44 protein-coding genes and 1 tRNA gene (1 of these 45 only partly in view) are annotated in these 47,230 nt (G+C 40.0%); 16 read left to right on the forward strand and 29 right to left on the reverse strand.

Features of this window, described 5'->3' with window-relative positions; translation table 11 throughout:
* On the forward strand, positions 1–550 hold the final stretch of the coding sequence (locus WA1_RS36625; protein WP_017746717.1) for an Rqc2 family fibronectin-binding protein. It extends 1,181 nt beyond the left edge of the window; the window shows 550 of its 1,731 coding nt (coding positions 1,182–1,731); the start codon falls outside the window, past its left edge; the stop codon is at positions 548–550.
* A gap of 317 nt (positions 551–867) precedes the next feature.
* Here the strand turns inward: WA1_RS36625 and WA1_RS36630 are convergent, their stop codons facing one another.
* Complete coding sequence (locus WA1_RS36630; protein WP_017746718.1) at positions 868–2,496, reverse strand: iron uptake porin; 1,629 nt, start codon at positions 2,494–2,496, stop codon at positions 868–870.
* Positions 2,497–2,874: 378 nt separating this feature from the next.
* On the opposite strand from WA1_RS36630, the gene WA1_RS36635 reads away from it, so the two are divergent.
* The 4 genes from WA1_RS36635 (at position 2,875) to WA1_RS36650 (ending at position 5,804) form a co-directional block, all read left to right on the forward strand.
* Positions 2,875–3,867 carry a metal ABC transporter substrate-binding protein gene (locus WA1_RS36635; protein ID WP_017746719.1) on the forward strand — a complete coding sequence of 331 codons (993 nt, stop codon included), beginning with the start codon at positions 2,875–2,877 and terminating at the stop codon, positions 3,865–3,867.
* 151 nt (positions 3,868–4,018) lie between these two features.
* A complete protein-coding gene (locus WA1_RS36640; RefSeq protein ID WP_017746720.1) occupies positions 4,019–4,810 on the forward strand; it encodes a metal ABC transporter ATP-binding protein in 792 nt (263 codons plus the stop codon).
* A 3-nt stretch (positions 4,811–4,813) separates the two neighbouring features.
* Positions 4,814–5,647, forward strand: coding sequence for a metal ABC transporter permease (locus WA1_RS36645; protein WP_017746721.1), 834 nt, complete (start codon positions 4,814–4,816; stop codon positions 5,645–5,647).
* 84 nt (positions 5,648–5,731) lie between these two features.
* Positions 5,732–5,804, forward strand: a tRNA-Phe gene (locus WA1_RS36650).
* Positions 5,805–6,153: 349 nt separating this feature from the next.
* Here the strand turns inward: WA1_RS36650 and WA1_RS36655 are convergent.
* The 7 genes from WA1_RS36655 to WA1_RS36685 all read right to left on the reverse strand — a co-directional run bounded on the left by WA1_RS36655 (position 6,154) and on the right by WA1_RS36685 (position 16,319).
* Positions 6,154–6,984 (reverse strand): hypothetical protein, encoded by an 831-nt coding sequence (locus WA1_RS36655; RefSeq protein ID WP_017746722.1) that lies wholly within the window; start codon positions 6,982–6,984, stop codon positions 6,154–6,156.
* On the reverse strand, positions 6,977–10,351 hold the full coding sequence (locus tag WA1_RS36660; RefSeq protein WP_201789146.1) for a helicase-related protein: 3,375 nt from the start codon (positions 10,349–10,351) through the stop codon (positions 6,977–6,979). The genes WA1_RS36655 and WA1_RS36660 overlap by 8 nt, the downstream gene beginning before the upstream one ends.
* Positions 10,352–10,359: 8 nt before the next feature.
* Positions 10,360–10,698 (reverse strand): type II toxin-antitoxin system PemK/MazF family toxin, encoded by a 339-nt coding sequence (locus WA1_RS36665; RefSeq protein ID WP_017746724.1) that lies wholly within the window; start codon positions 10,696–10,698, stop codon positions 10,360–10,362.
* Positions 10,699–10,710: 12 nt separating this feature from the next.
* Complete coding sequence (locus WA1_RS36670) at positions 10,711–10,956, reverse strand: hypothetical protein (RefSeq protein ID WP_017746725.1); 246 nt, start codon at positions 10,954–10,956, stop codon at positions 10,711–10,713.
* A gap of 234 nt (positions 10,957–11,190) precedes the next feature.
* The gene (locus WA1_RS36675; protein ID WP_017746726.1) at positions 11,191–13,986 is read right to left on the reverse strand and encodes a pentapeptide repeat-containing protein; all 2,796 of its coding nucleotides are present in this window, start codon (positions 13,984–13,986) and stop codon (positions 11,191–11,193) included.
* Between the two features lie 155 nt (positions 13,987–14,141).
* Positions 14,142–15,524 carry a DUF1822 family protein gene (locus tag WA1_RS36680; protein WP_017746727.1) on the reverse strand — a complete coding sequence of 461 codons (1,383 nt, stop codon included), beginning with the start codon at positions 15,522–15,524 and terminating at the stop codon, positions 14,142–14,144.
* A gap of 147 nt (positions 15,525–15,671) precedes the next feature.
* Complete coding sequence (locus WA1_RS36685) at positions 15,672–16,319, reverse strand: sigma-70 family RNA polymerase sigma factor (RefSeq protein ID WP_017746728.1); 648 nt, start codon at positions 16,317–16,319, stop codon at positions 15,672–15,674.
* 360 nt (positions 16,320–16,679) lie between these two features.
* Here WA1_RS36685 and WA1_RS36690 point away from each other — a divergent pair, with 360 nt between their 5' ends.
* Positions 16,680–17,390: a hypothetical protein gene (locus tag WA1_RS36690; RefSeq protein WP_017746729.1), complete on the forward strand. Its 711-nt coding sequence runs from the start codon at positions 16,680–16,682 to the stop codon at positions 17,388–17,390.
* A gap of 218 nt (positions 17,391–17,608) precedes the next feature.
* Here the strand turns inward: WA1_RS36690 and WA1_RS36695 are convergent, their stop codons facing one another.
* Genes WA1_RS36695 through WA1_RS36705 form a run of 3 tightly spaced genes read right to left on the reverse strand, consistent with a single transcriptional unit; the run spans position 17,609 to position 18,824 of the window.
* Positions 17,609–17,890, reverse strand: coding sequence for a type II toxin-antitoxin system RelE family toxin (locus tag WA1_RS36695; RefSeq protein WP_026135029.1), 282 nt, complete (start codon positions 17,888–17,890; stop codon positions 17,609–17,611).
* A 1-nt stretch (position 17,891) separates the two neighbouring features.
* Entirely contained in the window at positions 17,892–18,167 is a 276-nt protein-coding gene (locus tag WA1_RS36700; RefSeq protein ID WP_017746731.1) for a type II toxin-antitoxin system prevent-host-death family antitoxin, read from the reverse strand.
* A 27-nt stretch (positions 18,168–18,194) separates the two neighbouring features.
* Positions 18,195–18,824, reverse strand: a complete 630-nt coding sequence (locus WA1_RS36705; protein WP_017746732.1) for a hypothetical protein — start codon at positions 18,822–18,824, stop codon at positions 18,195–18,197.
* Positions 18,825–18,957: 133 nt separating this feature from the next.
* On the opposite strand from WA1_RS36705, the gene WA1_RS36710 reads away from it, so the two are divergent.
* A complete protein-coding gene (locus WA1_RS36710; RefSeq protein WP_017746733.1) occupies positions 18,958–25,113 on the forward strand; it encodes an EAL domain-containing protein in 6,156 nt (2,051 codons plus the stop codon).
* 18 nt (positions 25,114–25,131) lie between these two features.
* Here the strand turns inward: WA1_RS36710 and lipA are convergent, their stop codons facing one another.
* From lipA to WA1_RS36730, 4 genes are all read right to left on the reverse strand, one after another.
* The gene (gene lipA / locus WA1_RS36715) at positions 25,132–26,082 is read right to left on the reverse strand and encodes a lipoyl synthase (protein ID WP_017746734.1); all 951 of its coding nucleotides are present in this window, start codon (positions 26,080–26,082) and stop codon (positions 25,132–25,134) included.
* 598 nt (positions 26,083–26,680) lie between these two features.
* A complete protein-coding gene (locus WA1_RS36720) occupies positions 26,681–27,526 on the reverse strand; it encodes an Rpn family recombination-promoting nuclease/putative transposase (RefSeq protein WP_017746735.1) in 846 nt (281 codons plus the stop codon).
* Between the two features lie 46 nt (positions 27,527–27,572).
* Positions 27,573–28,289: a pyridoxal-dependent decarboxylase gene (locus WA1_RS36725; protein WP_272819310.1), complete on the reverse strand. Its 717-nt coding sequence runs from the start codon at positions 28,287–28,289 to the stop codon at positions 27,573–27,575.
* 264 nt (positions 28,290–28,553) lie between these two features.
* On the reverse strand, positions 28,554–28,955 hold the full coding sequence (locus WA1_RS36730) for a fasciclin domain-containing protein (protein WP_017746737.1): 402 nt from the start codon (positions 28,953–28,955) through the stop codon (positions 28,554–28,556).
* A gap of 159 nt (positions 28,956–29,114) precedes the next feature.
* On the opposite strand from WA1_RS36730, the gene WA1_RS57540 reads away from it, so the two are divergent.
* Entirely contained in the window at positions 29,115–29,375 is a 261-nt protein-coding gene (locus WA1_RS57540) for a hypothetical protein (RefSeq protein ID WP_017746738.1), read from the forward strand.
* Positions 29,376–29,789: 414 nt separating this feature from the next.
* Here the strand turns inward: WA1_RS57540 and WA1_RS36740 are convergent, their stop codons facing one another.
* Entirely contained in the window at positions 29,790–31,070 is a 1,281-nt protein-coding gene (locus WA1_RS36740) for an MFS transporter (protein WP_017746739.1), read from the reverse strand.
* A 101-nt stretch (positions 31,071–31,171) separates the two neighbouring features.
* On the opposite strand from WA1_RS36740, the gene WA1_RS36745 reads away from it, so the two are divergent.
* The 3 genes from WA1_RS36745 (at position 31,172) to WA1_RS36750 (ending at position 33,166) form a co-directional block, all read left to right on the forward strand.
* The gene (locus tag WA1_RS36745) at positions 31,172–31,756 is read left to right on the forward strand and encodes a Uma2 family endonuclease (RefSeq protein ID WP_026135030.1); all 585 of its coding nucleotides are present in this window, start codon (positions 31,172–31,174) and stop codon (positions 31,754–31,756) included.
* An 873-nt stretch (positions 31,757–32,629) separates the two neighbouring features.
* Complete coding sequence (locus WA1_RS57545; protein WP_017746741.1) at positions 32,630–32,770, forward strand: hypothetical protein; 141 nt, start codon at positions 32,630–32,632, stop codon at positions 32,768–32,770.
* A gap of 114 nt (positions 32,771–32,884) precedes the next feature.
* Positions 32,885–33,166 (forward strand): effector-associated domain EAD1-containing protein, encoded by a 282-nt coding sequence (locus WA1_RS36750; RefSeq protein ID WP_017746742.1) that lies wholly within the window; start codon positions 32,885–32,887, stop codon positions 33,164–33,166.
* A 68-nt stretch (positions 33,167–33,234) separates the two neighbouring features.
* Here the strand turns inward: WA1_RS36750 and WA1_RS57550 are convergent, their stop codons facing one another.
* The 7 genes from WA1_RS57550 to WA1_RS36785 all read right to left on the reverse strand — a co-directional run bounded on the left by WA1_RS57550 (position 33,235) and on the right by WA1_RS36785 (position 37,166).
* A complete protein-coding gene (locus WA1_RS57550) occupies positions 33,235–33,498 on the reverse strand; it encodes a helix-turn-helix domain-containing protein (RefSeq protein WP_017746743.1) in 264 nt (87 codons plus the stop codon).
* 151 nt (positions 33,499–33,649) lie between these two features.
* Complete coding sequence (locus tag WA1_RS36760) at positions 33,650–34,228, reverse strand: Uma2 family endonuclease (protein WP_026135031.1); 579 nt, start codon at positions 34,226–34,228, stop codon at positions 33,650–33,652.
* 82 nt (positions 34,229–34,310) lie between these two features.
* Positions 34,311–35,093, reverse strand: a complete 783-nt coding sequence (locus WA1_RS36765) for a Uma2 family endonuclease (RefSeq protein ID WP_017746745.1) — start codon at positions 35,091–35,093, stop codon at positions 34,311–34,313.
* A gap of 117 nt (positions 35,094–35,210) precedes the next feature.
* Entirely contained in the window at positions 35,211–35,582 is a 372-nt protein-coding gene (locus tag WA1_RS36770; protein ID WP_026135032.1) for a hypothetical protein, read from the reverse strand.
* Entirely contained in the window at positions 35,579–35,854 is a 276-nt protein-coding gene (locus WA1_RS36775) for a hypothetical protein (protein WP_017746747.1), read from the reverse strand. The genes WA1_RS36770 and WA1_RS36775 overlap by 4 nt, the downstream gene beginning before the upstream one ends.
* A 209-nt stretch (positions 35,855–36,063) precedes the next feature.
* On the reverse strand, positions 36,064–36,783 hold the full coding sequence (locus tag WA1_RS36780) for a Uma2 family endonuclease (protein WP_017746748.1): 720 nt from the start codon (positions 36,781–36,783) through the stop codon (positions 36,064–36,066).
* Between the two features lie 116 nt (positions 36,784–36,899).
* On the reverse strand, positions 36,900–37,166 hold the full coding sequence (locus WA1_RS36785; protein WP_272819311.1) for a type II toxin-antitoxin system HicB family antitoxin: 267 nt from the start codon (positions 37,164–37,166) through the stop codon (positions 36,900–36,902).
* A 134-nt stretch (positions 37,167–37,300) separates the two neighbouring features.
* Between WA1_RS36785 and topA the strand changes: the two genes are divergently transcribed.
* Positions 37,301–39,514, forward strand: a complete 2,214-nt coding sequence (gene topA / locus WA1_RS36790) for a type I DNA topoisomerase (RefSeq protein WP_017746750.1) — start codon at positions 37,301–37,303, stop codon at positions 39,512–39,514.
* 170 nt (positions 39,515–39,684) lie between these two features.
* A complete protein-coding gene (locus WA1_RS36795) occupies positions 39,685–39,891 on the forward strand; it encodes a hypothetical protein (RefSeq protein ID WP_017746751.1) in 207 nt (68 codons plus the stop codon).
* A gap of 296 nt (positions 39,892–40,187) precedes the next feature.
* Here WA1_RS36795 and WA1_RS36800 read toward each other — a convergent pair whose 3' ends face one another.
* The 5 genes from WA1_RS36800 to WA1_RS36815 form a co-directional block, all read right to left on the reverse strand.
* Positions 40,188–40,649 carry a type II toxin-antitoxin system VapC family toxin gene (locus WA1_RS36800; RefSeq protein WP_017746752.1) on the reverse strand — a complete coding sequence of 154 codons (462 nt, stop codon included), beginning with the start codon at positions 40,647–40,649 and terminating at the stop codon, positions 40,188–40,190.
* A gap of 4 nt (positions 40,650–40,653) precedes the next feature.
* On the reverse strand, positions 40,654–40,917 hold the full coding sequence (locus WA1_RS36805) for a hypothetical protein (protein ID WP_017746753.1): 264 nt from the start codon (positions 40,915–40,917) through the stop codon (positions 40,654–40,656).
* 54 nt (positions 40,918–40,971) lie between these two features.
* Positions 40,972–41,139: a hypothetical protein gene (locus WA1_RS57555; protein ID WP_017746754.1), complete on the reverse strand. Its 168-nt coding sequence runs from the start codon at positions 41,137–41,139 to the stop codon at positions 40,972–40,974.
* Positions 41,140–41,352: 213 nt separating this feature from the next.
* Complete coding sequence (locus tag WA1_RS36810; RefSeq protein ID WP_017746755.1) at positions 41,353–42,090, reverse strand: aspartyl/asparaginyl beta-hydroxylase domain-containing protein; 738 nt, start codon at positions 42,088–42,090, stop codon at positions 41,353–41,355.
* A 54-nt stretch (positions 42,091–42,144) separates the two neighbouring features.
* On the reverse strand, positions 42,145–42,762 hold the full coding sequence (locus tag WA1_RS36815) for a GDSL-type esterase/lipase family protein (protein WP_017746756.1): 618 nt from the start codon (positions 42,760–42,762) through the stop codon (positions 42,145–42,147).
* 404 nt (positions 42,763–43,166) lie between these two features.
* Between WA1_RS36815 and WA1_RS36820 the strand changes: the two genes are divergently transcribed.
* The 3 genes from WA1_RS36820 (at position 43,167) to WA1_RS36830 (ending at position 45,118) form a co-directional block, all read left to right on the forward strand.
* Positions 43,167–43,556 carry a phosphomannose isomerase type II C-terminal cupin domain gene (locus WA1_RS36820; RefSeq protein WP_017746757.1) on the forward strand — a complete coding sequence of 130 codons (390 nt, stop codon included), beginning with the start codon at positions 43,167–43,169 and terminating at the stop codon, positions 43,554–43,556.
* Positions 43,557–43,821: 265 nt separating this feature from the next.
* The gene (locus WA1_RS53825; protein ID WP_272819461.1) at positions 43,822–44,373 is read left to right on the forward strand and encodes an IS200/IS605 family accessory protein TnpB-related protein; all 552 of its coding nucleotides are present in this window, start codon (positions 43,822–43,824) and stop codon (positions 44,371–44,373) included.
* Between the two features lie 340 nt (positions 44,374–44,713).
* Positions 44,714–45,118 carry a phosphomannose isomerase type II C-terminal cupin domain gene (locus tag WA1_RS36830; RefSeq protein WP_017746759.1) on the forward strand — a complete coding sequence of 135 codons (405 nt, stop codon included), beginning with the start codon at positions 44,714–44,716 and terminating at the stop codon, positions 45,116–45,118.
* A 77-nt stretch (positions 45,119–45,195) separates the two neighbouring features.
* Here the strand turns inward: WA1_RS36830 and WA1_RS36835 are convergent, their stop codons facing one another.
* Positions 45,196–46,677: a diguanylate cyclase domain-containing protein gene (locus WA1_RS36835; RefSeq protein WP_017746760.1), complete on the reverse strand. Its 1,482-nt coding sequence runs from the start codon at positions 46,675–46,677 to the stop codon at positions 45,196–45,198.
* Positions 46,678–47,230: the final 553 nt, after the last annotated feature.

Consider the following 47,230-nt stretch of genomic DNA (forward strand, 5'->3'; position numbering starts at 1 on the left):
GATGGAAGTTAAAGCAGAAATTGAGTATTTGGAGCAAGTAGAAGCAGCCATTTCTCAAATAGACAACTATCAAACCCCAGAAGATTTACAAGCTTTAGAGGAAATCCGCGAGGAACTGATTCAGCAGCAATATTTAGAAGACTCCGGGTACCGCCGTCGCAGTTCTACAGAATCAGCTAGCATCAACTTTCATCGTTTCCGCACTCCTAGCGGTTTTGAGGTTTTAATTGGTCGCAATAATCGTCAAAATGACCAGTTAACTTTTCGGGTTGCAAATGATTACGATTTATGGTTTCACGCACAAGAAATTCCAGGAAGTCACCTGCTTTTGCGTTTGGAAGCGGGTAGAGTTCCGGATGAAAGCGATTTACAGTACGTTGCCAACCTAGCAGCTTACTACAGTCGCAGTCGTCAAAGCGACCAAGTTCCTATAGTTTACACTCAACCAAAGTACGTGTATAAGCCCAAGGGAGCTAAACCTGGAATTGCTATTTACAAGCAGGAACGCGTTATTTGGGGGCGACCGCAGTCAGTGAACAGTGACCAGTGACCAGTGACCAGTGACCAGTGACCAGTGACCAATAACAACTAACAACTAACAACTAACAAAACTTTTTGATTTAGTTAGTTGATTTATTTTTACAAAGATGTGCTTAAATTCTTCTTAAAGATAGAGGCTATTTTTTTATAAATGTGTTGTTTTTTTGATGAATTTCCATTAAAAATCTGTGTTGGCTGCTACAATATTGTGAAGAAAAGTTTCCCGGTGCGTGTTAGGAACGCACAATTTGGGTTTGAATCGGGTACATGAGACAACGCAAGAGATGTTTATAGACCAGCTGTGGTAGGCTGGTCTTTTTATAGCCATTAAAAACTCAACGTTGTTCTAATAGCACCAATCACAACATCATCGTTGTTACTGTTATGGTCTGGTGCTGTCAGCCAAATAACTCCTGGGGTGATGGCGATATTTTCGCTGACCTGATACTGATAGAACGCTTCAATGTGATAGGAAGTGTCTCTATCTCTGGAGATGTCGTTGATGCTGGAACCTGTGACTTTTGGTTCCATACCAAAAATGATACCAGCTAAGTTGCCTTTCTTGCCAAGATCGGGAAAGCCTAGCGTTACAGCCCAAGTCCAAATATCTAAATCTCCTCGGTCAATTCTTCCTCCCTGTGTGGATAGGTTGCGAGCATTTGTGTACCCAACCCAACCGCCTAGGACGAATTTCTCGCTTAAGCCAATGGATGCTTGGAACCCGTAGGAATTACTGGAGAAGGGTACGTTTAACTCGTCTGATTCTCCATCTAAGTCAAAGTCAAAGTTGGAGTTGAAGAATGATATTGGATTTGCACGAGTACTTCCTGCACCTAATTCCTGATTGTAAGCATTAATGTAGGTGAAACCAAAATTAATGCGATCGCTTGGTTTAATAGTCAGTTGTGCTAAAGCACCGTAAGGACCATTAAACACACCATTACCAAGGGAGGGATCGTTTGGTGAACTTCCCAAATATCCTAAGGAGACGGATACAGCATCTCCAAACTGTTGAGTGATACCCAAACCCGCACCTTCAACCTGGTAATAAATTGCGTTACGCGTGCCAAAGTCAGATAAAGCACCTAGAGAACCATCTCCATCAAAGATGTTTATTGTCTCGGTCAAGTCATCTGCTGCACCTGCGTTTGCAATTGCAATCACCTCTGTGCTTTTCGTCAAAGGGAATTTGTACCACAAGGCATCTAGTAAGATATCAGTGTTACCATCTTCACCTGCAAAGGACAAGCTACCTTCTGGTGTCCCAAGTTCGGGGTTGACAATATTATTTGCCTGAAGTCTGGTAAACAAAGTATCGTCTCCGGTGAAGCTTGTGACAAACTCCACGCGTACCCTCGCCCCAAAGGTTGTGTTGTTATCTTTAACATCTACATCGTTAACTGTATTGCCTCCAAAGACATCAGTAATAGCAGCAACAACTTCCCCTTGCAGTTTAGTGGTAGTGGAAAATTGATTGGCTTCCAACTCAGCTGCTTTTGCTTCGAGTGCATCAACACGTCCCCGAAGCGTCGCCAGTTCAGCAGCAAATTCCTCTTGCAGTTTTTGTAACGTGGCTAAATCTTGTTTAGTGACTAACTCAGCAGTCGCAGTGGCGATGAGTTCGTTAACGCGATCGAGACAAGCGTTTAAACCAGCCGCAAATTCATATCTCGTCAGCGCCCGATTCCCTCTATAAGTCCCATTTGGATATCCAGCAATACAACCGTATCTTTCTACCAAAGATTGTAGCGCTTGGAATGCCCAGTCTGTAGGCTGTACGTCTGATAGCTGAGAGACTGAAGTCACCTGTGCCATTGTTTTGTCTTTAGGGTGATTTTCAGCTTCGTTGATGTTCCCATTGCCCGGTGTTTCCCCTGCAACTGGAATGGCATTCATGACTAGCATCATGCTTAAAACCACTGGGCTAGCTAGCAACGATTTCCATAATTTTGTCATCTTTTCCTCACACACATTTTCGGTTAGAATCCACACCCTAGTCTTGAAAAACTTATACCATTTTGGATTTTGAGTAGGTAGGGCAATACTCACCACTAAGGCTCTTGGTAGGCATTGCCCACTACATATATTTCAACAATCAAATAGGATTCTTTCAAAAAGGCTCTCAAATAATTTATTACAAATTATGTTGTCTTTTATTGCTACCATCCATAGTTTAGGCTCTTGATTTCGATAATGAATATTATATTTATATAATACAATTCTTATTGTCAATAGATAAGAGAAATATTGTAAGTCGCTCTGTAAAGGAGGAAAACAGTGTATTGGACTCATAATAGCCGGAAAAGAAGCTTTTTTAGCATAATTGCTTTCTTAATGGTATTGTTAAGTACTGGGTGTAATAGCTCCAACACGGAGCGAGCAGCCAATTCCGAGCAACCACCACAAGCACAGGAAGCTGCATCGACGCCATCACCACAATCAAACAAAATCAAAGTCGTATCAACTTTTTTACCGATTTATTGGTTTACTAAGGCAGTGACTGGGGATGCAGCAGGTGTCAAGATATTAGTACCACCTGGCACAGAAGTACATGATTACCAGGCAACACCAGACAATGTCAAGGAAATAGCTACAGCTAATGTATTGGTAAAAAATGGCTTGGGTTTGGAGGAATTTCTGGATGACACAATTAAGAATGCCCAAAACTCCAAACTCATTCAAGTTGATGCAGCTAAAGGAATTCAAGCTTTAGATGAAATTTCACCCGTTGTGAAAACTCATAACGCCCAAGAGGAACACGACCACAAACATGATGAAAAAGCTGGAGAGAAAACCGCAGAACACGACCACGACCACCCAGAAGGAAACCCTCATGTGTGGTTAGATCCAGTTTTGGCAAAACAGCAAGTTGAAAATATTCGGGATGGTCTCATTGCTGCTGACTCTGCTAATAAAGCAACTTATGAAGCAAATGCAGCAGCATATATCAAGCAATTAGATAGTTTGAATAGTGAATTCCAGCAAACTTTACAAAAGACTCCCAATTGTACCTTTGTCACTTTCCATGATGCTTACCCGTACTTAGCTAAACGCTACAATCTCAAGCAGGTTGCTGTTGTCGAGATTCCAGAAGACCAACTGTCACCAACAGACGTGCAAAATGCCGTGAAGGCAGTCAAGCAGTATAAAGTGAAAGCGTTGTTTGGCGAACCAGGATCTGATAACAAATTGTTAACGAGTCTTTCTAAAGATTTAAAGTTGACTTTGCGTCCTTTGGATTCATTGGAAACGGGTGAAACAGACCCGCAGTACTATTTTAAAGGAATGCGGGCTAATTTAGAAACTTTAAAATCAGCCTGTCAGTAGATGCTATAAAAGATGAGTTATAAATTATGCGTACTACAAAGTACATTTCATCATAATTTCATAATTTATAACTCATAATGAGAATCCAGTGACCAGTGACCAGTGACCAGTAACCAGTGACCAGTGACCAGTGACCAGTGACCAATGACTAATGACTAATGATTTTCCTATTTTAAAGGTAGAGGGATTGACCGTTTATCAGGGTAGCTATCTGGCTGTTCGGGATGTTTTTATGGAATTACACCAGGGAACGAATACAGCTATAGTGGGTCCTAATGGTGCGGGTAAAAGTACACTAGTGCAAGCCATTTTAGATTTAATTCCTAGAAGTGCAGGCACCATTGAAATATTTGGTCGTCCAATAACCCGTTTGGGAAATTTGCGCCACCAGTTGGCTTATATGCCGCAAAATTTTATTTTTGACCGCAGCTTTCCGATTTCTGTGGGTGAACTCGTAGGGTTGGGATGGGTTTCTAGTTCTTCCCCTACTCCCTACTCCCACTCTCCCACTCCCTTTTTCAAGGGTCGCCGAAATAAGGAAAAATTTGCAGCAGTAACGGAAGCTTTGCAGCGAACTGATGCTTACCACCTGCGCCATCAAGCAATTGGAACTCTTAGCGGAGGTCAACTCAAACGGGTGTTGTTGGCATACTGTTTGGTAGTAAAGCGCAAACTATTAGTTCTTGATGAGGCTTTTGCTGGAGTGGATGTGCAGGGTGCAGCAGATTTTTATACGTTGCTTAATGAACTTAAGCATGAAGAAGGTTGGACGGTCTTGCAAGTCTCCCATGATATTGATATGGTCAGCCATTACTGCGATCGCGTTATTTGTCTGAACCAAACCATTGTTTGCACGGGAGTTCCAGAAGTAGCCCTTTCACCACAAAACCTTTTAGCAACTTACGGTCCTGGCTTCAGCCGCTACCGACACAACCATGACTGACTCATGACAAATTTAAACGACTTAGTGACTTTACTACAATTTCCTTTCATGCAACGTGCGATCGCAGGTGCTGTTTTGATGGGAATACTTGGCGGTTTACTTGGTAGTTTTGTGACTTTGCGCCAATTGTCCTTCTTTAGCCATGCGGTAGGTCATGCTGCTTTAGTTGGCGTGGCGTTAGGTGTACTGCTGCAGTTAAATCCTACCTGGATGTTACTACCCTTTACTTTACTTTTTGGGTTGGTTGTTCTCTACTTTATAGATCAAACAGATTTGGCTAGCGATAGTGTCCTCAGTATTGTCCTGTCCGGTGCATTAGCCCTTGGTGTGCTTTTGACTAGCCTCATTAAAGGGTATCGTGGTAACTTAATGAGCGTGCTGTTCGGTGATATTTTAGCTATTGACTTTACAGACTTAGTTTTGACCCTGCTTGTTCTTGTAGGTGGGAGCGCATTTCTCTTATTAACCTTACAGCAGCAAATTTTGTTAACGCTTAATCCTGCTGTGGCAAAGGTTCAAGGTGTTCCAGTCCAATGGTATCGTTATTGCTTTGTGGTACTACTATCATTGGCTGTTGCTGTGGCAATTAAAGCGGTTGGAGTTTTACTCGTGAACGCTTTCTTGGTTATTCCCGCCTCAACTGCCAAATTAATGAGTCACCACTTTAACTGGTTTCTCATTTTGTCCGTGATTGTTGGTTCCACCAGTAGCTTTGCAGGCATTATTGTATCCGGTCTGTTCAACTTTGCTTCCGGTCCCAGTATTGTTCTGGTGCAGTTTGTGTTATTCTTAGCAGTCTTCAGCTTGGTTCAGTTCAGGAAAAAATCAACCGCATAATTTTTTCCAAAAGTACTTGCCAAATCATTTGGCGTTCGCTATAGTTAATAATCGTGGTCATCAACAAAAACACGAAGTAAATTCGCCGGGATAGCTCAGTTGGTAGAGCAGAGGACTGAAAATCCTCGTGTCACCAGTTCAAATCTGGTTCCTGGCATTTAAGAGAAATAGCTCAGAACCTTACTCATAAAAGGAATTTGAAATAACCTCCACTAGAAGAGATAGCCAAAGTAGTGGGGGTTTTCAAGTTTTTAACTTGACTTTGACTATGAATTGACTATGGTGTGTAGAGCAAGCAGAAATATTTGGACACCTTTAGACAAAAAATGGGTGTAAAAAGGGTGTAAATTAAGCAAGATTAGGGTTATTTAGCACTTTCAGGATGAAAGCGACTTACCAACAGCTAGAGTTACGCAATCTACCTCGGTACTCGATTACTGAGGCGAGTCGCTATTTGCTGATTCCGGCGGGTAAGCTGCGTTCTTGGATTCACGGGCGTTCTGATCCTATAGTGGAAGGGCCATTAGAAACCAAACAAAAATTAACCGAGTCAGTAAACGAATTACACTGACAGCATTGCGTACCGTTTCATCTTTTTCCGCTCCATCAGGAAACTTAACGTATTCCACTGCCCAAAAATACCAGTTTGCTAGCTCTCTGAAAAACTTGTTGTTAAGTTGAGAAATATCAAGAGTTTTCTGCCAAGCGCTGTGAAGTTGATCGAAGTTACTAAATTGATATTCTTTATATAACTGATTTAACGAAAGATCGAAAAGAATTTCAATATGAGCGCGATGGGGGTTGGCGATCGCAATATCTTTAATTAAAGTAATCTTTTCTAAAACATCCTTAGATGTTTCCCTTTTATTAGGACGGCGATTAATTACCGACAAAGTAAAACTCTCACTGTATCGGAATAGCACCATAATGGGGATATCAGATTGACGGTTAATTTCGCGAGTAATATCTGATAGCTGAGTGCGGATGTAATAATTCCCATGCAAACTAATAGCTAAGAAAATATAAGATTTAAGATAACTTAGATCGATTGAACTGTTAAAAATTTTTACCTGGGGATTGACATATATTTCATCTTCAGTTAATTGAAAAAGAAAATTAACCGAACTCCATTCAGAAAACATTGCCCGTTTCTGGTTAATTTCTCCCCATTCAAACGTATCGAGAAAATCTTGAGGATCATTGCTATCTAAATCAAATTTTCTTTCTGTGGAGTATCCTAGTGTTTGGAATAATGTCTCTACCTTCTCGCCTGCATTACCTCCTGCTAAACCCTGTATTGATTGAGCGATCGCATCCCGTATCTGTTGTTCATTCATCTTTAATCACCAACCACGAAATTAAATCGAAATCAGTTTTGCTCGTTACCTGTTTTTTCTGTTCCGGCATTACCGCACCTTTACCAGATTTAAACAAATTGCTACCTAACCGCTTTTTAAAAGTTCGAGTAATCGAATCAACTGCCCCCTGAAGTAAATCGTTATAAAAACTCATATCTGCCCCGTTATTTGTCTGTTTGTCAAACAAATCGCACAACGAATTATAGGCTTGCATCTTATCCACGCACAACAACCGGAACATCTCTAAAATTTGCTTTGGTTGGGCAAAGGTGAAGCGCACAACTTTATCATCACGGATATAAACCAGAAAGTACGGTTGTAGCGGATTAACAGTCTCATTCCTAGAAGAACCGCCCTTCTGCTTCAAACAGAAAATCACCCCTGAGCTAATTATCTGATTTTCTGGAACTAACGGAACCACTGTATAAATACCTAAAGGTGCATCTTCTAGCTGTTTGCGGTTCCTTTCCAGATACTTACTTAGTTCAATGCGGAAGTCATCTAAGGTAAACTCATTCAAAGCAACACTCTCATTAAAATCCTCTAAATCCAATACTTCATTCTGTAAACGTAATAACTGCTTATCTCTATATTTCAAATCGGTTTGGATTAACTCTTCAATTTCATCCGGTTCTAGCAGGTTATCCTCAAAAGTAGCGGCAATATCTACTAATGCCATCCTTGCCTCTACCCGATTTTTCAAATTGATGTATTTATTTAAGTCATCAGTTGCCCAGAAATTAACTAGCTGGACGGTATGATTAATGTTACCTATGCGGTCAATCCGTCCAAAACGCTGAATAATTCGTACTGGGTTCCAATGAATATCGTAATTAACTAAATAATCGCAATCCTGTAAATTCTGTCCTTCAGAAATACAATCTGTTGCAATCAATAAATCAATTTCACCCTCTAGCGGCATAGACTTCATCTTATCCCGCTTTTTAGAAATAGGAGAGAAATTAGTCAAAATTTGATTAAACTCATTCTTCCCAAACGTAGTTTTATTTCTTCCCGTTCCCCCCGCAACTAAAGCAATATGAATATTCAGTTTAGAAGTTATTATCCATTCCTGCAAAGCATTGTAAAGATACTCTGCTGTATCCGCAAAAGCAGTGAATACTAGAACCTTACGGTTAGGTTTATCTTGTTTATTAATTGTTGGCTGTTTTACTTTGTTTTCAATCAGCTTTTTCAAATCTGTTAATTTTGCATCTCGCTTTTTATCAACCTGCAACGCTGAACTATAAAGAATATTTAGTTGTTGCTTGTCTTGTTCTAAATCTTCTAACCATGCATCAATATCAAGATGCGCGATTTTTAAAATTAGTCTTTGACCAACCTCCATAGCTTCTTGTAATTCTTCGTCATCAATATCTTCAATATTCAACTGATTAAAATCAATATTGTGGTTCTCATCGCGAAACTGCTTAAATCGTTCAATTCGCTGCTGTAAAGCTTCAATTTTATCGATAGTTCTTTCCATCGTAATCGCAAACGAAGTTACCGAACTTTCCAACCGTTTGAGAAAGTTTACTTTCATCATGCCAATTAGAAAATGTTCGCGCACGCTTTGTTTAAATCTTTGTCCTGATTTATGTTCGTACTCTTCTTTATACTGATTTAAAACATACTTAGAGGGATTAAATAATGAAAGTTGATAATTAGAAATTTCATCATTCAGTTTGTCATAAGACATAAATCTCCCTTTCAAATCAATCTTAGAAAAGATAGATAAAGGTTTAAGACGTTCAGGAAATCCACCTAATTGAGCTACAACATCCTTGTAATATTTCTGAATATGTTTTCGAGAACGAGCAATAGTTAATTCATCAAGCAGTTTAAAAAATCCAGAATCGAGAGAATTTAATAAATCACTGGTTTTCCGATTTTTACTCTTCTTTGCCCAATTAGTAAAATTCCTTTGAGCATTAGCCAGTGTATCTTTAAGACTCACTACACCAATTGAATCTTTAAAAGCATCATCTTTACCTTCAGTAAGAAATTCAATCTGATGTCTTAAATCAGTCAAATTATTATTAACTGGAGTAGCAGAGAGCAATAAAACTTTAGTTTTAATTCCACTCTTGATAATGTCATCCATCAGTCGCTCGTAACGACTTTTACGAATGATATTACCGTCCTCATCACGCTTACCCTTAGTGTAATTACGGAAATTATGCGACTCATCAATCACTACTAAGTCATAATTCCCCCAGTTAATAGTAGCTAAATCAATATCTCCAGATTTACCTGATTCACGACATAAATCTGTGTGAGATAATACAGTATAGCTGAAGCGATCGCCAATAAATTGATTTAATTCACTATTATTCTGAGCTTGATACATTGTCCAGTTATCTCTTAACTTTTTCGGAGACAAAACTAACACTCGATAATTCAGCAGTTCAAAATATTTAATGACAGCTAAAGCTTCATAAGTTTTACCTAAACCAACACTATCAGCAATAATGCAACCATTATGATTAAGAATTTTATTAATTGCTCCGATCGCGCCATGCTTCTGAAACTCAAATAAGCTTTTCCATATTTGAGTATCAACTATCTGGCTCTTTTCAGTAAGCAATCCACTTTCTTGCTGTTCTAGTAAAAATTGCTCAAATACATGAAATAGAGTTTTATAGTAAATAAATTCTGGTGCATAATTAGTGTAAACTTGTTTAAGATAAAGCAGTACCTTATCTTTGACATCTTCTACTAACTTGTCATCTTTCCATATTTCATCAAACCAATTTTTTATATCAGATGTACTTTCTTCATTTCTGACTATTAAATTCAATTCAATATTACTATCTTTAGCACTTAAGCCTAAACCTTTGATAGTAAAATTAGAACTACCCATGATAGCTGATTCCACTTCATAAGTATATTTAGACCCATCGGATCTAGTACGCTCAACCTGAGTGGCAATGTGGTACATCTTGCCATGTAGTAAATTACTTTCACGTACTGACTTAATCTGTACCTTATCTCTAATCCAGTCAGCGCACTCTCTAGCTAACCGTTTCTGTTGAAGTTGATTTTGCAGCTTTAATCCATCTCGTTCAATCAGAAACCATTTCTTTTCATTTTTATGAGGGTCGAGAATAAATTCAGGTTCACCAAACAGAAAATTAAGACGATCGATAAGTAAAAGCTCATTCTTTAAAGCTTCAAAAGCATGAATAGTAAAATAAGCTGAAACAATAGATAGATTGGCTCCCTTTTGAATATTCTCTTTTAAAAACTCACCCACAGTACCCCTACTGTGATTATCTCTAATTGCTGAATAGCTTATACACAGTTGAGAATTTAACATAACATTTGTTATGCTCTCTTTAGCCAAAAAAATTTTTATATACTTAAAACAATAGCTAATCCTTGAGTAATAAGTAACATTTCTGATTCAGATACTTCTCCCAACTTTCTGACTAATCTACTTTCAGAAAGCGAACGTATTTGAAATGTATCAACAGCAGAAGTTTTAGCCAAGTTATTTTCTGTGCTGGGTTCCAAGCGAACCATCCAAGGTCTTGCTCCGAAACTATCTTTCCAATCTGTAACAGGTACAATTACCTTTAGTGGTAAAACCCCGATAGCATTATCGTTAACTATAATGCATGGACGAGTTTTGCTTATTTCTCTACCCACTGTTGGATTTAGATTTACCAACCAAACTTCACCTCTATACATGGGCTTCCCAGTTTAAATTTTTGGCTCCGGATAGTCGTAAAAGTCTTCTCCCTCAATTTCAGAAAAAACAATCAATTCACTACCAGCAGCATAATCTTCTATTGCTGTTTTGGCGGCGGCGGCTAAAACACGTTTTTGCTCGTCTTTTGTGAGAGAATGTTGTTCTTTCTGAATTATTGCTAGTGCTACTTCTGCAATTTTCAAGCAGTCGCGTATACTTAAATTTGGCAATGATTGCAAAATTTCTTGTGTTTCCATAGGTTGATAGAAAGGAACTTATTGTAATTATAGAGCATTGACTTTAAAAGTAACCTCTTATACAAAAAAAATAGGTGGATATCAAAAGTCAGATTGCTACCCACAAAAAGCGCAGATGCCAACTTAACAGTCAAACCGATTCATTCGTGGAGACTACCAGTCTCACCAAGTTCATTCCCCAACACAGTTCAACCACAAGTGATTCTGACTCAACCATACTTTTAATTACATAGTTTAGTTTTTTTTCACCAACCATGTAAGAGGAATTTCAGATGGGTTCTGACAAATCACTGGTAACCAACTTGCACAAGGAAACTCATCCTCTAAACCTTGTAGCTTAGAGCGAGCCTCACGTACTGATTGATACAAAGGTTTACCACTGGAAAATTCTGTCAAAAAGTTTTTTAAAAATTCCTGTGCTACTTTATCGGGTACGGGTTCGCGCATGACAATCATTTGGGGAATATGTAAATCACTTAAGTTAACTGCTAGTCCCAAACCGTCACAGGAGTTAAAAATTGCTAGATGCAAACCCTGCTCAATCGCTTTGGAAAGAGCATTTTTTAATTCAGCAATGGTTAAACTATCAGTTTGGTTGATGCGAAAGTGACCAATGTCTTGCTCAGATTGAGTAAAACTGTGACCAGCAAAAAAGAGGATATCCCACGGTTGCAGCCAAAGTTCATCATTGAGCACTTGGCGTTGTGGTTCCACTAAAAAGTGGACTTCTGCATTGGGTAATTTTTCAAGCAAAACTTTGTCTTTTTGAGTATTAATGCCAGTGCTATCTCCCAGCATTGCTAATATTTTGATATGGGATCTGGAGGATATAGACTTTTCTCGTTGCTCGTAGGTAGTTGACGAAAGAGCCATTTCCGCCTTGGAATAGCGTTCAAACAAATTCCAAAGCTGCAAGGGTATCCGCCTCAATTGGCTATTTTCTGTTTGCAGAAGAATCCGAATAGATTCTGATGGAGTTAATTTTTCTAGTAATTGCTCTTTAAGAGGACGAAATAATTCAGAATTCAACCATAAATTAACGTGTTTTTTTAAATTTTCCGCAAAGCGATCGCATTCTTTAAATAATTCCCGCCTGCTAATATTGGTAACTTGTGTTTCTGGAATCTTGATTCGCAAATTTCTCTGCATACTTTGGCGATATGCAGCTTGCCATTGATGGTAGAAGAAAGCTAATTCTGAAGCTGGCGGTAATTGACCGTTTGATTCAAAATACGGTCGTTCGCCTTCTAAACTGATTTGTAGTGTAACTGAAAACCCTGTACTTAAGTCACCTTGACCTAATTTTAAAACAACTAACTTCCCCTCTGCTGATTTTTTAGCCGTGGGAGCTATCATTTGGATTAATTCTTTTAAGTCTGCTTGATGCTGGCGATAAAGAGCAATTTGTTCATCTTTACTTTTTAATTCTGCTTGATACTTTGCTTCTAAATTTTTAAGAGCGAATTCATAATTTTGAGTAAATTCAGCATGGATTTTCGCCTTATTTGTCCATTCTGGCGTATCTATGCGAACAAGAACAACACCATCTCCCTTATTTTCAATACTTTTAATTGCTAAATGAATATCTTCATTTTCTATTTTTACCTTTGATAAAGCCGCAGATAAAGCCTGTAAGTCTAAACCATTCCGGAAAATTAAATCAACAGTATTTATCGCTACTTGAAATAGTTTAGTAAACTCTCCGGGACTAAACTCTCCACTGCTAGGACGACGTTCTTGCTGATTCTTTAAAAGATAAACGTAGTCACAAATGACTCCAGCTAATTGAGTTGTGCTGTCAATATTCCAGGCTTCTAAACAAGCCCCTGTTAATTGTGCTTGTTGAAAAATTGTCGCTATTGCTTGAGATTTAATGAGATTGGTATTTTGTAAATTAGCACCTGTAAATGTAGCCTCACTAATATCTGCTTCGGTGAAATCAACATAACTAAGGTCTGCGTCTGCAAGGTTTATCCCCTTGAGATTACACCCAATATAAGATTGATTTTTTGTTTTTTTATGTACAGCTAAATCTCGAACGAGTGGATTTATTAAAATAGTCTTGTCTAGTTTGGCTAAAGAAAGCTTTCTAGCTAAATAAAAATTCGTCCGAATCAGTTTAGCCTCAAAAAAGTCAGCATTGCTCAGTGTGGCATAGCTAAAATTAGCACCCGTTAAATCTGCTTTTCTAAAACTAGTTCCACCCATGCTAGAAACAGCAATGGCTAACTTTCTCATCCAAGCAAACTTGCCATCCTCAATATATGTTTGCCAACTGATATAACTAACAAATAATATGACAGCAACGCTACCAACTGTAGCTGAGATCGCAGCTTCTTGAACTGCTTGAGCTTTAAATAATGACAGTTTGTTAACTCCTGCAAAAACTTCAGCCACTGCGACACCAGTTATCGTACCAGTTGTCGTTCCAATAAGACCACTCACAAATATTATACCTAGAGCCACAATAGCTATTCTTATGCCAGCAATTTGTTCAGCTACTGTCACCAAGAATGCCATGATGATTAACATGATACAAACAATCAACGCGGTCACAGTAACGCTAACAATACCAGCAGAAATGCCTATAATTTTGCCAGTCATTATTCCTAGCAAAAATCCACAGAGTATACCTGTGCAAGAAACGGCAAAAAAGGCAGCTGATAAACCCTTGTAAACAGTAGTGATAGCAAAGACTATAAATATACTTAAAACTATAAGAGAAGCAAAAAAATTATCTGGACTAACTGAGTAAGGAAAAAGCAAATATCCAGTAAAAACAGGTGCAAACCCTGAGAATACTCCTAAAATTATAGTGATCATTAATGTTAACAAAATCCAACAAAATAACTGCTTTCTGGGTAATCCTGCTTTAGCATTTTGGAAGTTAGCATTTTTAAGAATAGCATTAGTAAAATTTGTACCGCGAATGTTAGAGTTACTAAAATCTGCACCTGTAAGGTTTTGACCTCTAAAGTCACGACCTTGAAGATTTTTACCTGAAAAGTTGGGAAACGTCACTAACACCATAAGTTAAAATATTGGAATCCTATTTAATTGTTAAACTATATGTAGGCAATGACCACCATATAGTTTTTTTGGTGGGCATTGCCCACCCTACTGCGGTTAAAAAATCATTGATTTAACCGCAGAGACGCACCAGAACACAGAGGAAAGAAGTTTAATTAAATAACAAAATCTTCGCTAAAATTAGCATTACCTAAAGAGACTTGCACGGTAAATCTTTCTCCCAGTTCACAGCTAAATTTGAGTTGAGTGTAAACATCTGCACGCCTAGCAGTGACTTCACGCAATATTTCTCCAGAACCATCCAGCAATATCAGCTTTAGATCGGGTGGTAGATAGCGATCGCTACCTGTGGGATAAACTTGCAAAAGTACACTCACATTGCCATCATATTTTTGTAACAATGCAACAGACAAAGCTACAGCTTTACCAGCAATGTCCATACCTAAATCAACCAGTTTTACCCTTCTGACTCCATTAGATGGGTTTTCTGGGTCAATTTTTCTCAAACTTTCTACAGCTATCCACAGAGTTTCGTCATCTGAAGTACTTCGCAACAAATTGACCAAAGCTTGAATGGCATCTAAATGACCAATAGCAATTTCTCCTAACCGCTTGGCTGCATGTTGGCGTTGATTTTCTTCATTGTCAGATGATAGTTGCTTAACGAGTGCTGCAATTTCATCGGGATTTGAGTGAGTATTTTGCAAGTCAGCATGACTGCGCGTAGCAATTGCTAAATTTGGAAATGAAGAAAAAACCTGCCATTCTGGCTCAAAAATATTCTGCCACCAGCGACTGAGAATGATATAGGTTTTATTAAAAGAGGTAAACAGTGAGTTGAACGATGTATTTTGACTTTGTTTAAATTTTGCCAGTTCTTGGTCTATTTGTAACTGCTCCCTCAGAATTTGACTGGTAAAATTCACACTTTTAATGTAAGTGCGGTAAACTGCTACTGGTATTGTTAATACATCACTCCAGGCTTGTTCTTGTTTGTGGAATAGGGCTATTTTAGGTATTTCTAAGGCTTTTTGGTCTCCTACTTTTAACCCCAATCGCTCAAACTGAAACCTTTCTAACTGTTGATTGATTAACCCATGATAACAGTCTCCTACAGTCAATAATATGTCATAAATATCATGTGAAAGTCTCTTACCCATTGGCTGCAATAAATTACAAGCAAGCATTGGCTGTACGTGCCAAGTTTCTGCCAATAAATCTTGTGATAAACCAGAAATATCTGCAGGAATAAGCAAATCGACGTCGGAAATAAAACTGATTTCCTCTGAAAGTACCATCACAGACAAAATACCCCATTCTGACTCTGTTTCCGTGACAATCATGACATAGCGTTTTGGAGTGCTACCCTGCAAAAAATTTTGAGCTTCAGGTGAGTACAAGTCATTTTTTGTATTCATAGAAAATACTTCAGGAGATTGTACCTGACAATTTAATTCCCAAATTTCTCCAGGTTGTGGTGATGCTGGGTAAGGTTTTCGCATATCAGAAGATTTGAAGTTTTCATAAGTCCAAAGCATAGGTTTACATTTCCCGATATTGAAGGAGGGCTAATTGTGTTAACAAATCAGTGGATTGTCCTATGCTGAACGATAAGAAATTTCTCAAAGACTTGACAAAATTCTTATTTGCTATTTTTCTTTTGCGATCGCTCATCCAACATCGCATCACCATTTAGCTTTTGAGCGTCTGCGAGTCTCTTTGAGCTTGCTATTTTGTTGTTCCTGCTTAACGGCTAAAGGTTCTAGCAGCCCTAATTCTATAGCAACGCGTCCTACTAACTCCTTCCAACGCTTGGAAACTTCCCCTTGACTAATTCCCAAATCTACTGCTTGTTGGGTTTGGTTTTTTCCTTCAACCATGAGTTGCCATAGTTTAAGATAACCGCGATCGCTGTTTCGTGAATCTAGACTTACAATGGCTTCTGTTGCTTTGATAATTAGATCGGCACGGGCTATTGTTTCTAACAGATTGAACTCATCAGCAATTGTATCTACCAAGGAGAAATCTGTACCAGCAATGATGGCATCTAGACTTTGGCAGTTCCGCAAACGTTCTTTTCTGACAAAGTTAATAATTTCATATCGTGCCACAACTATAGCCCAACGTTGGAATTCTGTGATTCCTCCTTGACGAAACTTTCCAGCGTTCAGAGTTTCGTAGACTTTCATTATGGCAGTTTGTGCTGCATCTTCCCAAGATGTGGAAGTTCCTCTAGTATATTTTCGGGCAATCTTGGCGATGACTTCTTGATGCTCTGGATCAATGAGTAGATTTGTAAAAGGCTCTGCCACTGATTTTGATTGTATAAGCATATTAGCTCATCTTATATAAAAGGGAGCAGATAGAAAGAGGACAGCGATCGCAATCTTTATGAGAAAAGACTCATCTGATGGTGTCTATGTTCCGGATTCTTTCAGTAACTTTACTGTCATAAACGAGTCACCATTTTCCTCAATCTTTATATATGTATGTTTGACAAGCAGTTTTTATGCAGCCACGCTGTCTTGAAAATAGGGAGTGGGGAGTAGAGGTCTACAAGATTGAAGTTAAAAATTTTTCCTTCGGTCCTCTGCCTTTCTTTTTGTAATTTTGGAATAATGTGTTTTTCTCACTTGTTGTTAAAAGTGAGAGCAAGCCAAGCTCAATTTGCTAACTTTTAAAGGAATTAGAACATGAAAATTCATAAAGTTTTCTCAACTGTACTGTTGACTACAATAAGTGCATCAACTCTTATTTTCTCTTCTTTCGTGAGTTCAGCGTTAGCAGATGTAAGAGAGATTAGAATCAACAATATTAGCGAGCAATTAGCTCCCAGTAGGGTACTAGGAGGCGATCGAGAATTTGATGGTCATGGACCAGCTGTGAAGAGTAATGTAAGATTGCGTATTGGCGACGGTGGTCAATCTTTGTATGCGGATATTTACCTTCATGCAAAAGAAACTCAGAGTGATTGGTCAGAAACAGAAGGACGATGGACTCGTAAAGTTTGGCAAGCTCCAAGAGGCAGGCGCATCACAAGAATTGTTTCAGATAAGTTATCTGAAACTAGCTTTATCAGTAAAGCCGCAGGTTTTCAAATTCTTGGACCGGGTGCAGATTTTAAAGAGTTTGCTGGAAGAATTCTGGATGCGCTCATGGCTAGAAGTGGTCGTAGTGAAAGAGAAGTCCTTGATATTATTGGACGAGGATTAGCAGTTGTACCTGATGGCGGCAATTATGTTCATATCGTGAAACCTTCTGGAGATGAACGTACAGAATTAGTCAAACTATTTGCAATTGTTGGTGATACGGGTGGTCCTGATATTAGTGATGATGATAACCCAAAGGATGATACTCGTGTCGTCGCTATTGAATTCAATCCAGTTCGTATTGAGCTTCAATAGTAAAATTTTAATAGTGAGAGCAGATACAATAGCCTCACGCAAAGACGCCAAGGCGCTAAGAAAATTTTTGCAGCTTTGGCGCTTTGTGTGAGATTTAAAAAACTTTTGCCAGAGGTCTTGTCATCGGTCCTTTTCCACCGCAATAAGAGCTACCATACACGTATGAAAGACTTTACAAACATCCTCTCAGAGAAAACATAAAATCTGCTGTATTTCAATCAGCCTAATAAACGCTTAAGTTGCTTATATACTTCGTCATCATTACGCTTTCCCACCAAAATTACTTGGACTAAATCCGCATCAGCATCAAATCGGTAAACAATGCGATATTCTCCTGAATCTACGCGATGATATCCTGTATAACCAACCAGATCCTTAGAATCTGCTGGTAATGGTTCGACATTCAAAGACATAACTTTTTTGGCAATCTGGGCAGCGATTTTAGGTTGCAAACCTTTGAGAAAATCAAGAACTGTTTCAAGACCATCAAGTTTTGCCATACTATAAACTATCATCAAGCGCAGCCAAACGCTTAATTTCTGCTGTAAAAGTTTCGCTACCAACCATCTGCGAGTTGGAGAGCGCGGTTTTAGCTTGTTGACCTATAATTAAGTCTTCTAACTGAGCAATTCGGTTTATTAATTGTTGATAGCTTTCAACTGACATAATCACATAACTTGGCTGCGATTCGTCTGTTAGCAAAACAGGTTCAAAAGCAGCCTGATTTAAAACATCATTATGGGTATTTTGAATTTCTTTAATAGAAAAATGCTGCATTTTCCCAACTTTTACAAAAACTTCTAACTATATTGTATGGGGAATTTCACTTGATTCCAAAATTCCTACCAAAATTCTCATTAAATCTTCTAAATCATCCGGAATTCGATAAAGTGAAACATCCTGAAGAATCTGCTGAAGAGTTTTTTCTAACCGACCAAAGCGCCAAGCATCACCAATTGTCACCGCTCCATAAAACACATCACCTTCTTCAACTGCAGCAATAGCAATTAATTCTACAGCAAGCTGTGTAAACCCTCGTGTTAAGTCATCATTTTTTGCTTCAACAACTAGTAAACCTGGATTGTGTTTGAGAAAGTAATCTAAATTGCCCTTTAACCAGTTATTGACTGATAACGGGTACTCAATTCGTATTTGGCATTGACAATAACGAGCAACTTCTAGCAATGCAGGTGCTACAAGTGTCTCCCGTCGTGCTGTCTCACTGCTCAAACTGATTAGGGGTAATGATTCCTCAATTCGCTGTCGTAACTCTGCCAAACGTTCTAACTGACGATTGGTACGCGGTAACTCAAGACGAGTTTTCCGTAAAGCATAGCCCAATTCTGCCAAAATTTCGTCGGCTTCATAGGGCATTTCAAAATAGGAGCAAAATGTATAGGCTTGCCCCTCTTGCAAAATACGACGGCGAGCCATGACTTTTCTGTTTGTGACTGCACATGATATGACTATATCGATTTTACATGAAGAATTATGTAATACTTATGACTGGACTAACTAATATAATATTGCTTTGGGCAATATATTATGAATAATCAAACATCCTTCGATGAGAGCGATCGCAGGTTATCAAATTACAACAAAACTTTACGAAAGTAGCAAATCATTAGTCTATCGAGGATGCAGGCTTTCCGATAAATTTCCCGTTATCCTCAAAGTGCTCAAGCAAGAGTATCCTCCACCTGAGGAAATTGCTCGTTTCAAACTAGAGTATGAAATTACCCGTCACCTGACCGTGCAAGGTACAGTGAGAGCTTACAGCTTGGAACAATACCAGCACAGTTTAGTGATGACTGTAGAGGATTTTGGTGGGGAATCCTTGAATTTGAATTACCAACAATTCACCTTAGAAACAGTTATCAAACTCGCCATCCAAATCACTGAAATTTTAGGTGAAATTCATCAACAGCATATAATTCATAAAGATATAAATCCCTCAAATATTGTTTTCAATCCAGTCACCGGACAGCTAAAAATTATTGACTTTGGTATTTCTACCATCCTCGCTCGCGAAAATCCCATCCTCACCAGTCCCCACATTTTAGAAGGGACTTTGGCTTATATGTCGCCAGAGCAAACGGGGAGAATGAACAGATCCCTCGACTACCGCAGCGATTTTTACTCCTTGGGTGTCACTCTCTACGAATTGTTCACCCAGCAGCGACCCTTCAACACTACCGATGTGTTGGAGTTAGTACACTGTCATCTCGCCAAACAACCAATCCCACCCCATAAGCGTAAACCAGAGATTCCCCTCGCCATATCCCAAATCATCCTTAAACTCATGGCAAAAATGGCAGAGGAAAGATACCAGAGTGCTATAGGTATTAAAACAGATTTAGAGGAATGCCTCAGCCAACTTCAGAATTATGGTACAATCCAACCTTTTCTCTTAGCTAGCAAAGATATATCAACTACGCTGCAAATTCCGCAAAAGCTTTATGGCAGAGAGCAAGAAATTGCCATGCTGATTGGGACATTTGAGCAAGTTGCACAAAAGAATGAGGAGATGAGGGAAAGTTCTCAGTCTTCCGTCACACCTCCTCAAAAAACCCAGATGATGCTAGTTTCTGGTTACTCTGGGATTGGTAAGTCGGCTCTCGTGCAAGAAATTTACAAGCCCATAACTCAGCAACGGGGTTATTTTATTGCAGGGAAGTTTGAGCAATATCAGAGGAATATCCCTTACTCTGCACCAGTAAGTGCTTTTGCCGATTTAGTCGAACAACTGTTATCCGAACAGGAAGAACAGTTATGTCAGTGGCGCGAAAAACTTTTGGCAGCTTTGGGAAGCAACGCTCAGGTTATTGTGGATGTGATTCCAGAGATAGAGCTGATTATTGGTAAGCAACCAGAAGTCCCTGAACTGGGGTCAGCAGAAGCACAAAACCGCTTCAACCTTGTTTTTCAAAGTTTTATTCGCGTATTCGCTCAGCCAGAACATCCATTGGTATTGTTCTTGGATGATCTGCAATGGGCAGATATAGCCAGCCTAAAATTATTACAACTATTGCTAACAGCAACAGATAGTGCTTGTTTATTTGCGATTGGGGCTTATCGCGATAATGAGGTGAGCGCAACTCATCCGTTGCTGGTAACGCTAGAGGAAATTTATCGCAGTGGAGGAGCTGTTCAGCAAATCATTCTTTCTCCATTACAATTATACCATGTGACACTGCTGATTTCTGAAACGCTAAGCTGTAGTACTACAGAGGCTCAACCTTTAGCTCAACTCGTTCTAGACAAAACAGGTGGCAATCCTTTCTTTATTAAGGAGTTTCTGAAAGCTCTTGATGCAGAGAGGCTATTGCAATTTGATGTGCAGTTATGCGAGTGGCAGTGGAATATTGAGCAGATTGAAGCTAGAGAGATTACAAGCAATGTCGTAGAACTATTGGCTCTTAAGATTCAACAACTCAAATCCGAAACTCAAAATATTTTAAAATTAGCAGCTTGCATTGGCAATCAGTTTGAAGTAGATATTTTGGCAATGGTTTACGAGCACTCGCCCAGAGAAACTGCGATCGCGCTTCAAGAAGCTGTTGCTATCGGGCTGGTGATTCCCTTAAATCATAATTATAAGTTGATTGTATTGGGTGTTCAGGAACAGGCAGTCGTTGAATGTAAGTTTGTACATGACCGAATTCAGCAAGCCGTTTACTCCCTTATATCCGCAAGCGATCGCCAAAAGATTCACTACCAAATTGGGCAACTCCTGCTTTGCAGTAGCGATCCCCAACAGCAGGAGCAAAGATTTTTTGACATTGTCAATCAACTGAATTTAGGACAAGAACTTATCAATCAACAGTCAGAAAAGAACAGATTGGCTGAACTTAATTTGATGGCGGGTGAAAAAGCAAAAGCTTCTGCTGCCTATGATTCAGCATTCAGTTACTTGCAAGTGGGATTAAGTTTGCTAGCAGAAGACTGTTGGCAAAATCAGTATAAGATAGCACTAAAATTGCACCAATCGGCAACTGAAGCTGCTTTTCTCAACAGTCAATTTGAGCGCATGGAACAGTTAGCTCAAAAGACACTACAACAGGCACAAACCGTATTAGATAAAGTGCGAGTTTACGAGGTTAAAATTCAAGCCCTACTGGTACAGGGGCATCCAACTGAAGCACTTCAGACCGCTTTAGAGATACTATCGTTGTTAGAAGTGAATTTTCCAGAACCAGCAACCCAAGCTGATGTTGAAAAAGCACTCACAAAAACCATCGCTCGATTGGCTCACATACCGATTGAATCATTAATCAATTTACCCTTAATGACTGAACCTAGAGCACTTGCAGCTATGCAAGTGTTATCTATTGCTATCCCCGCAGCGCACGTTACCGCCCCTGAATTATTCCCGTTAATTGCGATCGCGCAAGTGAATCTATCGATTGAGTACGGGAATGCAGAGATTTCTCCTTTTTCTTACGCTGTATACGGTTTAATTCTTTGTGGAGTCGATATTGAAACTGGCTGTCAATTTAGTGATTTAGCTCTAGCATTGTTGGAGAAGCTGAATTATAAACCAATTCGTTGTAGAACACTCCTACCTATCCATGCGGGAACCCGTTATTGGAAAATTCACCTGAGGGAAACTCTGAGTCCCTTACAAGACTGCTATCAAGCAGGTATCGAAAATGGGGACTTTGCGTTTGCTGGTTATACAGCGCTTCACCATTGTGACCAAGCTTTATTTGCAGGTGTGTTTCTTCCTGAGATAGAACAATTAGCATCTAATTACATTCATGACCTAACATCTCTGAAACAGACAAGAAATGCAAATGCGATCGCAATGTTCAAACAAGCGATTTTGAACTTAACAGCAAGTTCTGCCCATCCCCATCTCTTAGTCGGGAAGGCTTACAATGAAACACAATCGCTACCGTTGCTGCAACAAGCAAACGATCGCCAAGTTTTGTTTCTACTCTATCTGAATAAACTCATGCTTTGCTGCTGGTTTGATTTACCAAGGCAAGCAGTGGAAAATGCCGATTTAACAGCCACTTATGTTGATGGAGTTGCAGGACAAGTCAGCATTGCGTTCTTCCACTTTTATGATGCGTTAGCCCGATTAGCTATTTATGCTGAAGCATCTCCTTCAGAGCAGATTGAGATTCTTAGCAAAGTGAAATTGGATTTGGCACAAATGGAACGTTGGGCGCAATATGCTCCCATGAATTACCAGCACAAATCTCTGTTGATTCAAGCAGAACAGCATCGCATATTGGGTGAAGAGTTTCAGGCAATGGAGTTATACGATCGCGTCATTGCCCTTGCAGACGAACACGAGTACACTCAAGAAGCCGCTATAGCTTATGAGCGAGCGGCTAAAGTTTATTTGACTAGAGGAAAGTTTGTTTTTGCCAAAGCCTGTATTCAGGAAGCCCGTTACCGCTACCTCCGATGGGGGGCTACGGTAAAAGTTCAGGATTTGGAGACGAGGTTTCCAGAATTCTTCGAGCAATCCTCAGAGAAAAGTACCCAAATTTCTGTCACCGATTCCACGAGTAGCCGTTCCGAGACGCTAGACTTGGAAACTGTGATGAAAGCCTCTCAAGCGATTGCGAGCGAACTTGTTCTCAACCGTCTCTTATCAACGCTACTGAGGGTAGCGATTGAAAATGCTGGAGCACAGGTAGGAAAATTAATTTTAGAAACAGATGGTAAGCTGTTGATGGAGGCAACTGGCGTGGCTGATGGCGATACGATAGCTGTAGGACAGCCCGTTCCAATTCAAAAGTGTCAAACTGTTTGTGTTGGTATTGTCAATTATGTTGCCCGCACTCAAAAAAGCGTAGTTCTGGACGATGCAACTCGCGACAATCAATTTGCTTCAGATCCTGATATTCGCCATCAACAACCCAAATCTATTCTCTGCACGCCGATGGTAAATCAGGGAAAATTGTCTGGCGTGCTTTATTTGGAGAATAACTTAGCCACAGCTGCATTTAAACCAGAACGTGTGGAATTATTGAATTTGTTGTCTACACAGATGGCGATCGCAATTGAGCACGCACGGTTACTCAAATATAGGGAAGAACTCAACCAATTTCTACAACTAAAAACAGAACAAATTTCTCGGATTTTAGAGCGAATTACAGATGGATTTATTGCTGTGGATCGGCAATGGCAGATTGTCTACGTCAATCAACAAGCCGAACGGCAATTGGGGAAATCCGGTGAAGAACTTTTGGGAAATAATTTTTGGAAGACTTATCCTATAGCAATAAATACTGTGTTTTACCAGCGATATCACGAAGCAATGAAGACTAAAAAACATATTCAGTTTGAAGAATTTTATCCACCTAGCGAGCGTTGGTTGGAAGTGAATGTTTATCCTGATGATGAAGGTTTATCTATCTTTTTTCGTGATATTACAGAAAGAAAGCAAATGGAGGATCAACTGGTTTATGATGCCCTGCATGATGCCCTGACTGGATTACCCAATCGGCTGCTATTTACCGAACGATTGGAACAAGCAATTCGGCGGACACAAAAGCATCGGGATTATCGATTTGCCGTGTTGTTTTTGGATGTGGATCGATTTAAGGTGATTAATGATAGTTTGGGGCATATGGTTGGAGATGAGCTTTTGATTGCTATTGCCCGAAGATTAGAATCTTGCCTCAGCCCGATGGATATAGTTGCTAGATTGGGAGGCGATGAATTTATTATTTTATTAGATGCTCCAGAAGATGAAGCCCAAATTGCCGATCGCATTCAACTAGCGCTTAATGTACCGTTTGATTTAAATGGTTATAAGGTTTTCAATACTGTTAGTATTGGGATTGTTTCTAGTTTGACGGGCTACAATCGTGCGGAAGAATTGCTACGTGCTGCTGATATTGCCATGTATCAAGCAAAGGCGGGAGGAAAATCCTGTTATGTAATTTTTAATACGACTATGCAGGACAGAGCCACATTGCTGCTTCAACTAGAAACAGATTTGCGATGGGCGATCGAACACCAACAATTGCAGGTTTACTATCAACCGATTGTATCGCTGCAAACTGGGAGGTTGGCAGGGTTTGAAGCACTGGTGCGATGGCTGCATCCTGAAAAAGGATTGATTTCGCCTTCTGAGTTTATTCCCATAGCAGAAGAAACAGGGCTAATTATTCCTATTGGAGAATGGGTATTGCTGGAAGCGTGTCGTCAACTGCGGGTTTGGCAGTTGCAATTTAGCGATCGGTTACCTCTGACAATGAGCGTTAACTTGTCTGTTAAGCAGCTTTCGCAATCAGATTTGATTGAACGTATTGACCGCGTCTTAAGTAACATGGAGCTTCAGGGAGAACACTTAAAGCTGGAAATTACGGAAAGCACTTTAATGACTTATTCTGAGGTGGCGAGGGATTTGTTACAGCAATTGAGCGATCGTAATATCCAGCTTTGCATTGATGACTTTGGCACTGGATATTCTTCGTTAAGTTATTTGCATCAGTTTCCCGTTCATCTGTTGAAGATAGATCGCTCGTTTACTCAGAGGATTGGGGTTCAGAATCAGGATACTGAAATTGTCCGCACTATTTTGACATTGGCACATAATTTATCAATGGATGTGATTGCAGAAGGAATTGAAACGGTTGAACAGCTTGCTGAATTGAGAAGACTGGGATGTGAATACGGACAGGGTTATTGGTTTTCTAAACCTTTGGACAGTCAAGCGGCGTTCGTGTTGATTGCACAAACACCGCTGTGGGGGTAAGCTCATAACCAAGGACTTTTACGCACTCTCACTGGCATGGTAGGAACTCCGTACTAACGGACCAGAACGGACGTGAGCAAAGCCCATCTCTCGCGCCTTTGTGCCTAAAAGATCGAATTCTTCTGGCGTCCAGTATTTTTGTACGGGGAGGTGTTCTAGAGAGGGGCGCATATATTGACCGATAGTCAGGCGATCGCACTCCACTTCCCGCAAGTCTGCCATTGTCTCAATGACTTCTGCTTCTGTTTCCCCATGACCGAGCATTAACCCGGATTTCGTGGGAATGGAGGGGTCTACTTGCTTGACAAAGCGCAGCACGTCTAGCGTTCGCTCATACTTGGCTCCCCGTCTGACTGGCCCTTGCAAGCGCTTGACTGTCTCAATATTGTGGTTATAACAAGCTGGGTTAGCCTCCACAACTGTGGCAATTCGCTGGCGTTGTCTTTGTGTTTGCGTTTGCAGATCATCCGGTTGACCGCCCCAAAAATCTGGTGTCAAAACTTCTATTTGCGTTTTTGAGTTCAACTGGCGAATGGCTTCCATTGTTGCGGCAAACCAACTGGCACCTCCATCGGGTAAATCATCTCTAGCTACCGATGTCAGCACCACATATTGTAAGCCTAGCAGATGTACTGCCTCTGCCACCTTTTGCGGTTCCTCTGGATCTAGGGGCATGGGGGAATGACCTTTGTCTACTTGACAAAAAGCACAAGCACGTGTACAAGTCGGACCCATCAGTAGAAATGTTGCCGTCTTCTGGCTATAGCACTCTCCCCGGTTAGGACAGCGCCCTTCTTCGCAAATCGTGTGGATTTGACGCTGCTTAATAATTTGCTGTACGGTTGAGATTTCGCTGGCTTTTCCTATGGAGCGTCGCAGCCACGATGGTTGCGCCTCAATTTCCGAGCGCCAAGAAGCAACAGAAGGTTGAGTTGTCAAAGATCGATCTGTTGAATTAGGCAAATTCATGGCTTTTCCTACAGGTTACTAGCTGAGAAATAACTTTTATAGAGTAATAACTTACGCATTATGTAATTTCTACTCTACCTTTCTTCTCAACTGAAGATCGGCTTGTAAGATTTCCTTTTGCCTAAGAGGATGTTTGTAAAGTCCTAATTTATACTAGTTCTAGCGAATATAATTCGCGACTATACAAGCGAAACCCACCTACGTGGGTTTCAAAACCTTAATTTCTCGTTAGTCCGCGCAGGCGGACTTTGTTTGTATAGTCGCGAATTATATTCGCCCAAAACTTTTAAAACATCCTCTAAAAATCTGATAGTAAATGGAATCACGTTTCATCAAAATATCCTTAAGGTGCTCGTATCCGTTATTTACACACTTTTCAAACTGATAGTCTACCAGATAGAGCTTGTCTTGTTAAAATGACATTGAGTCATAGCCCTGTATGACTAAAGTATTTGCTTCAAAAAAATAAAAAGCAGGGATTTTGCGAACGGTTTTTTCCTTTTAAATTTTTGCACAACACAAAAACAGCGTAGCGATAAATTTCCGATAGGCTACGCTGTTGTTTAATTAAAAAACTTCAACCCAATAGCCGTGTTATTTAGGTGTTCTGCTGTGCAGCTAAGCGGACAGATTCTACATCAACATTAAGCTCTTGAGCAATCTGCTCTACGCTCATCCCCATTTTTACTAACAGAGGTACAGTGACTCTCAACATTTCTGCTTCCCGTTCAACGCGACCTTCAACGCGACCTTCAACGCGACCTTCAACGCGACCTTCAATGCGACCCTCAGCTTTCGCTTCCTGATAAACCCTTGTTTGTTCTAAAGTCAGTCCTAGCATAGCTTCTACTTCCTCTCTACTCAATGAAGAAAATCTGTAAACGGCGATTGTGGTAATAATATCTATGATTTCTTGTTTCGGCAGTGTTTCTGTTTCCTCTAATTGTACTCGCTCAATTAACAAACGAGCCTGCTCTGCCATCACTTCTTCTGATGCGATTGTCAACTGCATCAAGTTGATCCCTACTGGCTGCTGGTTTGGCTCGCCCAATTCATCAAGATAGATTCGCTGCACTTGGTCGCTGTTGAGAAACATGCGATGAGTTTTTTGATCTTTTGGTTCCAAAGAGCGTGATGGAAAAATGACTACACAGAACCAATCGTCATACTCCAACCGATTTCTATTCAGGTACATCATCGACTCGGTAAAGAATCGATGGTAAAGAGCTTCATCTTTTTGGAATTGAACCTCAGCAAAAAAGATAATTTTAGATTTTGCACCCACAGGCGGTAAAAACACTCCATCAATACGAAAAGCGGTTTCCTTGACTTCAACCGACTCAAATCGATAGCTTTGTGCTTGTTGCGGAGGGTGATTAACAAGTTCAAAAAGTAATCCAGGACAGCGCTTAAAAATTTGATAGTAAATGGAATCGCGTTTCATCAAAATTATCCTAATGGTGCTCGTTGTCCGCTATTTATAAGCTCTTTCAACTTTTACTTTTCAATTTTTCCATCCGCTCGGCTGTTTGACAAATTAATTGCCAAGCTTGCTGCACGTGAATTCTCTCTGTCGTTGCTGCATCAACCTCTATAAAACGCAAATTTTCACTCTTGAGTCCTGCAATTTTTGCCGCTTTTTCAATTGACGAGTGTGCCTGAGTTGAAGTGTATACAACCAGTTTATTAATATCTGCTTTTACCTGTTCTCTGGCTGCTAAGAGAGCTACCAAAGAAGCACTGCTGGCTGAATCTTGAATCACGCCTCCCCCGGCTGTGGAAGATTTAAACTGTGAAGGCAGCCCAAGCATATCTACTAACCAGTCAAGAACGTGAGTTTCCAACTCAGTACACGCAGGAGAAGTTACCCATAACATTCCTTGTACCCCCATTCCTGCACTTATTAATTCTCCTAAAATGGAAGGTGCAGAGATACCAGTGGGGAAGAAAGCAAAGAAGTTAGGAGACTGCCAATGGGTTAATCCAGGTACAATTATTTCATCTATATCGTTTAAAATCTTCTCAAAAGACTCACCCTTCTGGGGTGCAGTTGCTGGTAACTTGGCTCTAATCTCTTCAGGCTTTACTTGAGAAAGAACAGGGAATTGCTCAACTTTATCCAAATAGTCAGCTATCCAATCAATAGTTTTATATCCCCATCGGCGAAATTCTTCCGAGGACATATGGTAATTTTGCTTTTTTTTCATACTATACAGTCATTCTTAATGTTCTGATATACAAAACTTTTCGGGTGTTAGCGTAACTTGCCCTTTATCTCTTATACCAAAAAGTCTCTAATCCAAGTTTAAAATAATTCAAAAACATCCCGCAATTATGCAACGCCTAATTTCCTAGTGAGGGCACTGCAAGAGCAGCTTTGTAGTGCTATTGCTTTGATTAAAAAATTTGTGGGGCAACGACTATAAATAGCCACTGCCCCACAAATAGTATTACCTATCTAAGATGATTGCTTATGCAGGAATTAAGACTGTGTCAATAACGTGGATAACACCATTATCAGCAGCAACATCAGGTGTTGCGACTGTGGCATCATTTACCTTGACACCATTGGAAGCATCAATTTTCACGTCTGAACCTTCTACTGTTTTCGCAGACTTCAACTTAACCACGTCAGCCGCCAGCACCTTGCCTGAAACGACGTGATAAGTCAAAATTTTCTTGAGTTTTGGAATATCCTTAAGTAACGCGTCTACAGTGCCTTCTGGAAGCTTAGAAAACGCTTCATCAGTAGGTGCAAAAACAGTGAATGGACCAGCACCTTTCAGAGTATCTACTAAATTCGCAGCTTTGATTGCAGCAACTAGGGTGGTGAAAGAACCAGCGTTAGCAGCGGTATCAATAATGTCAGCCAAGTGTTTTACCTAGTTTTGTGTAATCTATTAATAAATATAACCTATTTTTTAAGAAATAGTATCTTCTGTGACAAATTTGTTAAATTTTTTATTAGAAATAATATTTTTTGTTAACCTAATCCATGCTGAAGTATAATGTGAAATGGTCAAGTTTTTCAAATGCAAGCTCTTTTGACAGGGCAAATTCAAGCACACAGTGTTGAATGGCTAATTTTTACTCAAATTCCCGACAACTTCTACAAAGTCGGGAATCTAAGCGAAATCGTGACTCTGTCTGAGGAAAAAATACGTGTCGGCGCTTACATCCTCTCGTATTCAGTCGCTATTTTTGATAGACTTTTTAAGTCGCCAAATCAACTAAAGCGTCCCAACGGAAGCGGATTACGCGTAAGATTGATTTGCGATAATGCTCAGCAGTAAAGACTGATAGTGTAATGTTGGGTCGATCACTCTCTATGTTTTTCACAGTGCAGATTTGCTTCTTGTTGTTACAGTAAGCAACGATGCGATCTCCAACCTTAATATCCAAAGCTTTAATTTTCAAATGACTACTCAACTTCCTTAAGGTATGGTGTAGCTAGCTGCATTTAGCCCTATTTGCTCGTATAGCTATTTTTTCCTTATTATCATCGGTAGGCTATCCCACTCTTAATATTCCTCTAAACGAGGTCAGGAAAAATATCTTGCTATATCTATACTTGCCTAACAATAATAATGCCTATTTATCATAGCATAAACGCGTGAGCATAAAATACTATCAAAAGTCATATTTTATTTCAAGGAAATTTATATTAAATATAAGTCTTTAACGAGAAGGAAGAAGGATCGTCATGATTACTGCGTACCCAAGACTGCTCTCTTCAGTCTGAGAATATGCAGCATGAATAAACCGAAAAAGCTGCTGATAGCGGTTGCAATCCATAAGTCATGGGCGATTTCTGGGGAGCGATCCATTGCCCAACCGCCTAAGATCGGACCAACAAAATAGCCGATTGACCAACATTGATAGCCGATCGCAAGATAAACCGCTCGCAATGATTTTGGCGCTAACTCAGCTATCAGTGCTGGCGCAAATGGCTTGTAAATAGCACCTGCGATGGATAATACAGCGAATGCTGCTATCGTTCCAGCGATCGCAATTGATGGCATCAGATGAGTTACCCAGACCAAAACAAATCCTGCACCCCACAATAACATGGAGATGGTAAGAACCTGAACATTCAACAGTGAAGTCAACACTTGTACTAGCGGTAACTGCAACACTGCACCAATGCCTACATAACACCAAGTAAACAAATTTGCAACACTCACTAATGACGAACCTGCATCTGAAGTTGTTTGTGAACTTCCGGTTAAAACAAAGTTTGTAAAATAGAGTGGTAATGTACTGCTAACCAAAGCAATATAAGTTGTAAAAAGAACGTTAATTAACATAAAGACTTGCAGAGAGCTATCTTTCAATGCCAAATTAAATCCTTGTAGTGGATCGGAATGTTCCTTCGCGTCTTGATGAGAATCGGCGATCGCAACTTGAATTAATACCAAAAATATCAAGAGAATCAGCCCTGCAATCAGAAAGAGCGTTTGTGGTTGCGTGACTAAAGAAAGTATGATTCCACCACTCAAGATTCCCAGCCCACTGCCAAGACTATCTGCTAGTACCAGAATGGCAAATGCTTTTTGATGTTCTTGTGGAGGAGTGACATCAATAACTGCAGCATCAGCCGCCGTCCAATAACATCCAGCGCTTAACCCCATGAGTAAATTTGCAACAATCAGCATTGGTAAATTGGGGAGGAATGCTAATGCGATCGCTGCTAGAATCGATAGCAAAGCCGAAAATAACAATGTTCGTTTGCGACCATAACTAGGAGAATCAGCTAAATAACCCCCCAAAAAATGCCCCACGACTCCAGCAAGCGCTCCACAGCCCATCGCAATCCCAACCACCGTTGCCGAGAAATTCAATTGATTAACAAAAATTAATGGGATAAAGAATTGGATAGTTCCATATCCTGCTTGATAGAGAAATCGAGCACTTGCCTGCGCCCAAACCTGATAACTTGATGGTTGGAGCAAAAAGGGTTTGGGATTGGCAATAGTTTGATTTTCCACGGATACCTCATGAGATACGAGTGTAGCTATGTAGGATAAAAATAGACCTACAACTGCAAAGCAGAGTTAATTAGCAACTTAAAGGTTGAGGATTCAAACCCATGGTAATGCAAGCTGATGAGAAAAAAAACTATACCAGCGAAGAATATTTAGAATTAGAGATTAACTCAGAACAACGTCATGAATACATTAACGGTGAAATTATTCCTATGACTGGTGGTACACCAAATCACAATCAAATTGCAGGTAATTTTTATGCAGCGCTAAATTTTGCTCTCAAACGTCAACCCTATCGAGTTTTTGTCACCGATCAACGACTCTGGATTCCTAAAAAACGAATTTATACTTATCCTGATGTTATGGTAGTTCAGGGAGAATTGCAATTACAAGAAGGGAGACGCGATACTATTACTAATCCATTAATTGTTGCTGAAGTGTTATCAGTATCAACTAGAAGTTATGACAAAGATGAGAAATTCTTAGCTTATCGTACTCTTCCAACTTTTCAGGAATATTTATTAATTGACCAGTATGAAGTATATATAGAACATTTTTTTAAAACAGATAGTAAACGCTGGTCTTTTATTGAATATAATGATATTAACGAAACATTATCTCTCAATTCTATTTCTTTTAAAATCTGTCTTACAGATATTTATGACAAAGTTGAATTTGACAATCTATGAGAGCATCCCAATTTGGCACATTGCCCCTCAGAATAGAATTCTGGGGCTATACAAATCAAGTCCGCCTGCGCGGACTAATGCATAGCCTTAATCCAAGTACGGAAAGCACGAATAGTTGCCATTTCCCCATTCTCTCTAGCCGCTTGAATAAATTGAGGAATTTCTTTCACTAACACAGGGGCAAAAGTAGGACTGTTATTACCTTCACAATATTGCTTACCACTGAGTCTGTAAATCCGCAGGACACTACCATTGTATCGCCAGAATTCAGGGATTTAGGGATTTCCAGGAAATAAATTATCCCATATTGTGGGACGGGCGTCCCCGCCCGTCTTCTATGTAGTGGCGGGTAGTGGCGGGCGAGGACGCCCGCACCACAAGAAATTTTAGGATATTTTTTTATTTGGAAGTCCCTAAATGGTTTGTTGATATTTCTTGTCGTGCTGCTTGATGTTGGGATGATTTTTTCTGTCTAATTCCCTTAGAGCATTTCCTAGTTTGCTGAGGTAGAAATTTATGACTAGAAACCTTGCGATAAGCCGGGTACGGCTTGCGCCAAGGGCGATCGCAGAAGAAATCACAACCTTTGGACAAGTTTAGGAGAAACTAGGCTTAACACTCACTGAGGATAGCCAGTTTTTTACAGAATGGATGGGTGATTTACCTGTATTAAGCGAACAAGAGCATTCAAGGTTAGAACAAGTACGACAAAACTATACTGTGAACGGCTAACAACTGTTCTTTTTCGGAATGGTTTCATAGCATTTGTAGGGGCGCAAGGCCTTGCGCCCCTAAGGTGGGTGATGTTAGTTCGTTATTATACACATAAAGGAGTGATAGATGACTTAGCAGATATGGTTGCTCAATGAGGTTATGCCTCTTGATAACACAGAGATTGACCTGATATTCACTAGAATTTGGTATCACGGCATTCATAGTGGCGCTCTCGGTTACGATGGTGGTAACCCAAAACATAACCAGGAAAAGCCTTTGAGTACTATTGTTCGCAATTAGATGCAAAAGGATTTATTGAAGAATTTACGGAATTATGAAAAAATTGCGTGAAATCTTCTTTAGAGAAGCATTGTTTACTGTTTGTGGATTGTTGTTTCAAGGAGTAAGTATAAAATGGGTTTAGAAGGTTATAAGAAAAAGGAACTTATGGAAGCACTCAAGTCGGCTTTTCCTAACCGGAATGAGTTGGTTATGATGTTGAGTCTAGAACTTGATATGGAAGAATCAGAAGTTCCTGACAATTCGAGTTATAATTTTGTTGTCTTCAAATTAATAGAGCGATTTGAGTCTCAAGATCGCATACAGAAATTGCTTGAGGGTGCGTGTAGGGCAAATCCTGGTAATCTTGATTTGCAGAAAGTCGCTAAAACGAGGTTGCACTTCCCCAAACATTAGCTTACATGGCGGCTTATCCTCAAACTGAACAACCTCTGTATGGTATGGTTACAAACGGAAGCAGTTATTTATTTGTGAAAACGTTGGAAAATCAATAGTTTAATTCCTTGTTGCTCCATTAAAAAACTTAATATAGAATGAGGGGTTGAGCCTTCTCCAGGTGAGTAATATTCTCGATCAAACTTTTCAATTAAAACAATCAGTATTTCATAAAGTTCATCCTCCTCTGGAGTTCGATTCGGACAATGCATTAATTCCTCAACAATTTTTAGGGCTTTTTCATTCTCTTGCTCAGTTCTGATAATTTTCGGTGCGTAACAATTGTACTCCATTTTTTACCACATTTAATCTTATGCGAGAAGCTGCTGAGAGAATCAGGTGAATAAGTTCTTTTAAGTCGGCTTCAGAATCTGTAAAGAGGTGTGTCAAAAACCTTTAGAGGAATAATGAAGACTTCAAATGACAACGCAAACAGTCAAGTTTCTAAAGCTTACGGTTAAGAATTTGTTCAGTTGTTAACTTTAGTGCCGTAAATCGGGATTGGATAAATGTATTTCCTGCGTACTCCTCCTCCTCATAAAAACCATCAACTAGCTTATAAACCGTGATTTTGCGTTTTTGTGGATCGATCGCCCAATACTCAGAAACTCCTCTAGCAGAGTACTCCGAACGTTTGAAGCGATAATCGCGATCTTCATTGGTTTTACCAGGAGACACGACTTCAACAATCAAATCTGGTGGAGGCATTTCTAGTTGGATAGTACCTCGGTTTGTTTGTCCCAAAATTTCTGCAAGTTCCTCTGATAGAATCATCAAATCTGGTAATCGTGTCTGTACTTGCGATCCAGATACTGCAATTTCTGTATCTTTGTGACAAATTTGTTCTTCCAATACAAGCTTGGCAAATTGAAGCGCTAAAAAAAAGGAAATTCTAGAGTTTAGAGTGCTTTCGGGAGGCATTTCAACTAACTCTCCACCCACAAATTCATACTTTTTATCCGTTCCATCGTCGTATTGTAGGTACTCCTCAAAAGTCATGGATGTTTTGCTGGTTTGAGTCATGGCGATCACTACTATAAGTTTATCTACAGGGACTTCAAATAAATACAAATAAATGATGGTAGAACAACCTGACAAATTAGAATTACAAATTCTCTGGTTCTACTCCCAACTCTCGTAACTTAGCTGCTAAACGTTCAGCCCGTTGGCGTTCTGCTTCAGCTTGTTGCTGTGATACAACAGATCGTTGGCGTTCCGCTTCAGCTTGTTGCTGTGCTGCTTCTTCGGGTAACAAAATAAGGTTTCCTTCTGTATCGTAAAACCTCAACCAAACTGCTGTTTCGCGATCGATAGTTCCTTCCCAAGTTCCCAGCCATAATCCGAGCATTTCGCACCACAGCCATCCTTTTTCATTTGCTTCTAACGGCTGATACTTCTGTTTATGATCCAAACACCACCCTTGAAAAGCACTGGGGTTAAAAGGGTCAAACACATAGTAATTTGGTGTTTTAAACACTCTTTCGTAGAGTTGCTTTTTCTCTCCCTTATCAATTTCTGCCGTGCTTTGTGAGAGTAATTCTACAATCACATCCGGATAGCGTCCTTCTTCATCCCACACTACCCATCCTTGTCGAGAACGGCTCCCGTCTACATCTAGAACCACGAAGAAATCCGGTCCTCGGAAATCTCGATTCTTTGCTTGAGTGCTACTGTAGTAAACGAACATATTGCCCCCCGCAAAATAATCATTGCGGTTTGCCAATGCAATCAACATTGACCGAATCAAGGCATTCATTGCAATCCGGTGGCGATTTGTCTCCAAGGGTACACCATCATCAAAGATTAAATCCGTGGGTGGTATTGGGGGTTCCCAATCCACAACTGATGGTGTCTGGGGTGTTGATTCTAACTTGATTTCTAGCGTCATATCACCGACTCCCTAGATATATAGTACATCAGTTCTTAATTTTTCTAACATGAAGCGTCAGCCTTGGCAACCCAGCAACCACTAGAAGTCCTAACCGCTCAAAGTATTGTCAGTAATTTACCTCAACGCTTTGATAATCACGCTGCCACCCTCAACTGTTTCAATCTCAAGCTTAAACCCATACAGCAAACTCATTCCCACAAGTGGATCGGCTTCTGAGGCTGCTACGTCTACAACTTGAGGCTGACTATCCCAAATAACGATCGCACGATACATATCAAAAATCGCTTCGCTGCCATCGCCCAAAGTTGCAACATCCCGGAATATCCAAGGTAAGCCCAGAGACTCGATCGTTGTGCGTGGAAGGGACAGAAAGCCTGTAAAGCCTGTGTCAATCACTGCTTCAATTATCTGCTTCGGGGCATCGGCATGACCAACTGCAACCCGAATCACGGCTTCACAACTCTGATTAACGAAACCGTGCATCATATCGTTTGTTTCAAGCTCCGAGAGCCAAAGCGGTAAACGGCACGATGTCCAATTCGGATTACCCAAGGTTGAGCATCCGGATACCGTTCATAAAGCCGATCTGTTGCAGCGATCGTATTGTCCGCAACTTCAAAGGCTCCGCTTTCTACATCGATCGCCACAATCTTGCCATAATTGCCTTCCTCGACTTGTTGACGCACTTGAGACTTATAAATCTCATTGCCACGTCGAGCAAACTCTTCTTTACTGTAGCGTGGTTGTCGAACTGCCATAAGCTTGACTTCGTTTCAATTGTACCCTTCTATTTTAAACAGGACGTTCAAAACAAATGTACTATAAAGACAGTGTATTTATTCTTTACTGTACCTCACGAATGTGGAGATTACTGTAAACAGCTTCCATCTATGCGCTGTCATATATACACAATATTTGCGATCGCTCCAGAAAAACAACGATGGTAGAACAACCTGACAAATTGAAATCACAAATTCTCTGGATCGACTCCCAACTCTCGTAACTTAGCTGCTAAACGTTCAGCCCGTTGGCGTTCCGCTTCTTCGGGTAATAAGATAAGGTTTCCTTCTGTATCGTAAAACCTCAACCAAACAGCTGTTTCGCGATCGATAGTTCCTTCCCAAGTTCCCAGCCATAATCCCAGCACTTCGCACCACAGCCATCCTTTTTCATTTGCTCCTAACGGCTGATACTTCTGTTTCTCATTCAAACACCACCCTTGAAAAGCACTGGGATCAAAAGGGTCAAACACATAGTAATTTGGTGTTTTAAACACTCTTTCGTAGAGTTGCTTTTTCTCTCCCTTATCAATTTCTGCCGTGCTTTGTGAGAGTAATTCTACAATCACATCCGGATAGCGTCCTTCTTCCTCCCACACTACCCATCCTTGTCGAGATCTGTTCCCGTCTACATCTAAAACCACGAAGAAATCTGGTCCTCGGAAATCTCGATTCTTTGCTTGAGTGCTACTGTAGTAAACGAACATATTACCCCCCGCAAAATAATCATTGCGGTTTGCCAATGCAATCAACATTGACCGAATCAAGGCATTCATTGCAATCCGGTGGCGATTTGTCTCCAAGGGTACACCATCATCAAAGATTAAATCCGTGGGTGGCATTGGGGGTTCCCAATCCACAACTGATGGTGTCTGGAGTGTTGATTCTAACTTGATTTCTAGTGTCATATCACCGACTCCCTAGATATATAGTACATCAGTTCCTAATCTTTCTAACATGAAGTGTTAGACTTGGCAATACTGACAACCATGTTGGCTTAAATAACGAATTAAATCTCGACGCTTCATGATGCAGCTAGATCGGGAACAATACGTATACGAGAAGCTGCTGAGAGAATCAGGTGAATAGGTTCTTCTAAATCGGCTTCAGGATCTGTAAATAGCGGATTAGGCTTAGGCAAAGGTTCACCATTGATCGGGTTTGTCTCCGCCATCTCAACAAGTGCATTTGCCAATGAACTTCGAGCTTTTTCCAAATTAGGAGCAAACGTAATTGTTCCAGGGAAGTCTAGTACCTCCCCATGCACGCCCTCATTTAGGAACTTATACATTGCTTTATAAGTTAGCATTCTCGTTAGCGATTAAACTTACTACTTAACTATATATGATGCTTTCAAACTCAAAACAAGTGTACTATAAAAAACATAGCCACTCTCTGTTAGATAACATCAAAAGGTAAAATGCCATGGCTAAACGCCTTCTAGTGGTTGAATCCCCTGGTAAAGTCAAAAAACTCAGTCAAATTCTGGGAAGCGATTGGATTGTGCGTGCTAGTTGCGGTCACATTCGCGAACTCAGTAATGAGGGTGAGGATTCTTTGGGATTTATAATGGAAGGCAGTAGCGTACAATGTCGTTATATACCTCGCGACCAACAAGCACGGGAAACGATTCAACAGCTAAAGGCGGCTGTCAAGCAGGTTAGGGAAGTAGTCCTAGCAACAGATCCAGATCGGGAGGGAGAAACTATTGCTTGGCATCTTAAAGAAGCATTGGGACTCAAAAACCCAAAACGGGTGGTTTATACAGAGATAACAGAAACTGCGGTTCGGACTGCTATTGCTAATCCCAGAGAACTTGACCTAAACTTAATAGGGGCGGGATTGTGCCGAGATTGTCTGGATAAGTTAGTCGGTTATAAAGGTAGCCCGTTGGTTTGGGCTTTGAATAATGGGGCAAAAAGTGTTGGCAGAGTTCAAAGTGCAACTTTACACTTGATTTGTCAGCGCGAAAGGGAAATTAAATCTTTTGTTCCTCAAGATTATTGGAGCGTGTGGGTAGATTATGCTGAGGGATTCCGCGCTTTTTATAAAGGAACAGTGGGCGATGCTTCAAAGGAACCGCTACGCGATACACTAGGTACGGCTGATGCTAAAAGCAATCGCACGGAGTCTTCAGAAACGGAAACTCATGATGATGCAGCAAGTAACACTAAAGAAGCCCCAGAGTCAACTCGCGTTCTTTCCGAAGCAGAAGCGGATCGTTTGGTAGAAGAAGCACGGCGTCATCCCCACCAAGTCATCAAATTTGAAGGGAAGATTACCAACCGCCAACCACCTCCACCGTTTATCACCTCTACTCTACAGCAAGCGGCAGGTTCGAGATTGCGATTTGCTCCCGATAGAACTATGGTTTTAGCTCAAAAGTTGTATGAGGCGGGATTAATTACATATATGCGGACGGATTCAGTTATGCTCAGCCCTGAGTTCTGTGCTGATGCTCGAAAATGGTTGGAGGAAAACGATCCGCAAAACGTACCGCCGAAAACTGCTAGACATCGGAGTCATAAAACGGCTCAGGAGGCTCATGAAGCAATACGTCCGACTAACGTGTTTCGTCCTTCAGCCGAGTTGCGAGTAGAACTGCCGACAGATGAGTTTAACCTGTACGTGATGATTTGGAAACGTGCGATCGCATCCCAATGTCGTCCCGCCCAATTGCGTAAAACCTTGATAATCGTCCAATCAGGTGACATTTTATGGCAAGCGAGAGGACAAGTTGTTGAATTTTTAGGTTATGCTCGATATTGGTCAAATCTGAGTAAAGATAGTCTTTTGCCAACTGTGCAAGAAGGACAGATATTGACTTTAGAAAATGCAGGACACGAGAAAAAACAGACGCAACCACCACCACGCTACAGCGAACCCAAATTAGTTCAACTGATGGAACGAAAAGGCATTGGTCGTCCGAGTACTTATTCTCCCACTATTGCGACTCTCAAGAAACGAGATTACGTGCAGTTAATAAAAGATAGTTTACAACCAACCGCCTTGGGTTTGGAAGTAGACGCTTTTTTATTAAAAGCCTTACCCGATTTGCTACAAACAGAATTTACTGCAAAGATGGAAGATGCTTTAGATGCGATCGCATCAGGAAAACAGCCATGGCAGAACTACCTAACAAATTGGAATCAAAATTACTTTGCACCAGCACTGGTAAAAGCAAAAACTGTAGCTGTGAGTTCATCGAATGGAGTGAAAGCACCTTCTATAGATAAAAGTAAATTTGAGACTTCCAGAACTCGTTGTCCTCAATGTAAGAATTACCTTGCCAAAATTAAGAGCAGTAAAGTTAAAAAGAAATACTTTCTGAAATGCGTGAGTGGGTGTGAAGATGTCGTTCTTTTTTGGAGTGAGTATAGCAAAACTTGGGAAGCACCGCGATCAAAAGTAATCAAAGGTGAAAGCCCTCAAAAGCCCCCTGCTCAAATCACAGAATATCCTTGTCCGGTGTGTCAAAAACCTTTAGAGGAATATGGTTATGTGAAAGAAGGGCAAAGTAAAAAAATGCTTCGTTGTTCCGATCCCAAATCCCGAAATGACCTGAAACATAAAGATGTAGCTTTTTTTACTACCCTAAAAGGTTGGTGGAGTCCCAAGTTTGGGGAATTGAAGTGTTAGCCTTCGTAATACTGAGCACTAACATACAAACTATACATCAAAAATGTGGAAAGTACTGAAAAGAGCTTCCATCTGTGCGCGATCGCATACACGCAATATTTGCGATCGCTACCATCCTACTTTTAGATTAATGCTCGGTGGGCTTATTTGAGAACAATTATGGAGGGAAAATGGAGAATGCTGCTATCCAAAGAGATGCTTTAAGACAACGTTTGAGCAATATTCAAGAAGAATATAAGACAGTTAATAAACAAATAGATACAGAAATTGATAATGTCAATCGCGATCGCTTGCAGAGAAAGGCTTCTTCTTTATTTGAAGAAATGCAGAAAATTGAGAGAGAAATAAAAGATTTGGACAAGTTCAGGAGAAATTAGGCTTAACACTGACTGAGGATAGCCAGTTTTTTACAGAATGGATAGCTGACTTACCTGTATTGAGCGAACAAGAGCAATTAAGGTTAGAACAGGTACGACAAAACTATCTCTACCAAATTTCTGAAGGAATTCTTCTTGAAGAAACTGTTTAACACAAAATCTTGCATTACTGCATAAGTGTTTTGATAAAATTTTGTAGCTGAAAATATGAATTTTTTGATAAATTCACCGCGCTCGTGTGAACTTGTGTCAAGACGCTGGGTATTCTCTGAGCATAAACGTATTTGTTGCTAGAATTATGGGTACTTATTAGGATTATCAACTACCATATTTTCTCTCAAAGCTGCGGCATTCAATTCATTATCTGCTGATACAAATATTAGAGATATGCTGTTTGCCAAGCATAAGCGATGAATGGCAGAAGCTACAGCTAGTTGAATTGCATCATAACCTCTTAAACCATAGGTTTCAGCTAATCTCATTCCTGACGTGACGATGTTATCTGTAATTTCAACTACTTGATAATCTGTTTGATAGTCGTTACGAAATTGATTGCATAGCGTAGTAGCATCGCTAGAACTGAGACTTTCACCTCGGGTTCTTCGTGAAATAGCAGCAATTATCTCAACACCTGTAATAGCTCCAATAAATATTTCGTTGCTTAGTATGGGATTAAACAACCCTAAAATCCAAGCAGAACCCGTCTCATTTACATAGCGTTTAACAAGAGCGCTACTATCAATGAAGTAAACCACCATCTATCTAACGCCGTTCCTCAACGATCGTTTCAGAAAGGAATTTTCCCTGTATTTTTATTAATTGTTGCTCTGTTTGTTGGCGGTAGTTTGGTTGCTTAATTTGTTTTACTAAGCCAGAATCTAGCAATGCTTTGTGAAAAGTGGTAGACTTATATGTTGACAATTTAGTCACCAGTTGCTGCTGAACTGCTTGCTCGAGTTCCTGTAGTTCTTTCAGTTCAAGTTTTTGAAGTTGACCGATAATTTTGTTGAGAATTGCCTGAGCCATTAGCTTTTTTCTGTACGACAGTAAACTTGTTGATTATTCTTATAATATCACTTGCTATGAAATTAATGGCGTTGCTAAATCAAAGGCAGCGCTCGCACGGTGATATTCGTCAATTGTCCATTTGGTACTGATAAAAGTCATGGGTGAGGGATCTGACCCCAACCAAGGGAAAATGACAAAATTGCAGCTGTGAATTGGCATATCGTAGCGGAATCCGAGCATCTGGATCTGCTTGCTTAGGCTAAAGTTAAACTTTTGACGAATTCGCAGTACTTAATAGTAACAGTGACCAAGGTATATTGATATCAGGTACATGATATGTTCAGTGCCAACAATTCCCGGCCAAATCGAAAGTGAGGTAATATTATGTGGTTTCAATTCTATGGCTAAACGCCTTCTAGTGGTCGAATCCCCTGGTAAAGTCAAAAAACTCTTTTATCCTTTATCCTTTAAGATTGTTTCAAACCGATTTTCCCAGGCTTTGTGATTGGATTTAGCCTCTTGAACCAAAGGTGATAAAGACAATATCTGACTCACAAGCCAATTGACTACAGAGAGAGGAAACTTTAGCGGTCTGGCAATGTCTAGAAATAACACCGCACGATAGCCCTCTGTATCATTCCACACTTCATGGGGAAATGTATCATCGAACAACAGACTCTTTCCCTCTTCCCAGTAAGCAATTCGATCGCCAATGCGAATTCGACAGGCAGATTTTGGCTCTGGTACTTTCAACCCTAAATGATATCGAATCAACCCCTTATGCTTTCCTCTGTGTTCGGGAATGTGCTTGCCAGGAGCTAGAATCGAAAAAAATGCCGCCTTCAAACCTGGAATTTGCTGTAATAGTTTCCAGGTTTCGGGACACCGTTCGCAATTCTTTGTTGCTGTAAAGCCAAAAGCGTAAAAATAATAGGTCTTCCAGCCATCATCCGGGCTAATGCGTTGTTGGCGAGGCATAATATCTTGAAAGTTTGGTAACGCATGAGTGTGCTGGAGAACTTGCTCTAATTCTTTGCGAATAACTAACCAATTTGTTTCTAGTTCATTAGCCCAAGGAAATTGTTCTTTGTCAAAAAAAATGGAATCTCCAACTAAAGAATACTTGGACACTAAACTCTCTAGCTTTTTTACAATGGGAGTTTGAACAGCTTCGCTCACCAAATCTTTCATGTGCTTCCTTTTTTAATTAGTCACTGGTCACTGGTCACTGGTCACTGGTCACTGTTAAAGTAGCCAATTTAACCAACCACTCCAATTTTGTACAATTGCTGCAAATTCTGCATAACCTGCAGATCTAGGATGAGCACCATCATTAGCTTTTGCCTCTTCTATCCAGATGTTTGACTTTTCTAAAATAGGAAAAACATCTAAATATGGTACATCTAATTCTTGACAAACCACAGCAAATTGCTTGGATAAATTTGCTACTCTCTGATTTCTTCCATCTTTTTCTTCATCGCCAACAGGTGGAGGTCCAATCATTAAAACAGGGTAGAACTGTTTGGCTTCACTTAAAATAGTACGGGTATTTTCTATAGATTGTGTCAAGTCAACACGCAGTTTACCATTTTCAATTCCTGTATCATTAACACCAAAAGAAAATACAACTCTACCATCGTATTCTCTCGGTAAACGATATGAAACTTCTCTGAACCAGCGTTCTCTCAGTTCTGTACTGGTTTCGCGCCTCACTCCTAAATTATAGTAGGTAATATCGTGACCTTTTTTACTAGCATTCACACATATCCTGCCAGCCCAGCCAAGATGTTCTGGATCGCCAGTTCCGTTGACAAATGACTCACCAAGAAAACAGATTCTTAATTCTAGTAATTTTTTTGACATGGAAAGCTTGATTTTCGCCGATCTCTGAAAACAGTAGTAGATATAGTAGTAGATATATAGGAATCATAAATGATTTATGAAAAAATCTCAGTACTGTAGTAAGGGAATTGCCCACCTAGCCCTGTCAAGGTGGATAAAAACTTCAGGAAATCAATAGCCCTCTCACCTCTTCCCTCTGCGTTCTCTGCGCCTCAGCGGTTAAATAAATGGCTTTGGAACCGCAGAGTACGCAGAGGGCGCAGAGAGTAAAGATGAGGAATTAAAGTTTAGCTTGACAATCAGGGGTTAGGGAAGAGTAATTTTTATACAAAAATGAGAGATTAGTTACAAATGTTTGAGTGCGATCGCATTTTTCTATATTTAAATGAAACAATAGTCATAGTAGTCTAGTTGAGAAACTAGTTATGACTCGGAATGAGAATATTGCTCAATCGAAAGTCAGTTCGTGTTCCTTACACTGTAGTACAAGATATTGGGGTAAAGTAGAAGTCCTTGAGAAAGGGAACAATTATCGAATTAATCGGATAGAAATCAAGCCCAAACACGGTATCAAACAACAAATCCACTATCACCGATGTGAACATTGGGTTGTAGTTTCAGGCATTGCAAAGGTTACCTGTGGTAACCAAGAAATATTACTGAACCGGAATGAGTCCACTTTTGTGCCTTCTGCAACGTTTCATAGAGTAGAAAATCCAGGGTTTATTCCGCTAATTATCTTGGAGATTCAGAATGGCGAGTACTTAGGTGAAGATGACACAGAACGAGCTTTGGACTTAACGGCACAAATCTAAAATCTCACCCGAAGAAGCGAAGGGACTTCCAAATTAAAAAATCTCCAAATTTTTTTGTGGGGCGGTGCTCACAGCCTGTCCTATGAACTAGTTCGGCTTCTAGCCCACCCCACAAGATGGGTGATTTATTTCTTGGAAGCTCTTAATTAAGATCGAACTTGGCCACAAGTAAGCCTTTGCGTGACGCATTGCTAAATCTTATTCACGTACTAACAAAGGTTTTGGTAGTACTAAAGAGGGAGATTGTCAAGCGCGATTTAAGAAGATAAAAAACCGAGATAATTACGAATCACATCGTATAAGTAAACGGTTAGTTCAATTTGCACACAAGCATGGAGCGACAGTTATAGTATTTGAGTGCTTGACTAATCTTAGACCAAGCAAAGCAAAATATAGTCGTCGCAGTAATCAAAAGCGTGCTTATTGGCTGAAATCAAAAATCGTTAAGAGAACGCGCTATAAAGCTCTTCAAATGTATGGAATGCTGACTTCTTTAGTTAATCCTAAAAATACTAGTAGGGAGTGCGCGCTCTGTCAGAGTAAGGTTTCTAGGCTAGGTCAGCAGGTAACTAATGAAGATGCCAGAAGACTCAATATTGGCATGATTCGTTCGCCCAATAGTGATGTTATTTATGTGAATGGTGCGCCGCATTACTTATGTCTTGAAAACTCAGATCACAAAGGTAATGCCGATTTGAACGCATCCAGAAATATTGGGTTGAAGTTCCTACGCAGGTACTTTGAAAACCCAAAGATAATGACGAAAAGCCCCGTATCGGTTACTTCCTTTAGGGAAAACGATCCATTGGTCGTCTGAAAAGGCGGGGTTGGGTTAAAATCCATCGTTGCAAGGCGGCTCCTTGCTTTGATTTTTACTCAGGGTTAGTGGCGCTACCCATCTGGTTCTAAAGACTTGAAACTTTTACAACGGCTGAGGGCAAGCTTCTCAAATGCTGAGTTTAAGCGGATTCAAAGAGCCGGAGAAACGGATGGAAAGTAAGATTTAAGCCGTTAATTCGGAATTATCCCCATTTCCCGTGTCACAAACAAATAATTAAGGCAATTGTTGTGTGGTTACAGTTTTTGATACACGAGCCTCTGCTTACCCAGGCTCCTCCCACAATGGTGATTGTTGTCTGGTAGAGAGATTTAATATTATGGCTCAGGCTGAAAATAGTACCCAGTTAAACGAGAATCAGTCTTCCTCTCATTCTGGTACGAGATACTGGGGAAAAGTTGAGGTCATAGAACAAGGCGAAAATTATCGCATTAGCCGCGTAGAAATTAAGCCCAAGCACAGCATTAAACCACAAATTCACTACCATCGCAGCGAACATTGGGTTGTTGTTTCAGGTATTGCAAAGGTTACTTGTAATAACAAAGAAATATTACTGAACTGTAATGAGTCAACTTTTGTGCCTCCTGCAACGCTTCACAAGGTGGAGAACCCAGGATTTATTCCACTGATTATTTTGGAAATTCAGAATGGAGAGTACTTGGGTGAGGATGATACCGAACGTCCTATGGATTTGACGTTAGTTCAACCTTTAGCTGAAAGTTAATTGACATAAGAGCAGAAGTGCTTGGCACAATCTGGTGTTTAGATCCCCGACTTCTTAAAGAAGTCGGGGATCTAATTTTAATTCATCGCTCGATCGCGTCCTTGCTTTTTGGCTTGATAAAGCGCTTTATCAGCTACTGTGACTAACTCCTCAGGTAGAGTCTCTAACGTTGGAATCAAACTACTGACTCCCAAACTTAATGTTACATAACCTTCACTCTGCGATTGAGGTAATAGTATTTTGAGTTTTTGTATTTCTGCACGCACAAGTTCTGCTACTTGCATTGCGCCTGTTAAGGTAGTGTTCGGAAGCAGAATTGCAAATTCGTCTCCGCCATAACGAGCAACTAAGTCAGCAGGGCGTTTTACACAAGCACTAATCGTACTGGCAACTTTTTGCAAACAATAATCTCCGGCTAAATGGCCAAGTTCGTCATTATAGCCTTTAAAATTATCAATGTCGCATAGAATTAACGACAAAGGTAACTGCTCTCTTTGCAGCCTGCGCCATTCTTGTTGTAAAGCTTGGTCTAATTTGCGGCGATTGGCTACATGAGTCAATCCATCTAAATGAGCAAGACGTTCTAGTTCTTTATTTGCTTGTTCTAGTTGTTGGTAAAGATGTGATTGCTGAATTGCGATCGCTAATTGATCGGTGACAACTTCAATAAGTTGTAAATCCGATTCCGTCCAAGGACATGACTGATGTCTAACAATACAAAGGCTTCCCCAAACTCGCTCGTCTAAATAAATAGGGATGGGCAAACAAATTTTTGAATAATGTTGTATCAAATTGGAATTATCGATTGATTGATTCTCTTTATCTAGGCAAAAAACCTGTAACTGTTCGAGTTGTGTAGCTAAAAAATTTTCTACAGGAAAAATCTCTTGTCTTTGTGCAGTCAGTGAAAATGTTGCAGGTAAATACTGTTCCACGAGTTGCCATGTTTCTAAGTCGTGGGAATACTGCATAATCCCAACCCAATACGCTTCAACTAAATTACCGATGGCTGTAACAGTTGTAGAAAAGATAGCAGACAAGTCCAAAGAATTGCGAATTGCCTGAATCATCCGATTTAAAGTTTGCTCGCGCTGGTACTGCGATCGCAATGCTGCTTCTGTTTGTTGGCGCTGTAAAATCTCTCTTTCTAGTTGTTGTTTTTGAGAAAGAATCATGATTTGATTATTAACGCGTGCCAAGATTTCTTGAACTTGAAATGGTTTGGTCACGTAATCTGCTGCACCCACCTGAAATGCTCTAGCTTTATCTAAACCTTCACTTAAGGCGCTCAGAAAGATAATGGGAATATCTCTAGTCTGCGGGTCTACTTTCAACTTTTGACAAACTTCATATCCACTCATATCTGGCATCAAAATATCGAGCAGAATCAAATCGGGTGGTGAAATTAACGCCACCTCAAGCGCTGCTTGACCGCTTGTGACAGGTCTAATTTTATAACCATTTTTCCCTAAAATTTTAAATAGTAAGCCTAAATTAGCTGGTGTATCATCTACTACTAAAATTTCTGCTCTTAAAGTATTTTTCTTTGTATAACTCATTGGCTAATACGACAGAACTATAAAAACCAGTCATTTATATTTCTACTTTTGCTTTATAAAAGTTAAAAAAACCATCGTATTTATAATGAAAAAATGCTTAAACAATTAAATCTACGTTATTGTGCTTAAAACCCTGATTTTTTTACTTGTAGTCATGTTGTTACTATTTTCAGCACAAATACTGATTCAAAAAAGAAAGTCTTACAAGGTCTATTCCGGATAGTTATGGATTTTTATATGTTTAGAGTAAAATTTTATTAACTGAGGAAAGTATAAAAGATAAAGGATGAAGGATGAAATTTTCTAAGAGACCCTAAATTTACTTAGGAAAAAATAAAGAGAGACTCTTAATTTTCCAACTACCCGACCGAGCATTAACTTCATCCTTTAAATAACAGAATACAAGAAAAGTTTAAGTATTATTACAAACTTATCTTATATCCAAAGTATCTGTGCTTTGAATGACGATCGCATCACCAATGGGTCGCTCGCCAGTAGCGTCAGATGGACGGTTAATTAACTTTCCGTCGATCCCGTCCTATGCTAGTGGCGG

The sequence above is a fragment of the Scytonema hofmannii PCC 7110 genome (assembly GCF_000346485.2).
Classification (GTDB): Bacteria; Cyanobacteriota; Cyanobacteriia; order Cyanobacteriales; family Nostocaceae; genus Scytonema; species Scytonema hofmannii.

What these genes read in the sequence shown, in the direction of transcription:
- WA1_RS36630 (WP_017746718.1), bottom strand. Translation starts at nt 2,496, where the DNA reads ATGACAAAATTATGGAAATCGTTGCTAGCTAGCCCAGTGGTTTTAAGC.
- WA1_RS36635 (WP_017746719.1), top strand. Translation starts at nt 2,875, where the DNA reads ATGGTATTGTTAAGTACTGGGTGTAATAGCTCCAACACGGAGCGAGCA.
- WA1_RS36640 (WP_017746720.1), top strand. Translation starts at nt 4,019, where the DNA reads ATGACTAATGATTTTCCTATTTTAAAGGTAGAGGGATTGACCGTTTAT.
- WA1_RS36645 (WP_017746721.1), top strand. Translation starts at nt 4,814, where the DNA reads ATGACAAATTTAAACGACTTAGTGACTTTACTACAATTTCCTTTCATG.
- WA1_RS36655 (WP_017746722.1), bottom strand. Translation starts at nt 6,984, where the DNA reads ATGAATGAACAACAGATACGGGATGCGATCGCTCAATCAATACAGGGT.
- WA1_RS36665 (WP_017746724.1), bottom strand. Translation starts at nt 10,698, where the DNA reads ATGTATAGAGGTGAAGTTTGGTTGGTAAATCTAAATCCAACAGTGGGT.
- WA1_RS36670 (WP_017746725.1), bottom strand. Translation starts at nt 10,956, where the DNA reads ATGGAAACACAAGAAATTTTGCAATCATTGCCAAATTTAAGTATACGC.
- WA1_RS36675 (WP_017746726.1), bottom strand. Translation starts at nt 13,986, where the DNA reads ATGGTGTTAGTGACGTTTCCCAACTTTTCAGGTAAAAATCTTCAAGGT.
- WA1_RS36680 (WP_017746727.1), bottom strand. Translation starts at nt 15,524, where the DNA reads ATGCTTTGGACTTATGAAAACTTCAAATCTTCTGATATGCGAAAACCT.
- WA1_RS36685 (WP_017746728.1), bottom strand. Translation starts at nt 16,319, where the DNA reads ATGCTTATACAATCAAAATCAGTGGCAGAGCCTTTTACAAATCTACTC.
- WA1_RS36690 (WP_017746729.1), top strand. Translation starts at nt 16,680, where the DNA reads ATGAAAATTCATAAAGTTTTCTCAACTGTACTGTTGACTACAATAAGT.
- WA1_RS36695 (WP_026135029.1), bottom strand. Translation starts at nt 17,890, where the DNA reads ATGGCAAAACTTGATGGTCTTGAAACAGTTCTTGATTTTCTCAAAGGT.
- WA1_RS36700 (WP_017746731.1), bottom strand. Translation starts at nt 18,167, where the DNA reads ATGCAGCATTTTTCTATTAAAGAAATTCAAAATACCCATAATGATGTT.
- WA1_RS36705 (WP_017746732.1), bottom strand. Translation starts at nt 18,824, where the DNA reads ATGGCTCGCCGTCGTATTTTGCAAGAGGGGCAAGCCTATACATTTTGC.
- WA1_RS36710 (WP_017746733.1), top strand. Translation starts at nt 18,958, where the DNA reads ATGAGAGCGATCGCAGGTTATCAAATTACAACAAAACTTTACGAAAGT.
- lipA (WP_017746734.1), bottom strand. Translation starts at nt 26,082, where the DNA reads ATGAATTTGCCTAATTCAACAGATCGATCTTTGACAACTCAACCTTCT.
- WA1_RS36720 (WP_017746735.1), bottom strand. Translation starts at nt 27,526, where the DNA reads ATGAAACGCGATTCCATTTACTATCAAATTTTTAAGCGCTGTCCTGGA.
- WA1_RS36725 (WP_272819310.1), bottom strand. Translation starts at nt 28,289, where the DNA reads ATGAAAAAAAAGCAAAATTACCATATGTCCTCGGAAGAATTTCGCCGA.
- WA1_RS57540 (WP_017746738.1), top strand. Translation starts at nt 29,115, where the DNA reads ATGCAAGCTCTTTTGACAGGGCAAATTCAAGCACACAGTGTTGAATGG.
- WA1_RS36745 (WP_026135030.1), top strand. Translation starts at nt 31,172, where the DNA reads ATGGTAATGCAAGCTGATGAGAAAAAAAACTATACCAGCGAAGAATAT.
- WA1_RS57545 (WP_017746741.1), top strand. Translation starts at nt 32,630, where the DNA reads ATGCCTCTTGATAACACAGAGATTGACCTGATATTCACTAGAATTTGG.
- WA1_RS36750 (WP_017746742.1), top strand. Translation starts at nt 32,885, where the DNA reads ATGGGTTTAGAAGGTTATAAGAAAAAGGAACTTATGGAAGCACTCAAG.
- WA1_RS57550 (WP_017746743.1), bottom strand. Translation starts at nt 33,498, where the DNA reads ATGGAGTACAATTGTTACGCACCGAAAATTATCAGAACTGAGCAAGAG.
- WA1_RS36760 (WP_026135031.1), bottom strand. Translation starts at nt 34,228, where the DNA reads ATGACTCAAACCAGCAAAACATCCATGACTTTTGAGGAGTACCTACAA.
- WA1_RS36765 (WP_017746745.1), bottom strand. Translation starts at nt 35,093, where the DNA reads ATGACGCTAGAAATCAAGTTAGAATCAACACCCCAGACACCATCAGTT.
- WA1_RS36770 (WP_026135032.1), bottom strand. Translation starts at nt 35,582, where the DNA reads ATGATGCACGGTTTCGTTAATCAGAGTTGTGAAGCCGTGATTCGGGTT.
- WA1_RS36775 (WP_017746747.1), bottom strand. Translation starts at nt 35,854, where the DNA reads ATGGCAGTTCGACAACCACGCTACAGTAAAGAAGAGTTTGCTCGACGT.
- WA1_RS36780 (WP_017746748.1), bottom strand. Translation starts at nt 36,783, where the DNA reads ATGACACTAGAAATCAAGTTAGAATCAACACTCCAGACACCATCAGTT.
- WA1_RS36785 (WP_272819311.1), bottom strand. Translation starts at nt 37,166, where the DNA reads ATGTATAAGTTCCTAAATGAGGGCGTGCATGGGGAGGTACTAGACTTC.
- topA (WP_017746750.1), top strand. Translation starts at nt 37,301, where the DNA reads ATGGCTAAACGCCTTCTAGTGGTTGAATCCCCTGGTAAAGTCAAAAAA.
- WA1_RS36795 (WP_017746751.1), top strand. Translation starts at nt 39,685, where the DNA reads ATGGAGAATGCTGCTATCCAAAGAGATGCTTTAAGACAACGTTTGAGC.
- WA1_RS36800 (WP_017746752.1), bottom strand. Translation starts at nt 40,649, where the DNA reads ATGGTGGTTTACTTCATTGATAGTAGCGCTCTTGTTAAACGCTATGTA.
- WA1_RS36805 (WP_017746753.1), bottom strand. Translation starts at nt 40,917, where the DNA reads ATGGCTCAGGCAATTCTCAACAAAATTATCGGTCAACTTCAAAAACTT.
- WA1_RS57555 (WP_017746754.1), bottom strand. Translation starts at nt 41,139, where the DNA reads ATGCTCGGATTCCGCTACGATATGCCAATTCACAGCTGCAATTTTGTC.
- WA1_RS36810 (WP_017746755.1), bottom strand. Translation starts at nt 42,090, where the DNA reads ATGAAAGATTTGGTGAGCGAAGCTGTTCAAACTCCCATTGTAAAAAAG.
- WA1_RS36815 (WP_017746756.1), bottom strand. Translation starts at nt 42,762, where the DNA reads ATGTCAAAAAAATTACTAGAATTAAGAATCTGTTTTCTTGGTGAGTCA.
- WA1_RS36820 (WP_017746757.1), top strand. Translation starts at nt 43,167, where the DNA reads ATGACTCGGAATGAGAATATTGCTCAATCGAAAGTCAGTTCGTGTTCC.
- WA1_RS36830 (WP_017746759.1), top strand. Translation starts at nt 44,714, where the DNA reads ATGGCTCAGGCTGAAAATAGTACCCAGTTAAACGAGAATCAGTCTTCC.
- WA1_RS36835 (WP_017746760.1), bottom strand. Translation starts at nt 46,677, where the DNA reads ATGAGTTATACAAAGAAAAATACTTTAAGAGCAGAAATTTTAGTAGTA.